Genomic DNA, 55506 nt, shown 5'->3' on the forward strand with positions numbered 1-55506 from the left:
GCCTGGCTGACCGGACCCGGCCGCCGGGCCCGGTTCGTGCGGCAGTTGTGGCACTCCGGCATCGGCGCCGTCCGCTCCACCGCCGAACGGGCGGGGATGAGCACCGGCCGGGTGGGCCGGTTCGTCCACCGGTACCGCACCTGGATCTGCTGGCTGCTGGTGGCCGCGGCGCTCCTGACCCTCGCCCTGTGGTCGTACCCGACCGGCTGGGTCGTCGTCGGGCTGGCCCTCGCCCTGCTCTTCGCGCTGGCCGTCGTGGAGTTCGTGGCGGAGGACGACACGGCGAGCCGGCCGAAGGACGAGGCGGCCGCGCCGTAGGCCTCACTCCGTGGTGTCGCTGATCCCCAGCCGCAGATGCTCCACGTGATACACGGCCTGGTCGAGGAGTTCGGCGACATGGTGGTCGTGCAGCGCGTACACGACCGACCGGCCGCGCCGCTCGCCGACCACCAGGCCCAGGTTGCGCAGCAGCCGCAGCTGGTGCGAGCAGGCGGACTGCTCCATGCCCACCTCGGCCGCCAACTCCGTGGCGGGCAGCGGGCCTTCGCGCAGGCGGGCGAGGATCAGCAGGCGGGAGGGGGTGGACAGGGCCTGGAGGGTGGTGGCCACCTTCGCGACGTTGTCCGCGTCCAGGCGTACGCGCTCGTCCGCGGTGGTGGTGACGGCTCCATGACCCATGGGCGTATCTTACCCATCACACATGAACAGATGAATGAGTCTTCATGTGTTCCTGTATGGTGTGCCGGGTGCCCACCACACTCGTCCCCACCCGCGCCCCCGCGCCCGCCCCCACGGCCCCCCGCCGCCGCACCCGGATCCTCGCGCTGCCCGAGGCCCGCTGGGCGCTCGCCGCGACCGTCGCCTTCCTGCTGGGCCTCGCCCTCGACCTCACCGGCGCGCCCGGCTGGGCGTACGGGCCGCTGTACGCCGTCGCCTATGCCGCCGGCGGCTGGGAGCCCGCGCTCGAAGGGCTGCGGGCGCTGCGCGAGAAGACCCTCGACGTCGATCTGCTGATGATCGTCGCGGCGCTCGGCGCGGCCGCGATCGGCCAGGTCCTCGACGGCGCCCTGCTGATCGTCATCTTCGCCACCTCCGGCGCCCTGGAGGCCCTGGCCACCGCCCGCACCGCCGACTCCGTGCGAGGCCTGCTCGACCTCGCCCCGGCCACCGCCACCCGTCTGGCCGACTCCGGCGAGGAGAGCGTCCCGACCGCCGAACTCGCCGTGGGAGAAGTGCTGTTGATCCGCCCCGGCGAGCGCATCGGCGCCGACGGCCGGGTCCTGGACGGCACCAGCGAGGCCGACGAGGCCACCATCACCGGTGAGCCCCTGCCGGTCCTCAAGCGCCCCGGCGACGAGGTCTTCGCGGGCACCCTCAACGGCGCCGGCGCCCTGCGCGTCCGCGTCGAGCGCGACCCCGCCGACTCGGTGATCGCCCGGATCGTCACCCTGGTCGAGGAGGCCTCCCGCACCAAGGCGCCGACCCAGCTGTTCATCGAGAAGATCGAGCAGCGCTACGCCGTCGGCATCGTCGTCGCCACCCTCGCGGTGTTCGGCGTGCCGCTCGCCTTCGGCGCTGAGCTGACCGACGCCCTGCTGCGCGCGATGACCTTCATGATCGTCGCCTCGCCGTGCGCGGTCGTCCTCGCGACCATGCCGCCGCTGCTCTCCGCCATCGCCAACGCCGGACGGCACGGCGTCCTGGTCAAGTCGGCCGTCGCCATGGAACGCCTCGGCGAGATCGACCTCGCGGCCCTCGACAAGACCGGCACCCTCACCGAGGGCGCCCCCGAGGTGACCGCCGTACGACCGCTGCCCGGCTCCGGCCTCGACGAGGACGCCCTGCTCGCCCTGGCCGCCTCCGCCGAGCACCCGAGCGAACACCCGCTGGCCCGAGCGATCGTCGCCGCCGCCCGCACCCGCGGCCTCGCGCTCGCGCCCGCCGAGGACTTCACCGCCACACCCGGCCAGGGCGTGACCGCCACCGTGGCCGGGCGCGAGGTGAGCGTCGGCCGCGCCGACGGCGACAGCGACGCCACCGTCGTCCAGGTGCGCCGGGACGGCGAGCCGGTCGGCACGCTCACCCTCACCGACCGGCTGCGCGCCGAGGCCCCCGCCACCACGGCCGCCCTCACCGCCCTGACCGGCATCGCCCCCGTCCTGCTCACCGGGGACAGCCTCGGCGCCGCCGACCGCGTCGCCGACGCCACCGGCCTCACCGACGTCCGCGCGGGCCTGTTCCCCGAGGACAAGGTGGACGCCGTACGAGAACTCCAGGACCGGGGCCGCAAGGTGCTCTTCGTCGGCGACGGCGTCAACGACGCCCCCGCCCTCGCCGCCGCCCACTCCGGCATCGCCATGGGCCGGGCCGGCTCCGACCTGGCCCTGGAGACCGCGGACGCGGTGATCGTGCGCGACGAGCTGACGACCGTCCCCGCGGTGGTACGGCTGTCCCGGACCGCCCGCCGGCTGGTCGTGCAGAATCTCGTCATCGCGGGGGTCTTCATCACCGGCCTCGTCCTGTGGGACCTGATCGGACACCTCCCGCTGCCGCTCGGGGTCGCCGGGCACGAGGGGTCCACCGTGCTGGTCGGGCTCAATGGGCTGCGGCTGCTGCGTGAATCGGCATGGTCCCAGGACAGCCGAGGTTGATGTCGGATTCTCGCCAGCCTTCGCGTGGTCGGTGCTCGATGCTGGACTCATGCAGAAGGGGATGCACACCGACACCGAGGCCTGCGTGCGGGCCGTCCAGGGCAAGGACGCGCGCTTCGACGGCTGGTTCTACACGGCCGTCCTGACCACCGGGATCTACTGCCGGCCGAGCTGTCCGGTGGTCGCGCCCAAGCCGGAGAACATGGTGTTCCATCCGAGCGCGGCCGCCTGTCAGCAGGCCGGCTTCCGGGCCTGCAAGCGCTGCCGCCCGGACGCCAGCCCCGGCTCCCCGGAGTGGAACCGGCGCGCCGACCTCGTGGCCCGCGCCATGCGGCTCGTCGCCGACGGGGTCGTGGACCGCGAGGGCGTGCCCGGACTCGCCGCCCGGCTCGGCTACAGCACCCGGCAGGTCGAACGCCAGCTCCTCGCCGAGCTGGGCGCGGGCCCGCTCGCCCTGGCCCGCGCCCAGCGCGCCCAGACGGCCCGCCTGCTGATCGAGACGACCCCGCTGCCGATGGCGGAGATCGCCTTCGCGGCCGGCTTCTCCTCCATCCGCACCTTCAACGACACCGTGCGTGAGGTCTTCGCCCTCTCCCCGAGCGAGCTGCGCACCCGCGCTCCCCGCCCCGGGCACACGCCCGGAGCGCTGACCCTGCGCCTGCCGTTCCGCGCCCCCCTCAACCCCGACAACCTCTTCGGCCACCTCGCCGCGACCGCCGTCCCCGGGGTGGAGGAGTGGCGGGACGGCGCCTACCGCCGCACCCTGCGCCTGCCGTACGGCCACGGCATCGTGGCGCTGAGCCCGCGGCCCGACCACATCGCCTGCCGGCTCACCCTCAGTGACCTGCGCGATCTGACCGTCGCGATCAGCCGCTGCCGCCGCATGCTCGACCTGGACGCCGACCCGGTCGCCGTCGACGACCGGCTGCGCACCGACCCGCTGCTGGCCCCGCTGGTCGACAAGGCCCCCGGCCGACGCGTCCCGCGCACGGTCGACGAGGCGGAGTTCGCCGTACGGGCGGTGCTCGGCCAGCAGGTCTCCACGGCCGCCGCCCGCACCCACGCGGCCCGGCTGGTCCTCGCCCACGGAGAACCGGTCGACGACCCCGAGGGCGGTCTCACCCACCTCTTCCCGGCCCCCGAGGCGCTGGCGGCGGTGGACCCGCAGTCCCTGGCGATGCCCCGCACCCGCCGGACCACATTCACCACCCTGGTGGAGCAACTCGCCGACGGACGCCTGCACTTGGGCGTGGAGAGCGACTGGCCCGAGGCCCGCGCCCGGCTGCTCGCGCTGCCCGGCTTCGGCCCCTGGACGGTCGACGTCATCGCGATGCGCGCCCTCGGCGACCCCGACGCGTTCCTGCCGACGGACCTCGGGATCCGGCGCGCGGCGGGGGAGTTGGGCCTACCCTCCACCCCCGCCGCCCTCACGGCCCGCGCCGCGGCCTGGCGGCCCTGGCGGGCCTACGCCGTCCAGTACCTGTGGGCGACCGACAGCCACCCGATCAACTTCCTCCCGGTCTAAGGACGTTCCATGTACCAGCACACCGTGATCGACAGCCCCTACGGGCCGCTGACCCTGGTCGCCGACGACGGCGTCCTGTGCGGCCTCTACATGACCGAGCAGCGCCACCGTCCGTCCGAGGAGACCTTCGGCGCCCGCGACGACACCCTGTTCGCGCGGGCCGAGGAGGAACTGGAGGCCTACTTCGCGGGCGAGCTGAAGGAGTTCACCCTCGAACTGCGCCTGAGGGGAACGCCGTTCCAGCGCACGGTCTGGGACCAGCTGTGCCGGATCCCCTACGGCGAGACCCGTACGTACGGCGATCTGGCCGACGCCCTCGGCAACCGGGGTGCCTCCCGCGCGGTCGGCCTGGCCAACGGCAAGAACCCGATCGGCATCATCGTGCCCTGCCACCGCGTCGTGGGAGCGAGTGGCGGCCTCACGGGGTACGGCGGCGGCCTGGACCGCAAGCAGCGGCTGCTGGACTTCGAGAGCGGCACGGCGCTGTTCTGAACCCTGGCTTCTCGGGTCCCGGTTTCTCAGGCTCCGGGTTCGCCCGCTCGCTCCGCCGCCCCGCGCTCCACACAGAACTCGTTGCCCTCCGGATCGGCGAGCACCGCCCAGCCCTTGCCGTCCGGGGTGCGGCGGTCGTCGACCAGGGAGGCGCCGAGGGCGAGGACCCGCTCGACCTCCTCGTCCCGGGTGCGGTCCTGCGGCTGAAGGTCCAGGTGCACCCGGTTCTTCACGGTCTTGGGCTCCGGGACGGTGACGAACAGCAGCCCCGCCCCCTCGATCAGCACGTCCTCGTCGCCGGGCCTGTCGTCCTCGTGCACGGGCAGCCCGAGCACCTGGGACCAGAAGGAGGCGAGCCGGTAGGCGTCGGCGGAATCGATCGTCACATGACGGATGGCAGAGGTCATGATCGCATTCTGGTCCGATCGCCGAGCCCCCGCAGCAGCTTCGGCAGCGCGGTGCCGATCGGCTCCCGGATCACCTCGTCGGCGCGTTCGTCGTACGGCGTGGGCTCGGCGTTGACGATGACGAGCCGTGCGCCGTGGTCGGCGGCGACCCCGGCGAGGCCCGCCGCGGGCTGTACCTGGAGGCTGGTGCCGACCGCGATGAACACCTGGCAGGCCTTGGCGATCGAGGCCGCCTGGCCCAGCACCACCGGGTCGAGCCGCTCGCCGAACATGACGGTGGCCGACTTCAGGATTCCGCCGCACTCCAGACACGACGGGTCCTCCTCACCGGCCTCGACGCGGGCGAGGGCGTTCTCCATCGAGCCGCGGGCATGGCAGCCGGTGCACACGAAACTCCGTGCGCTGCCGTGCAGTTCGAGGACCTTGCGGGCCGGCAGCCCGGCCAGCTGGTGCAGCCCGTCCACGTTCTGGGTGATCACCCTGACCGGCACCCCGGACCGCTCCAGCTCGGCGACCGCGTGGTGCGCGGCGTTCGGCTCGGCCCGCAGCGCGCGGTTCTCGCGCCGCATCTGCCAGGAGCGCCGTCGGATCTCCGGGTCGCCCATGTAGTACTCGTACGTCACGAGCTTCTCGGCGTCCGGATCCCGCCGCCACAGTCCGTTCGGGCCGCGGTAGTCGGGAATCCCGGAGTCCGTGCTGATACCGGCGCCGCTGAGCAGGGCGACGAGGGGCTTGTTCATGGCACCGAGGGTAGGGCGGGGGCCGGGGAGCGGCGAACGGATATTCGGGTGGTGGTCCGGCGGGCCGATGCCCGTCAGCCGGCCCGGCGGCCGTTCTCCAGTTCCGCCGTGCCGCCGCCGTTCTCCAGCACGTCCAGGGCGGCCAGCACGCGACGGCCGAGCGCGCCCGGCAGATGCTCGGTGAGCTCCTCGCGCGGGACCAGCCGCCAGGACAGCAACTCCTCCTCCTGCAGCCGGATCGCCTTGAAGTCGTCCTCGTCCAGGACGCCTCCGTCGTACAAGTAGGCGACCAGGGGCGGCCGGCCCGTCCCGTGCACCCAGTCCACCGCGAGCAGCGGGCCCAGCGCGACGTCCAGACCGATCTCCTCGGCCGTCTCCCGGCGCGCGCCCTGGCGCGGGGTCTCGCCGTCCTCGGACTCGACCGTGCCGCCCGGAAGCGCCCAGCCCTCGCGGTAGTTGGGCTCGACGAGCAGCACCCGGCCCGCCGCGTCCCGGAACAGGGCGGCGGCACCGGCGAGGACACGGGGCAGACCCGCGATGTACGTGGCGAAGTCCTGAGTGGTCATCCCGGAAGGGTAGCGAGTCACTCCCCGTCGACCAGCCGGGTCGTGCGCTCCGCCAGCTCGCTGATCCGCACCCCGTCGAACCCGAACACCGCACTGCGCACCGTGTCCTCCAACGGGTCCCGCCACTGCCCCGGGATCGCCTCCGCCCCGGTCAGCACCCCCGCCACCGACCCCGCGGTCGCCCCGTTGGAGTCGGTGTCCAGACCGCCCCGGACCGTCAGGGTGATGGTCCGGGTGAAGTCCCCGTCGCCGTACAGCAGTCCCGCGGTGAGGACGGCGGCGTTCGGGACCGTGTGGATCCAGCCGAGGCCCGCCGTCTCCTCGGCCACCGTCGTGAGCGTGTCCTCCCAGGTCATCCGGGTGTCGTGGAGCGAGATCACCCGGCGCACGGTGCGCGCGAGCCGGCTGCTCGCCGGGATGACGGTGAGCGCCTCGGTCAGGGCGTGCCGCACGGTGGGCGCGGTGAACGCCGCCGCGACCAGCGCCGCCGCCCACATGGCGCCGTACACGCCGTTTCCGGTGTGCGACAGCACCGCGTCCCGGCGGGCCAGCGAGGCGGCGCGGTGCGGGACGCCCGGGCTGGTCCAGCCGAAGATGTCGGCGCGGATCAGGGCGCCGATCCACTCCTGGTAGGGGTTGTCGAAGGTGGCGGTGAGCGGCGGCTTGAGGCCATTGGCGAGGTTGCGGTAGGCGGCCCGCTCGGCGGTGAAGGTCTGCAGGTACGGCAGCCGCAGCAGCCACAGGTCGCCGACCTGCTCGGTGCTGAAGCCGAAGCCGTGCGTCTCCAGCAGGTCCAGGCCGAGGATGGCGTAGTCGACATCGTCGTCCCGGCAACTGCCGTGGATCCGGCCGCGCACGCACTGGCGCCACTCGGGCCGCAGCTCGAAGGCGTCGTTCTCGCCCGGCGGCGGCTCGGGCAGATAGTCGGTGAGCGGCAGGGCCGCGGCCCGCCGCAGATAGCGGTCGATCCGGTCCCGCGTCCACAGGTCGCCCTGCTCGACCGGTTTGCCCAGCATGTTGCCGGCGATCCGGCCCAGCCAGCCCCCCAGAACGCGGTCGGCGAACTCTGGCTCGGTGCCCACAGGGGTCATAGCACCGGTTTACCCGATTACGCCGGGGCCGGACAGCGGGTGGGCCGGGTCCTGCGGAGCGGGGGGTGGGGCTTCGGGGCATGAGGGGGTGGGGGAGGGGCAGCGGAGTGTGGGGTGCGGGGCGGGGCGTGGGGTCCGTCCAGGGAGCGGGCGGGGCATGACGGCGAGGGTGTCCTCCGGTTAAGGTCGCAGCGGCGCGACTGGCCTTGACATGCGCGAGGCCCGGAGAGCAAGGGGATCACAGGTGACACAGCGCGTGCTCATCGCCGCGGACAAGTTTAAGGGCTCGCTCACGGCCGTACAGGTCGCCGAGCGGGTGACGGCCGGGCTGCGCAGCGTCGTGCCGGACGTCGAGGCCGAGGCGCTGCCCGTGGCCGACGGCGGCGACGGCACCGTGGACGCCGCGGTCGCGGCCGGTTTCGAGCGTCGCGAGGTACGGGTCGCCGGGCCCCTCGGCGACGACGTCACGGCGGCCTTCGCGCTGCGCGGTGCCACGGCCGTCGTGGAGATGGCGGAGGCCAGCGGGCTCCAGCGGCTCCCGGCCGGCTTCTTCGCGCCGCTGACGGCCTCCACGTACGGCTCCGGGGAACTGCTGCGCGCCGCGCTGGACGCGGGCGCGCGGACGATCGTGTTCGGCGTCGGCGGCAGCGCCACGACCGACGGCGGCGCCGGGATGCTCTCGGCGCTCGGCGCGCGGTTCCTGGACGCGGACGGTGAGCCGGTGCCGCCGGGCGGCGGCGGCCTCGCGGAGCTGGCCTCGGCGGACCTCTCGGGTCTCGACCCGCGGCTGTCCTCGGTCGAGCTGGTGCTCGCCAGCGATGTCGACAACCCCCTGACGGGCCCGAAGGGCGCCCCGGCGGTGTACGGCCCGCAGAAGGGCGCCTCGCCGGACGACGTGGCCACGCTGGACGCGGCGCTCGCGCACTTCGCGAAGGTGCTGGAGGAGACGGTGGGCTCCCGGGCCGCCGAGTACGCGGCCTCGCCGGGCGCGGGCGCGGCGGGCGGCATCGGGTACGGCGCCCTGCTCCTCGGCGCCGGGTTCCGGGCCGGGATCGAGGTCATGCTCGACGTGCTGGGCTTCGCCCCGGCGCTGGAGCGGGCGGACCTGGTGATCACCGGCGAGGGTTCGCTGGACGAGCAGACCCTGCACGGGAAGGCGCCGGCGGGGGTCGCGGCGGCGGCTCGGGCGGCAGGCAAGGAGGTCGTCGCGGTGTGCGGCCGGCTGGCTCTGCCTCCGGAGGCGCTGGGCCGGGCGGGCATCCGGCGGGCGTACGCGCTGACGGATCTTGAGCCGGATGTCGCGAAGTGCATTTCGGATGCGGGGCCGATTCTGGAGCGGTCCGCGGCTCGGATCGCTGAGGACTTCCTGCGCTGAGGCAGGGCTTTCTCGCCCCCGCCGCCCCTACCCGTCCCGTCCCTGGGGGCTGCCGCCCCCAGACCCCCGCTTCGGCCCTGAACGGGCCTCGTCCTCAAACGCCGGACGGGCTGAAAGACCAGAAACGCCGGACGGGCTGAAAGACCAGAAACGCCCACAAAAGAAGGGCCCCGAACCGAAGTGGTTCGGGGCCCTTTCTCTGCTCAGCGGAGTGTTACGGCAGCTGCGCCGCCCGAGCCTCGCGGCGGTTGTCGCGGAAGTTGTTCACCCGGCGGGCCGTGGCGAACAGGGGGATCACCGCGCCCATGACCAGCTGCAGCGCGCAGCCCGTCTGGAGCAGCAGCTGGCCGCTCGGGGCGTCGAACGCCCATGCCGCCAGCAGCCCCATCGACAGCACGATCCACGCCAGCATCGCGACGGCCAGCCGCCCGCGCGGCTTGGGGTACTCGACCCGGCTCACCATCAGCCAGGCCGTGCCGATGATCGCCAGCAGCGTCGCCACGAAGGGCAGCTCCAGCAGCACGATCGAGACCACCGTCAGCGCGCCGAACGGCGAGGGCATGCCCTGGAACATGCCGTTCGGCGGTGTCACGCAGGAGAAGCGCGCCAGTCGCAGGACCACCGCCAGCAGCACGACGATCGCGCCCACCGCCGCGACCCGCTCATGCGCGTCCCGCGCGACCATGCCGTACACGAGAACGAAGTACGCGGGCGCGAGGCCGAAACTGATCAGATCGGAGAGGTTGTCCAGCTCCGCACCCATCGGCGACGACCGCAGCTTGCGGGCGACGAGACCGTCGAACAGGTCGAAGACGGCCGCGCACAGCATCAGGATCACGGCCGTGGCCGCGCTGTTGCGGGCCATGCCCAGATCGTCACCCGTGAGGTGCGGGATCAGGATGCCGGTGGTGGTGAAGTACACCGCCATGAAGCCGCACGTGGCGTTGCCGAGGGTGAGGGTGTCCGCTATCGACAGGCGGAGAGAAAGAGGCATCTCCTCCTCGTCGTCCACGTCGTCAGCCTCGGGCACCCAGCCCGCCTGTGTCTCCGGATCAATCACGGTCAATGCGAGTCACCCCAGCCACGGTCTTCTGCCCGACCTCGACCGCGACCTCCACGCCCTCGGGCAGGTAGATGTCGACACGCGAGCCGAAGCGGATCAGACCGATCCGCTCGCCCTGCTCGACCTTCGTCCCCTGAGGGATGTAGGGCACGATGCGACGGGCTACCGCGCCGGCGATCTGGATCATCTCGATGTCCCCGAGTTCGGTGTCGAAATGCCAGACTACGCGCTCGTTGTTCTCGCTCTCCTTGTTGAACGCCGGAACGAACCCACCCGGGATGTGCTCGACCGAGGTCACCGTGCCGGAGAGCGGCGCGCGGTTGACGTGGACGTTGAGCGGGCTCATGAAGATCGCGACGCGGGTACGGCCGTCCTTCCACGGCATGATGCTCTGCACCACACCGTCGGCGGGCGAGATGACCCGGCCCTGGGCGATCTCGCGCTCGGGGTCGCGGAAGAACCACAGCATGCCCGCCGCGAGGGCGGTGGCGGGCACGGCGACGGCCTTGGCGGCGCCGGAGCGGCGGGCCCTGGCCAGGCTGAGGGCGGCGGTGGCGACGGTCGGGAGAAGCCACGGCGATGCTCCGCGTGCCAGGCGTACGCCGGCCAGGCTGTCGCGAGGTGCAGAGGTTTGGCTGTGGGGCATGGATGACCTTCGTAGCGGATGATGCCGCGCGGTGAGGGGGGACGGCGGCTTTCCCGGGATCGTACCGGGCGCGGGCCACAACTGGGCAAGCCAGGAAGCCGAGTCGGAGGCCGAAGAGTGTTGACGGGGTGTGATCTTCTTCTCGAAGAAAACACCCCGAACCCGGACATCTAGCCCTGGAACCGATACTCTTCGAGCAACCTGCGCCCGATGATCATTTTCTGGATCTCGGCGGTACCTTCACCGATCAGCAGCATCGGGGCCTCCCGGTAGAGGCGCTCGATCTCGTACTCCTTGGAGAAGCCGTAGCCGCCGTGGATCCGGAAGGCGTCCTCCACGACCTCCTTGCAGTACTCGGAGGCGAGGTACTTCGCCATCCCAGCCTCAAGGTCGTTTCGTTCCCCGGAGTCCTTTTTGCGTGCCGCGTTCACCATCATGGCATGGGCGGCCTCGACCTTGGTAGCCATCTCGGCGAGCTTGAACTGGATCGCCTGGTGCTGGGCGATCGCCTTGCCGAAAGTGTGACGTTGCTGGGCGTACTGGATGCCGAGTTCGAACGCACGCTGTGCGACGCCACAGCCACGCGCCGCGACATTTACGCGGCCGACCTCGACGCCGTCCATCATTTGGTAAAAACCTCGGCCGGTGACCCCGCCGAGCACCCGGTCGGCGGGAACGCGCAGGCCATCCATGATGAGTTCGGTCGTGTCGACGCCCTTGTACCCCATCTTGTCGATCTTGCCCGGAATGGTCAGGCCGGGGCGGACCTCACCGAAGCCGGGCTCCTTCTCGACGAGGAAGGTCGTCATCGACTTGTGGGGCGCGGTGCCCTCCGGGTGACCTTCGTCACTGCGGACCAAAACGGCCACCAGAGAGGACGTTCCGCCGTTCGTCAGCCACATCTTCTGACCGTTCAGGACGTACTCGTCGCCGTCCTTCACCGCCTTGGACGTGATGGCCGACACATCCGAGCCGAGGCCCGGCTCCGACATGGAGAAGGCGCCGCGGATGTCACCGGCCGCCATCCTCGGCAGGAAGTGGTCCTTCTGCTCCTGCGTCCCGTGCTGCTTGAGCATGTACGCCACGATGAAGTGGGTGTTGATGATGCCGGACACCGACATCCAGCCGCGGGCGATCTCCTCGACGCACAGGGCGTACGTCAGGAGCGACTCGCCCAGACCGCCGTACTCCTCGGGGATCATCAGGCCGAACAGGCCCAACTCCTTGAGGCCGTCGACGATCTGCTGCGGGTACTCGTCGCGGTGCTCCAGCTCGGTGGCGACCGGGATGATCTCCTTGTCCACGAAGTCGCGGACGGTGGAGAGGATCTCCTGCTGGATGTCGGTCAGACCGGCGGTCTGGGCGAGACGGGCCATGGCCTACTTCTCCTGCTGCTTGAGTTCCGGGCGGCCCGGCTGCTCGCCGCCGCGCTCCTTGATGTACGTCTCGGTCGGCACCATCACCTTGCGGCGGAACACGCAGACGAGCGTGCCGTCCTGCTTGTAGCCCTTGGTCTCGACGTAGACGATGCCGCGGTCGTTCTTCGACTTCGACGGCCACTTGTCGAGCACGGTCGTCTGGCCGTAGATCGTGTCGCCGTGGAAGGTCGGCGCCACGTGCTTGAGCGACTCGATCTCCAGGTTGGCGATCGCCTTGCCGGAGATGTCCGGGACGGACATGCCGAGCAGCAGCGAGTAGATGTAGTTCCCGACCACCACGTTCTTGCCGAAGTCCGTCGTCTTCTCGGCGTAGTTGGTGTCCATGTGGAGCGGGTGGTGGTTCATGGTGAGAAGACAGAACAGGTGGTCGTCGTACTCCGTGACCGTCTTCCCGGGCCAGTGCTTGTACGTCGCCCCGACCTCGAACTCCTCATACGTGCGTCCGAACTGCATCGCGCTCAGGCCTCCGGGATCTCGAACTTGCTCGTGCGCTGCATGCCGGCCGCGCGGCCCTTGCCGGAGACGACCAGTGCCATCTTGCGGCTGGCCTCGTCGATCATCTCGTCGCCGAGCATCGCGGAGCCCTTCTTGCCGCCCGCCTCGGACGTGTAGTAGTCGTACGCGTCCAGGATCAGCTCGGCGTGGTCGAAGTCCTCCTGCGAGGGCGAGAAGATCTCGTTGGACGCCTCGACCTGGCCCGGGTGCAGCACCCACTTGCCGTCGAAGCCGAGCGCGGCGGCGCGCTGGGCGACCTCGCGGTAGCCGTCGATGTTGCGGATCTGGAGGTAGGGGCCGTCGATCGCCTGGAGGTTGTTGGCGCGGGCGGCCATCAGGATCTTCATCAGGATGTAGTGGTAGGCGTCCGCCGGGTAGCCGGGCGGCTGCTCGCCCACGACCAGCGACTTCATGTTGATGGAGGCCATGAAGTCGGCCGGGCCGAAGATGATGGTCTCGACACGCTGGGAGGCCGTCGCGATCGCGTTGACGTTGTTCAGGCCCTGCGCGTTCTCGATCTGCGCCTCGATGCCGATCTTGCCGACCTCGAAGCCCATCGTCTTCTCGATCTGGGTCAGCAGCAGGTCCAGCGCGACGATCTGCTCAGCCGTCTGCACCTTCGGCAGCATGATGCAGTCGAGGTTCTGGCCCGCGCCCTCGACGACCGTGACGACATCGCGGTACGTCCACTCGGTCGTCCAGTCGTTCACCCGCACGACCCGCGTCTTGCCCGTCCAGTCGCCCTCGTTGAGGAACTTGACGATGGTGTGCCGCGCCTCGGGCTTGGCCAGCGGGGCGCAGGCGTCCTCGAGGTCCAGGAAGACCTGGTCGGCCGGGAGGCCCTGGGCCTTCTCCAGGAAGCGCGGGTTCGAGCCCGGCACCGCCAGGCAGGAACGCCGGGGGCGAAGGCGGTTGACCGTGGTCATGCGGGGACCTCCAGGGGGTCGAGCTTGTTCGCTTTGCGGATCTCGTCGACGATGCGGCCGATGATTCCGGTGATGTCGAAGTCCTTCGGGGTGAACACCGCGGCCACTCCGGCGGCCCGGAGCTGCTCGGCGTCACCATTCGGGATGATGCCACCGGCGATCACCGGGATATCTGTGGCACCGGCCACACGCAGCCGATCCAGCACGTCCGGCACCAGCTGGGCGTGCGAGCCGGAGAGGATGGACAGGCCCACCGCGTGCACGTCCTCGGCGATGGCGGCGTCCACGATCTGCTCCGGGGTGAGCCGGATGCCCTGGTAGACGACCTCGAACCCGGCGTCACGGGCCCGCACGGCGATCTGCTCGGCGCCGTTGGAGTGCCCGTCCAGGCCCGGCTTGCCGACCAGGAAGCGGAGCTTGCCCACGCCCATGTCCTGGGCGGTCAGTTCGACCTTGCGGCGGACCCCGGACAGGGCCGAGCCCTCCTCGGCGGGGATGGCCACCGGCGCGGACGACACGCCCGTCGGCGCCCGGAACTCGCCGAACACCTCGCGCAGGGCCCCGGCCCACTCGCCGGTCGTGACGCCGGCGCGGGCGCACTCCAGGGTGGCCTCCATGAGGTTGTCGGTGCCCTTCGCGGCCTCCTTCAGCCGCTCCAGCGCCTTGCAGGGGCGCGGGTGGTTGAAGGGCGGCGCGTAGCGGGTGTCCCGCCAGGTGCCGATGGCCTCGATCACCCGGGCCTCGACCGCGGGGTCGACGGTCTGGATGGCCGTGTCCAGGTCTGCCGTCAGGGGGTTGGGCTCGGTCGTCTCGAAGATGTTGACGCCGACGATCTTCTCCTGGCCGGACTCGATCCGGGCGCGGCGCTCGGCGTGCGAGGAGACCAGCTGCGACTTCAGGTAGCCCGACTCGACGGCGGCCATCGCGCCGCCCATCTCCTGGATCCGCTCCATCTCGGCGAGGGACTCCTCGACGAGCTGGGCCACCTTCTTCTCGACGACGTGCGAGCCCTCGAAGAGGTCCTCGTACTCCAGCAGGTCGCTCTCGTGGGCGAGCACCTGCTGGATCCGCAGCGACCACTGCTGGTCCCAGGGCCGGGGCAGACCGAGGGCCTCGTTCCAGGCCGGGAGCTGGACGGCACGCGCGCGGGCGTCCTTGGAGAGGGTGACCGCCAGCATCTCCAGCACGATCCGCTGGACGTTGTTCTCCGGCTGCGCCTCCGTCAGGCCCAGGGAGTTGACCTGGACGCCGTAGCGGAACCGGCGCTGCTTGGGGTCCTGGATGCCGTAGCGCTCGCGGGTGACCTTGTCCCAGATGCGGCCGAAGGCGCGCATCTTGCACATCTCCTCGACGAAGCGGACGCCCGCGTTGACGAAGAAGGAGATCCGGGCGACGACATCGCCCATGCGCTCCTCGGGGACCTGGCCGCTGTCGCGCACGGCGTCGAGGACCGCGACGGCGGTGGACATCGCGTACGCGATCTCCTGGACCGGCGTGGCGCCCGCCTCCTGCAGGTGGTAGCTGCAGATGTTGATCGGGTTCCACTTCGGGATGTGGGAGACCGTGTACGCGATCATGTCCGTCGTCAGCCGGAGGCTCGGTCCCGGCGGGAACACGTGCGTGCCGCGGGACAGGTACTCCTTGACGATGTCGTTCTGGGTCGTGCCCTGGAGCTTGGTGATGTCGGCACCCTGCTCCTCCGCGACGACCTGGTAGAGCGCCAGCAGCCACATGGCGGTGGCGTTGATGGTCATCGAGGTGTTCATCTGCTCCAGGGGGATGTCCTGGAACAGCCGGCGCATGTCACCGAGGTGCGAGACCGGAACCCCGACCCGGCCGACCTCGCCGCGGGCGAGGATGTGGTCCGGGTCGTAGCCGGTCTGGGTCGGCAGGTCGAACGCGACCGACAGACCGGTCTGACCCTTGGCGAGGTTGCGGCGGTACAGCTCGTTGGACGCCTCGGCCGTGGAGTGACCGGCGTAGGTCCGCATGAGCCACGGCCGGTCCTTCTGACGCTCACTCATGGACGGACCTCAGATGTTCCGGAAGCGGTTGATGGCGTCGAGGTGCTTGGCGCGCATCTCCTCGTCGCGCACGCCCAGACCCTCCTCGGGGGCCAGGCACAGCACGCCGACCTTGCCCTGGTGGAGGTTGCGGTGCACGTCGAAGGCGGCCTGGCCGGTGTCCTCCAAGGAGTACGTCTTCGACAGCGTCGGGTGGATCTTGCCCTTCGCGATCAGCCGGTTGGCCTCCCAGGCCTCGCGGTAGTTGGCGAAGTGCGAGCCGATGATCCGCTTCAGCGACATCCACAGGTAGCGGTTGTCGTACTCGTGCATGTAGCCCGAGGTCGAGGCGCAGGTGGTGATGGTGCCGCCCTTGCGGGTGACGAAGACCGAGGCGCCGAAGGTCTCGCGGCCGGGGTGCTCGAAGACGATGTCGATGTCCTCGCCGCCGGTGAACTCGCGGATGCGCTTGCCGAAGCGCTTCCATTCCTTCGGGTCCTGGGTGTTCTCGTCCTTCCAGAACTTGTAGCCCTCGGCGTTGCGGTCGATGATCGCCTCGGCGCCCATGGCGCGGCAGATCTCCGCCTTCTGCGGGCTGCTCACCACGCAGATCGGGGTGGCGCCACCGGCCAGCGCGAACTGCGTGGCGTAGGAGCCGAGTCCGCCGCTCGCGCCCCAGATCAGGACGTTGTCGCCCTGCTTCATGCCGGCGCCGTTGCGGGAGACCAGCTGGCGGTAGGCGGTGGAGTTGACCAGACCGGGGGCGGCGGCCTCCTCCCAGCTGAGGTGATCCGGCTTCGGCATCAGCTGGTTGGACTTGACCAGCGCGATCTCGGCGAGGCCGCCGAAGTTGGTCTCGAAGCCCCAGATCCGCTGCTCGGGGTCGAGCATGGTGTCGTTGTGGCCGTCGGACGATTCCAGCTCCACCGACAGACAGTGCGCGACGACCTCGTCACCGGGCTTCCAGGAGTTCACGCCGGGGCCGGTGCGCAGGACGACGCCCGCGAGGTCGGAGCCGATGATGTGGTACGGCAGATCGTGGCGCTTGGCCAGGTCGCTGGTGCGGCCGTAGCGCTCGAGGAATCCGAAGGTGGACAGCGGCTCGAAGATCGAGGTCCACACGGAGTTGTAGTTGACCGAGGAGGCCATGACGGCCACCAGGGCCTCGCCCGGGCCGAGTTCGGGCAGCGGCACGTCGTCCAGGTGGATCGACTTGCGGGGGTCCTTGTCGCGGCTGGCGAGCCCGGCGAACATCTCCGTCTCGTCCTTGTGCACGGTGATCGCGCGGTACGACTCGGGGAGCGGCAGAGCGGCGAAGTCGGCCGAGGTGGAGTCGGGCGACTGGATCGCGGCGAGGATGTCCTTCACGGTCACGGTGATGCCTCCGGCGATACGCGTCCCCTGAGGGGAGGGACGCTGAGGGTTACGTCGGTGCTGCTGAGGGTGTGTTCCGAGGTGCCGTCGGTTCGGCGGGTGGTGCTTCGGCGGCGCTTTGTGGCGCGGGAGGTTGCCTGTGACGCAGGCGTCCGGCGCGCGAGCCGTTGGGCTCGTCGGGACAGGCCGGACACCTTGAACGTATGACACCGCGTGTCAGCTCGCAAGGCACTGAGTGCCAGAAGTTGCTCTCAAGTGAAATCTTTACGTAACAAATGAGCGATGATCGATCGAACGCATCCTGAAAAGTGCCGGAAAACCTGCTCTGACATGCCAAAACGGCCACCCCGTGGGGTGGCCGTCATCACAGTGGCGAAGTGTCCTCGCGAGGGGCCTCAGCGCTCCTTGAGCGCCTCCTCGATGGTCCGCATCACCTGGTCCAGCGGGGCGTCCGTGCGGGCGACCGTCACCAGCACCTCGCCCTGGGTGGAGACCGTCGCCGCGGCCGGCTGGGGCGTGGTGGCCCGGCCGGCCCCGATGCCGGTGCCGAAGGTCTTGCGGACGATCGCGAAGGCGTGGTCCAGCTGGGCCTCCACGTCGCCCTGGCCGCCCGCGCGCAGCCAGCGGCGCAGCACGTGGTTGTGGGCGGTGACCACGGCGGAGGCGGCGACCTCGGCCAGCAGCGGGTCGTCGTTGGCGTCGTCGTCGTGCGCGTGCTCGTCGAAGTGGCCGAGGAGGTAGCGGGTGAAGAGGCGTTCGTAGCGGGCCACCGAGGCGATCTCGGCCTCGCGCAGGGTGGGCACCTCGCGCGTGAGCTTGTAGCGGGCGACCGAGATCTCCGGGCGGGCCGCGTACATCCGCATGACTTCCTTGATGCCGCGGCAGACCGTGTCGAGCGGATGCTCGTGCGCTGGGGCGGCGTTGAGCACCGCCTCGGCACGGATCAGGGTGTCGTCGTGATCGGGGAAGATCGCCTCTTCCTTGGAGCGGAAGTGGCGGAAGAAGGTGCGGCGGGCGACCCCGGCCTGCGCCGCGATCTCGTCGACGGTGGTCGCCTCGTACCCCTTCGTGGCGAACAGGTCCATCGCAGCGGCCGCCAGCTCTCGGCGCATCTTGAGCCGCTGGGCGGCCGCGCGACTGCCTGCGGCACTCTCCGGCGCGTCGGGCGTGGCTGGTGTACGTGAGGACTTGGCGGGCTGGGACATGACCCGAACGTACTGCATCTGCGCAGGATGGTGCGCATGTCCCGGGGTTCCCCCGCCCGGGACGGGCGGGGGAACGGCCGTGGGGTCGAGCAGTCCGCCCCAGTCCTCGCCGACGCGGAACCAGTCGCCGGGACGGTCAGCGGCGGGCATATTCGCGGAAACCGCGGCCGGTCTTGCGGCCGAGGCAGCCCGCGGCCACCAGATGCTCCAGCAGGGGGGCCGGCGCCAGACCCGGGTCGCGGAACTCGCGGTGCAGCACCTTCTCGATGGCCAGCGAGACGTCGAGCCCGACGACGTCCAGCAGTTCGAACGGACCCATGGGGTAGCCGCCGCCGAGCTTCATCGCCGCGTCGATGTCGTCGAGGGTGGCGTAGTGCTCCTGGACCATCTTGATCGCGTTGTTCAGGTACGGGAAGAGCAGGGCGTTCACGATGAATCCGGCGCGGTCGCCGCAGTCCACCGCGTGCTTCCTGATCCGCCCGCAGACCTCGCGCACGGTGGCGTGCACGTCGTCGGCGGTCAGGACGGTACGGACGACCTCGACCAGCTTCATCGCCGGGGCCGGGTTGAAGAAGTGCATGCCGATCACGTCCTGCGGACGCGTGGTGGCCCGGGCGCAGGCGACGACGGGCAGCGAGGAGGTCGTGGTGGCCAGCACCGCGCCCGGCTTGCAGACCTTGTCCAGCGCCTGGAACAGCTGCTGCTTGATCTCCAGGTCCTCGGCGACCGCCTCGACGGCCAGGTCGACCTCGGCGAAGGCGTCGTAGCTGCCCGCCGGGGTGATTCGCTCCAGGGTCTGGGCGGCGGCCTCCGCGGTCATCCGGCCCTTGTCGACGGAGCGCGCCAGCGACTTGCCGATCCGGGCCTTGGCGGTCTGGGCCTTCTCCTCGCTGCGGGCGGCGAGGACGACCTCGTAGCCGGCCTTGGCGAAGACCTCGGCGATGCCGGAGGCCATGGTGCCGGAACCGGCGACGCCGACCGAGCGGACCTCGCGGCCGGGGGCCTCGACGCCTCCGGACAGCGGGGTCAGGGCGTCCGGCACGACCGTCGCGCTGCCCGGTGCCTCGTACGTGTAGAAGCCGCGGCCCGACTTACGGCCCGTCAGGCCCGCCTCGCTGAGCTGCTTGAGGATCGGCGCCGGGGCGTGCAGCCGGTCGCGGGACTCGGCGTACATGGCGTCCAGGACCGTGCGGGCGGTGTCGATGCCGATCAGGTCGAGCAGGGCGAGCGGGCCCATGGGCAGACCGCAGCCGAGCCGCATGGCGGCGTCGATGTCCTCGCGGGAGGCGTACTTGGCCTCGTACATCGCCGCGGCCTGGTTGAGGTAGCCGAACAGCAGTCCGTCGGCGACGAATCCGGGCCGGTCGCCCACCGCGACGGGCTCCTTGCCGAGGTCGAGGGCGAGGCCGGTGACGGCGGTGACGGCCGCGGGTGCGGTCAGCACCGAGGAGACCACCTCGACCAGCTTCATCGCCGGGGCCGGGTTGAAGAAGTGCAGGCCCAGCACCCGCTCGGGGCGCGCGGAGTCGGCGGCGAGCCGGGTGACGGACAGCGCGTTGGTCCCGGTGGCGAGGATCGCCTCGGGGCGCACGATGCCGTCCAGCGCGCGGAAGATCTGCTGCTTGATCTCGTACGACTCCGGCGCCACCTCGATGACCAGGTCGGCGTCGGCCGCCTCGGCCAGGTCGGTGGTGGTGCGGACCCGGCCGAGCGCGGCGGCGCGCTCCTGCTCGGTGAGCCTGCCCCGCTCCACGGCGCGGGCGGTGGAGGCCTCCAGGGCGGCGACCGACTGGGCCGCCGCGGCCTCGCTGATGTCGATGCCGACGACCTCGCGGCCGGCCTTGGCGAGCACCTCGGTGATGCCGGTGCCCATGGTGCCGAGGCCGACGATGGCGACGGTCCGGATCGGGGACAGAGGGGCGTCGGACAGGGGAGTGGCCATCGCGGGACTCCAGGAATGAGGGTGACGACTGGGAACGCGCCCGGGTGCGCCGAAGGGGCGCACCGGGTGCGGAGGAGATGCGGGTGTGATCCGGGCTGCGAGCGCACACGCCCGGTGCCGTCGAGCCGGACGCGCACACGTCCGGTGAAACGGTGATGGCCGACCGGCCCTGTCCCGTGGCCGAGTCGTACTGGCGGTACCTGATGTACCGAACCGACTTCCCGTGGTGGCTGCGTCACCAGGCCACCGCGAGTGGAGCGCGAGCGGGTAGCTCGCTCGTCTGAGATTAACCCGCGAGTAACGAGCGCGCCAGTCCCCGGCCTTCACCGTCTTTGTGATGTAGGTCCCGGGACGGCCCGGGCGCCCATAGGCTCGCGGTCATGGACGAAGAGTTGCGATCACTCACGGAGCGCTTACGGCGGGAGTCCGGCGGGGGAGCGGGCTTCGAGCGGCTCGTGGGCACCGGGGACCTCGACGCACTGGCCGAGCTCCTCGTCGCGCCGGGCCAGTCGCTGTGGGCCAGGGAGCTGGCCGCGTTCCGGCTCGGGCTCGCGGGGGACCGGCGCTCGTTCGAGTCCCTCGTCCTGTTCCTGAACCACCGGGACCCCCAGCGCTGCGCGTCCGCCGCGTACGCCCTGGCGCGGCTCGGCGACCCGCGCACGGCACGGGCGGCGGCGGCCCTCGCCACGAACGAACTGCGCGTCGCCTACGCCCTGCACCCGGTCCGGCTGCTGGTCGAACTCCGGGCCCCCGAGGCGGTCCCCGCCCTGATCACCACCCTGGAGCGGCGGCTGCGCCCGCACGACCCCTACCGCCGGGTGGCGCTCGCCTGCGTCGAGGGCCTCGGCGCCCTCGGCGACGCCCGCGCCCGGACCGTGCTCCACGAGGCGCTGGCCCATCCGGCGCTCGCGGAGGCGGCGGTGCACGCGCTGGCCCGGATCCCCTCCCAGAGATGAGTCAGAGGCCAGAAGGGGTCAGAATCAGAAGGGGTCAGAAGGGGTCAGAAAGGGATCAGAAGGGCTCGGAAGGGGCCAACTCCCGTGCGTAGCGGACCTCGGGGACCGGGACCCCGTCGACCTCGAAGGGCTCCTCCGCGCCGTCGGGGCGGAACCCGGCCCGCTCGTAGAAGCGCCGGGCGCCGGCGTTGTCCTTGAGCACCCACAGCAGCATGCGCGGCCGGGCGGCGGCCGTGCAGCGGCGTACGGACTCCTCCAGGAGGGCCTGGCCGATCCCGCCGCCGTACCGCGCCGGGTCCACGTAGATCGCGTACAGCTCGGCGTCCTCGGTGGAGCTGTCGCCCTCGCGGTACGGACCGTGGCAGGCCCAGCCGACGGCGACGCCGTCCCGCTCGGCGATCAGGTTCACCACCTCGCCCCGCCCGAACCGCTCGCGCCGCCGCTCGGCGTCCTCCGCGACGCTGAGGCCGTCGAGGTAGGACTGCGGCATCAGGCCCCGGTACGCGGTGCGCCAGCCGCCGACGCGGATCTCGGCCACGCGGTCGCAGTCGGCGTACACCATCTCCCGCACGCGGATGTCCGTCACTCGGCCACCACCGCGAACGCCTCGATCTCCATGCGGAATTCGGGCCTGACCAGCCCCGCCACCTGGACCGCTGAGGCGGCCGGCAGCCGGTCGTCGGGTATGTGCTCGGCGCGGGCCGCGCGGATCGCGGGGAGGTCCGCGAGGTCAGTGACGAAGAAGGTGAGCTTGACGACGTCCTCGAAGGTCGCGCCGGCGGCGGCCAGGCAGCGCCTGAGGTTCTCGAAGACCTGGCGGGCCTGGGCGGCCGGGTCGTCCGCGCCGACCAACTCGCCCTTCTCGTCGAGGGGGAGCTGGCCGGCGACGGCGACGAAGCGGCCCGTGCCCATGACCACATGGCTGTACTGCGCGGCGGGGGCCACCCCCTCGGGGGCGGGAATCCTGGTCGGCTCACTCATGGGTCCATCGTGGACCATGGGACTGACAGGGCCCGCCCCCGGAGGGTGCGCTCAGCCGCGGAAGCCGAGCAGACCGTGCAGGGTCGCGCCCCGGGAGGCGGACGACGACGTCGGGTTCAGCGGCTTCGGGTCGGGCAGCGCGTCGCACACCGCGTCGACCTCACCACCGCTGCGCGGCACGGTGCCGTCGGTCAGGTACCTCGCCAGATGCTTGTCCAGGCACGCGTTCCCGCTCAGCGAGATGCCGTGGTTCTGCCCGCCCTGCTCCACCACCAGGCTGGAGCCGTGCAGCATCCGATGGACCGTCACGGCGCCGTGGTACGGCGTGGCCGCGTCCCCCGTCGCCTGGAACAGCAGCACCGGCGGCAGGTCCCCGTTGGCGATGTTCACCGGGTGCAGGGAACTCGTCGACCAGAACGCGCAGGGGGCGTTGTACCAGGCGTTGCTCCAGGCCATGAAGGGCGCCTTGGCGTACACCGCCCAGTTGTCGTCCCGCCACTGCCGCCAGTCCCGCGGCCAGTCGGCGTCCCGGCACTGGACGGAGGTGTAGACGCTGTAGCCGTTGTCGCCCGCGGCGTCCACGGCGGCGAAGTCGTCGTACGCCTCCACCAGCGGATCGGTGTTCTTGTCACCCACGTACGCCGCGAACGCCTCGGCCAGATAGGGCCAGTAGCCGTTGTAGTAGCCGCCGGGCAGGAAGGTCTCCTCCAGTTCGGCGGGGCCCACCTTGCCGCCGGCCGGCTTCTTCGCCAGCGCGGCCCGCATCGCGTACCACTTCTTCTCGATCTTCGCCGGGTCGGTGCCCAGCTTGTAGGTCGCGTGATGCTTGGCGACCCACGCCATGAAGGCGAGGTGACGGTCGTTGAAGGCGTAGTCCTGCGCGAGGTTGTCCTCGTACCAGACCCCCGTGGGGTCGACGACCGAGTCCAGCACCAGGCGCCGTACCCGCTCCGGGAAGAGCCTGGCGTAGACCGCGCCGAGATAGGTGCCGTACGAATAGCCGAAGTAGTTGATCCGCTTGGCGCCCACCGCCTGCCGGATCCGGTCCATGTCCTGCACGGTGCTGACCGTGTTGATGTACGGCAGCAGGTCCGCGTGCTTGTCGGCGCAGGCCTTCGCGAAGGACCGCGCGCGCTCCAGGTTGGCCTTCTCGATCGCCCGGGTGCTCGGCACCGAGTCCGGGCGCACCGGGTTGAAGTGGCCGGGCTTGCAGTCGAGGGCGGGCTTGCTCTTGCCGACCCCGCGCGGGTCGAAGCCGATGACGTCGTACTGGGCCGCGACCTCCTTGGGCAGCGTGGACGCCACGAAGCCGGCGAGCGTGAGGCCGCTGCCGCCCGGGCCGCCGGGGTTGACCAGCAGCGGGCCCTGGTACTTCTTCGCCGTGTGCGGTACACGGGAGAGGGCGAGCGTGATCTTCCGCCCGTGCGGATTCGCGTGGTCGAGCGGCACTTCGAGGGAAGCGCACTGGAGCTTGGGGTAGGTGGTGGTGCCGCAGTTCTTCCAGGCGAGCTTCGGCGCCGGATGCGATCCGCTCGCCTCGGCGGGAACGGCCGTGAACGACCCGGCGACGACGGCGGCGGCAGCGCACAGCACGGCTGCGCGTTTTCTCATCGAGTCCTCCCAGGACGGAGGGTGTGCGGACCGCGAGGGTCACGGTCCACGCCGCATCGTCCCGGAAAGACCGTCCGGAAGAACGTGTTCTGGCGATACTTGACCCAATTGGGGCGACCGATGCGCTCGGATGCTCTCAGATCAGCGAGAGCTGAACCGGCTCCGTCGGCTGAGCCTCGGTCAGCGGCGGTTCCGGCTCGCGGATCCGGCGCGGCATCCCCGCGCGCGTGGGGCCGATGCCGTACTCCTCGGCCAGTTCGTGCACCTGCCGGGTGACCCGGCGCTGGTACCACTTCGGGGCGTAGGCGCCGTCCGCGTACAGGCGCTCGTAGCGGCGCACCAGGTACGGGTGGTGGCGCTCCAGCCAGGCCATGAACCACTCACGGGCACCGGGCCGCAGATGCAGCACGAGCGGGGTCACGGAGGTCGCGCCGGCCGCGGCTATCGCGCGGACGGTGGCCCGCAGTTGGGCCGGGCTGTCGCTCAGGAACGGGATCACCGGCGCCATCAGCACTCCGCACCCGATGCCGTGCTCGCCGAGGGTCCGTACGACCTCCAGGCGCCGCTCGGGGGCGGGTGTGCCCGGCTCGACGGTGCGCCACAGCTCGGCGTCGGTGAAGCCGACCGAGACGGAGATGCCGACGTCGGTCACCGCGGCCGCCTGCTTCAGCAGCTCCAGGTCGCGCAGGATGAGCGTGCCCTTGGTCAGGATCGAGAAGGGGTTGGCGTGGTCGCGCAGGGCGCCGATGATGCCCGGCATCAGCCGGTAGCGGCCCTCGGCCCGCTGGTAGCAGTCGACGTTCGTGCCCATCGCGATGTGCTCGCCCAGCCAGCGCCGGGAGCCGAGCTGGCGGCGCAGCAGCTCCGGGGCGTTCACCTTGACCACGATCTGGGAGTCGAAGCCGAGTCCGGTGTCGAGGTCCAGATAGCTGTGGGTCTTGCGGGCGAAGCAGTACACGCACGCGTGCGAGCAGCCGCGGTAGGGGTTCACCGTCCACTCGAAAGGCATACGGGAGGCCCCCGGCACCCGGTTGATGATCGAACGGGCCCGGATCTCGTGGAAGGTGATCCCGCGGAACTCGGGGGTGTCGAAGGTACGGGTGATCACCGCGTCGGCGCCGAACAGGGCGGCGTCGGCCCCGCTGTGGTCGGACTCCAGGGCGAGGTTCTCCCAGCGCATGAGGCCTCCTCGGTAGCACTGACCACAGAATAGAACACATGTTCCCTTGATCGTGCGACCTCGATTTGGGCGGCCGGGTCATGGGGTGGTTGGCTTTGCTCGATCCCCGAGCAAGTCACTCCCTGGAGGAAGTCAATGGCGCAGGTCGAGGCCACTACGGAGCGGGTCGTCGCGGCGGACGCGGAGAAGGTGTTCGACGCCCTCGCCGACTACAGCGGCACGCGTCGGAAGGTGCTGCCCGAGCACTTCAGTGAGTACGAGGTGCGCGAGGGCGGCGACGGCGAGGGCACCCTCGTTCACTGGAAGCTGCAGGCCACCAGCAAGCGGGTGCGCGACTGTCTGCTGGAGGTCAGCGAGCCCAACGACGGCGGGCTCGTCGAGAAGGACCGCAACTCCACCATGGTCACCACCTGGCGGGTCACCCCGGCCGGTGAGGGCAGGTCCCGGGTCGTCGTGCACACCACCTGGCAGGGTGCGGGCGGCATCGGCGGCTTCTTCGAGAAGACCTTCGCCCCCAAGGGCCTCGGCCGGATCTACGACGCCCTGCTGGAGAACCTCGCCACTGAAGTGGAGAAGTAAGTCCCCGGTGTTCGAGGGGTGTTGACCTCGCTCACCGGATCGGGTGGATCCTGGTGAGCCGCACCGGTCTGCCGTAACTCGTCGTGCTTGCTCGTAGTTGTCGCATTACGCGGGAATTTGCGTGGCAGGCGCGACGAGGGGAGCGGTACGTGGGCGGGACGACTCCGGTGCAGGACCGACCGGCCGCGGCACCCCCCGAGCCGCCCGCGCCGCACCGGACGGCGGACGGCGAACTCAGCCCGCGCCGGGTGCGGTTGGTCTTCTGCGGGCTGATGCTCGCGCTGCTGCTGGCCGCGCTGGAGCAGATGATCGTCGCCACCGCGCTGCCGAAGATCGTCGGCGAGCTGCACGGCCTGGACCGGATGTCCTGGGCGATCACCGCCTACCTGCTCACCTCCACCATCGGCCTGCCGATCTACGGCAAACTCGGCGACCTGCTCGGTCGTAAAGGTGTCTTCCAGTTCGCGATCGTCGTCTTCGTCATCGGCTCCGCGCTCGCCGGGCGGGCCGAGACCATGGACCAGCTCATCGCCTACCGGGCCGTCCAGGGCGTCGGAGCGGGCGGCCTCATGATCGGGGTGCAGGCGATCATCGCCGACATCGTGCCGTCCCGGCAGCGCGGCCGGTACATGGGCCTGATCGGCGCCGCGTTCGGCCTCGCCTCGGTCGCCGGACCGCTGCTCGGCGGCTACTTCACCGACCACCTCTCCTGGCGCTGGTGCTTCTACATCAACGTCCCCTTCGGGATCGTCACGCTCGCCGTCGTCGCCGTCGTACTGAAGCTGCCGAAGCCGACGGCCAAGCCCCGGCTCGACATCCTCGGCTCGCTGCTGCTCGCCGCCGCCTCCACCTGCCTGGTGCTGCTGACCAGTTGGGGCGGCACCGAGTACGCCTGGGACTCGCGGGTCATCCTCGGGCTCGGCGCGGGCGCCGCGGCGGCCACCGTGCTCTTCCTGGTCGCCGAGCACTTCGCCGCCGAACCCCTCATCCCGCTGCGGCTGTTCAGGGACTCCGTCTTCAACGTCACCGGTCTGGTGGGCCTGGTGGTGGGCGTGGCACTGTTCGGCGCCGCCAGCTATCTGCCGACCTACCTGCAGATGGTCGACGGGGCGTCCGCCACCGAGTCCGGGCTGCTGATGCTGCCCATGATGGGCGGCATCGTCGGCGCCTCCATCGTCTCCGGACAGCTCATCACCCACACCGGGCGCTACAAGATCCACCCCGTCCTCGGCGGCGCCCTCTCCGTCGTCGGCATGTGGCTGCTGTCCCGGCTCGACACCGACACGCCCCGACTGCACTACAGCCTCTGGATGGCGGTCCTCGGCGCCGGTATCGGCATGGTGATGCCGGTGCTGATCCTCGCCGTGCAGAACTCCGTGCGCGGCGCCGACCTCGGCGCCGCGACCAGCGCCAACAACTACTTCCGGCAGATCGGCGGCAGCGTCGGCGCGGCGGTCTTCGGCACGCTCTTCGCCGACCGGCTCGCCGACGCCCTGGCCGACCGGCTGCCCGCGCGGGCCGGTGCCGATCTGCCCGACGCCGAGTCCATCACCCCGCAGGCCGTCCACGCGCTGCCGCCCGCGCTGCGCGACGACTACATCCAGGCCTACGCCGACGCCATGCCGAGGATCTTCCTCTACCTCGTGCCGGTACTCGTCCTGGGCCTGCTCCTCGCCTTCTTCCTCAAGGAGAAACCACTGGTGTCCCACCCCACCGCCGAGACCGAGACCGAGCCCGCGCCCGCCCCGCCGAACGCCCCCGTCCCGCAAGCCCGTTCGCCCCACGCCGCCGGGAACCCCGTCCGCGGCACGGTGCAGCACCCCGACGGAACCGTGGTGCCGCGCGCGGCGCTCACCCTCATCGACGTCACCGGACAGCAGATCGGGCGGGGCGCCAGCGGGGAGGACGGGCGGTACGCGCTGTCCACGCCGGGGCCTGGGTCGTACGTCCTCATCGCCGCTGCGGGCGGTCACCAGCCGCAGGCCGTCTCCGTGACCGTCGGCGAACGCCCGGTCGAACTGGACGTCGTCCTCGGCGGCGCGGGACGCCTGGCGGGCGGTGTGCTGACTGCGGACGGAACTCCCGTGCGGGAGGCGACGGTCACGCTGACGAACGTCCACGGCGAGGTCGTCGCCACCACGCGCAGCGGCCGCGAGGGGGGTTACGTCATCACCGAGCTGGTGGCCGGGGAGTACACGCTCGCCGCGAGCGCGCCCGCCTTCCGGCCGGCCGCGCTGCCGGTGACCGTACAGGCCGCGCGGGAGACCCGGCAGGACATCGAGCTGGCCGGCGGAGCCCTCCTGCGCGGAACCGTCCGGGCGAGCGGCGGACGGCCCGTCGAGGACGCGCGCGTGACCCTGCTGGACGCGGCGGGCAACGTCGTCGACACGCTCACCACGGGCCCGGACGGCACCTTCCGGTTCGTGGACCTCTCCTCCGGCGAGTACACGGTGATCGCCGCGGGCTACCCGCCGGTCGCCACGGTGCTCCAGGTGGCCGGGGGCGGGCGTACGGAACGGGACCTTCAGCTGGGGCACGAGGACTGAGGGGCCCTGCCGTGCGGGCCGTACGGCACCGCGGTACGCGCCGGTTGTGCGGCGGCGTGAGTCAATTCCTTTATTGCCCCACATCACCACCGGCGCTCGCCGTAACGTGGTGTCGGCGGGGTAGATCTTGCCCAAGCCGTGGGGAGAGAGGCCTTGGCCATGGACCGTGGCACCGAGAGGGACGATCCTTCCAGCCGCGGAGCTGGGGGCGGCGCGAGCGGCCGGGTGCCGCTGGCTGTCGTCGTGGTCGACCGTGAGGGCCTGGTGTCCCACTGGAGCACCGGCGCCCGGCGGCTGTTCGGCGTCGGCAAGGAGCACGCCATCGGGCGCCCGGCCGCCGATCTGCTGCCTGTTTCCGGGGCGTTGCACGAGGACACCGACACCACCTCGTACGGCGCCTACGCGGCCTACGACGGACTCGGGCCCGATCTGGAGTCCTCGCTCGACGGACGGCTCAGCTACCCGGCCGCCGGCCGCGCCCGTCTCACCGTGCCGGGTGACGACCGCTCCGACGTGCTGTGGTGGGCGTACCCCCTGGTCGGGCCGGGGCGCGAGCGGCTGCTGGTGCTCGCGGCGGACGCGGACGGACTGCGGCAACAGGACCCCGACGGCACCGGATTCGAGCGCATCGCGCCCGGGTTCGCCCTGCACACCGACTTCCCCGGCGCCGACGAACTGGCCCGCCGGCTGCCCGAGATCCTGCCCAGCATGAGTGTGGGCGAGGGCTCCCGGATCGTCGCGCAGATCCTGGAACTGGGCTACCCCGTCCTGGAGTTCAGCCAGAACGACCGCGTGCCCGTGACCCCCGACTGGGGCGTCCCGCGCCGCGCCGAGCGCAGGGCCCGCCGGGAGCGCGCCGACCGTGCCGCGGTGCTCGGACTGCCCGTGCCCGAGGAGGACACCGAGGACGCCGAGGACCTGGAGTACGTCGCGGTCCGCGAGCGCCTGGAGTTCCTCAACGAGGTCAGCGGTCGCATCGGCACCTCCCTCGACCTCTCCCGGACGATCCTGGAGGTCAGCCGGGCGGTCGTCCCCCGCTTCACCGACGTCGCCGGCACCTATCTGCGGGAACAGGTCGTCGCGGGCGAGGGATTCCCCGAGGGGGTGCCGGACACCACCACCATGTGGCACCGGGTCGCCATCGAGCACACCGACGAACCCGGCCGCTGGGACGACGTCGTACCGGTCGGCGAGGCCATGCCGTTCCCGGCGCACACCCCGTTCTTCCAGTGCATGACCAGCGGCGAGCCCGTGCTCGTGCCGCGCATCAGCGAGGAGATGGGCCACGCCATCGCCTCCCAGTTCGAGAAGCGGGACATCCGGCCGCTGATCACGGGCCGTTCCATGCTCGTCGTACCGCTCAAGGCCCGCAATGTGGTCCTCGGCTTCATGATCCTGCTGCGCCACCCCGAGCGGCCCGTCTTCAACGACATGGACCGCGTCACCGGCGCCGAACTCGCCGCCCGCGCGGGCCTCGTGCTGGACAACGCCCGGATGTACACCTTCCAGGAGAGCGTCGCCGAGACCCTCCAGGACAGCATGCTGCCGCACATCCCGCCGCGCATGTCTGGCTGCGACATCGCCACCCGCTATCTGCCGGGCACGCTGCTCGGGCGGGTCGGCGGTGACTGGTTCGACTCCGTCAAACTGCCCGGCGCCCGCACCGCCCTCGTCGTCGGCGACGTCATGGGCCACGGCCTCAACTCGGCCGCGATGATGGGCCAGTTGCGTACGGCCGTACAGACCATGGCCGCCCTCGACCTGCCGCCCGCCCAGCTCCTGCGCAACCTCGACGACCTCGCCCAGCGGCTCGGCGACACCTACCTCGCGACCTGCCTCTACGCCGTGTACGACCCGATCGCCGGCGAGCTGCGGATCGCCAACGCGGGCCATATCCCACCGGTGCTTGTGCGCGCCGAGGACGGGCGCAGCGAGCTGCTGGACCTGCCGACGGGCGCGCCCATAGGAGTCGGCGGGGTGCCGTTCGAGGCGGTCCGCGTCCGGGTGGAGCCCGGCGACCGGCTGGTGATGTGCACCGACGGCCTGGTCGAGGTGCGCGGCGAGGACATCGGGGTGGGACTCGCCACCCTGTGCGAGTCCGCCGCCCATCCGGCCGCGTCGATGGACGACGCCTGCGACACCATCATCCGGGCGCTCAACACCCGCGGTGGCCGCAAGGACGACGTCGCCCTGCTGATGGCCCGGCTCAACGGCATCGCGCCGGAGGACGTCGCCGAGTGGCGGTTCTCCCGCGACCCCCTCCAGGTCGGCCGGGCCCGCGCGGTCGTCCGCGAGCAGCTGCACGACTGGGGACTGCCCCGGCTCGCCGATGTCGCCGAACTGCTCGTCAGCGAGCTCGTCACCAACGCCCTGCGGCACTCGCACAGCCGTCCCGTCGACCTCCGGCTGGTGCGCGGCGACACCCTGCTGTGCGAGGTGGACGACGACGACCACGAGCTGCCGACTCTTATGAGCGCCGGTCCGACCGACGAGTTCGGCCGTGGGCTGCGCCTGGTGAGCACCCTCGCGCGCGAGTGGGGCACCAGCCGGACGAGCGCCGGGAAGACCGTCTGGTTCGAACTGACACTCCCGCGCCGCTGACCGGTCCCACGGCGCGCGAGGCGTGCGGGGGCGTACGCGGATCGAGTGCGGCGTGAAGGAATGCGCCGCGTCCTTGAAGGCGGAGCCCGGGGCGCGATAGACCGTACTCGCCCGTCACTTCGCGGCGGGCTGCCGTCGCACCCTGGGGAGTTGGGCATGAGCGTGACGAGTCGGTACCGGGAGGCCTGGGAGGGCTTCTGGCGGGACGCCCCCGACGAGGAGGGGGCGGTGTTCTGGGACGCCGAGCCGGCCGTGACCGTCGGCCCGCATCTGGCCCTTTTCGAACCGCACTTGACCGCACCGACGCTGCCGCTCGTGGACCTCGGCTGCGGCAACGGCACCCAGACGCGCTTCCTCGCCGACCGCTTCCCGCACGTCCTCGGCATCGACCTGTCCGCCTCGGCGATCGACCGCGCCCGCCAGGCCGACCTGGCGGGCCTGGCCGCCTACCGCGTCCTGGACGCGGGGGAGAAGGACGAGGCGCAGACGCTGCACGCGGAGCTGGGCGACGCCAACGTCTACATGCGGGGTGTCCTGCACCAGGCCGAGCCCGACGACCGGCAGTCCCTCGTGGACGGCATCGCCACCCTCGTCGGCACCAGTGGCCGGGCCCTGCTCGTGGAACTGGCCGAGGCCGCCAAGCCGGTCCTGATGGGCCTCGCCCAGAGCCCCTCGGGCCCGCCGCCCAAGCTGGCCCCCGTCTTCCAGCACGGCATCGCCCCGGGCGAGGTCGCCGACGACGCGGTCCTGGAGTACGTGCGCACGGCCGGCCTCTCCGTGGTGGCCTCGGGCGAACTGCCCCTCGCCACCACGGAGTACGGCTCCGACGGCACCCGGATCGAACTGCCGTCGAAGTGGCTGGTCGTGGGCCGCGGCTAGGACCGGTCGGGCGGACGGGCGCTAGCGGACGGTACGGCCGCGGCGGTAGGCCACCCAGCCCGTCGCCGTCAGTGCCGCCGCGAGCGCGGCCACGGTGCCGACGGTGACGCCGGTGGAGGCCAGGCTGCCGCCGGTGGTGGTCGTGCCGGTGCCGGTGCTCCCGGAGCTGCCGGTGCCGCCGGTGGTGGACGAACCCGTTCCGCCGGTGGTGCCGGTGCCGCCCGTCGAGCCGGTGCCACCCGTGCCGCTCGTACCGCCTGTTCCGCCGTCGTCCGTGTCCACGGGGTCCTGCCCGACGAAGCTGACGGGCACCTTGACATCCTGGCTCCGGTCGCCGGAGAGCGTGTGGTCGGCGCGGGTCGCGAGCACGCACTTGGCCTTGAAGCAGTCCGTGAACTCGTCCTTGGCGGCCACGGTCAACTCCACGGCGAACGTGCCGCCCTCGCCGTAGGGGGTCGCCAGGTCCTCGCCGTAGTCCGGCGGGTTGGAGGAGATCCACGCCGAGGAGTGGGACGCGCCGCTCATGTCGACGCCGCCGATGCAGGGCGTCGGCAGTTCGCCCGTACCGTTGTCCACGCAGAGGGCGACATAGATGCCCTTGTCGACGTCGTAGCCGGAGCCGGTGACCTTCAGGGTCTGGTTCTCGGTGGCGAGGTGGTTGACCGGGGTGACCGTGAGCTTCTGGCCCTCGGGGCCGGTGACCGTCCTGGTGCCGGAGGGCGTGGTGTCGTCGGGATCGCCCGAGCCGCCGTCGTCACCGCCGTCGTCCGCGCGCTCCTTCACCGTCAGGGTGATCGGGGAAGTGCGCGTGGTGCCGACGGAGTTGGTGAACTCGGCCCGGTACCGGTAACCGTCCTGGGCCGCCTTCGCGGTGAACGAGTAGGCGTTCTCGTCGGCGCCCTCGACCGTCGACCAGGTCTGCCCGCCGTCCGGGCTGACCTGCCAGCGCACGGCCGGTGCCGGGGTGCCCTCGGCCGCCGCGACGAAGGAGACCTCGTCGCCCGCCGTCACGGACTGGTCGGTGGGGGACTGGGTGACCTTGGGCGACATGCGCAGGTCGTACTTGACGACCTTGCTCTCCGCCGACTTGGTCAGATAGACGGAGGTGGCGCCGGGCGCGACCGCGAGGCCCGCGTAGGTACCCGTGCGGACGCTGCCCGGGAGGACGACCGCGTCGGCCACGGGCCGGAAGGCCGTGCTGTCGATGATCTGCAGGGACCCGGAGTTGTCCGTGGTGCCGTCGGCGAGGTCCTCGCGCAGCACGAAGGCGCGCCCGGTGCTCCTGTCGAAGGCCGCCGCCATGGGCCGGTCCTCGCCCGTGAGGGTGGCGAGCGGCTTGCCGTCCTTGTCGAAGACCAGCACCGAACTGCCGTTGCCCACCCAGACGTTGCCGGTCGCCGGGTCGGGCTCGACGAAGGTGAGGACATCGGCGGGGAGTTCGGCCGTGGCGGTGACCTGGAAGGTGCCGGTGTCCACCCGGCGCAGCACCGGTACGCCCTCGGCCGTGCCGACGGACCAGGCCGCGCCGTGGGCGGCGTCGACGCCGAGTTCGGTGCCGCCCTCCAGGGGGACGGTCTGCTTCGTCTCGCCGGTGGCGAGGTCGATCCGGCGCAGCTCGCCGCCCGCCGCGACCAGCACCGTGGAGGTGCCGGCGTCCTGGCCGACTCCGGTGAAGGAGGCGCCGGTGAACCACAGCCCCTGCGCCACCGTGTCGCCGTCCTTGGCGGTGCCGATGCCGCGCAGCGGATAGTGGAAGAGCACGCCGTCGCCGGCCAGCGGCGCGATGATCCGCCGGACCACTCGGGGAGCCAGGGCGCCGTTCAGCCCGGGGGCCTGGGCGATGTGACCGAGCACCTTGCCGTCCCCGGCGTCCAGGGCGTAGAGCCCCTGCTCGGCCACGTCCGCGGTGTCGGGGATGTTGTCCGAACCGACGTACAGCTTCCCGGAGCCGGGGTGCAGCAGCAGGTCCAGCGGGCGTCCGGCGGTCGTGAACTCGGCGGCCTTGGCGTAGCTGACGGTGCCCGGCGGGACGTCCACGCCGTCGCCGCCGCCTCCGTCACCCGGGTCCTGACCCTGGAAGGTGATCGGGATACGGACGTCCTGGGAGCGGTCGCCGGCGGCGTTGTGGTCGACGCGGGTGACGACCGAGCAGGCGACCTCGAGGCAGTCGAGGCCGCTGTCCTTTGCCTTGACGTTCAGCTCGACGTCGAACGTGCCGCCCTCGCCCCAGCGTTCGGCGACCGTGCCCGCGCCCTCGTCCGAGGCGTCCCTGGGGATGATCCACCGGGAGGCGCCGCTGTCGCCGCTCTGGTCGGCGCCGCCCAGGCAGGGGGTGGGGATGCGGTTGTCGCCGTTGTCCTTGCAGACGGCGACGTAGATGCCCTTGGTGTCGTCGTACGCGGACCCGGTGACCCGGAGCGTCTCGCCGTCGGGGGCCAGGTTGGCGGAGGCGGAGACGGTCAGTTTCTGGCCGTCCTTGCCGAGCGCGGTCCTCGGGGTGTCGGCGGCCTGCGCGGAAGAGCCGGCGGCGGCGGAGGCGGCCACCAGCGCGGCGGCGCCGACGAACGCCGCCGGGCGTCTGAGCTGCATCGGAGTTCCTCACTTGTCGGGTGCGCCCGGCACCCCACTGGGCCTGGGGCCGGGCCCTCGGGTGGGGAGGGCCCGGCCTGCCGGGTGCCTACTGGAAGGTGATGGGGACGTGCACGTCGTACTTGCGGTCGCTCGTGTCGAAGTGGTCGGCGCGCGTGACGATCGCGCAGTCGACGTCCTGGCCGCAGACGCTGCCGTCGTCGAGGGTGGCCTTGACGTAGATGTTCACGTCGAAGGAGCCGCCGGTGCCGAACTTGGAGCTGTTGGCGAAGAGCCCGCCGAAGGTGTTGTTGACCCAGTGCGAGGCGCCGGTGGAGCCGGACTCGTCCTGGCCGCCCAGGCAGGGAGTCGGCTTGGACGCGCCCTGGGTGCCCTCGACCACGCACAGGCCGACGTAGATGCCCTGGCCCGGGTTGAAGCCGGAGCCCTTCACGTTGATGACCTGGCCGCCCGCCGACGCCGTGTTCGGCGCGGTCACCGAGAGGTTGTACGTGGTGCTGCCGTCCACGATCGTGCGGGTCGAGGTGGCGGCGGAGGCCGAGGTCGCCAGGCCCAGGGTGAGGGCGGCGGAGGCGGCGACGGCGAGGCCCGCGCGGGCGGCGGTACGGACGAATCTCATCGGGAAACCCTCTCGGGAAGCGGGGACTTACTTAGGTAAGGCAAACCTAAGTATCTGTTCCGGCGGGTTGTCAAGATCAGCCGCATGGCTTCAAGTGCCCTGTGCGCAACGGCAGTTGGGCATGCCGAGGAAGCGGACCGGGCGGCCCGCTCCTCCAGGGACGACGCGCTACGGTTTCCGCACGTCGAAGTCCGCGGCGGCGCTGCGCTCGCCGGAGACGCTGTACAGCTCCACCGTGTGCTCGCCCTCGGCGGCGGTGGCGTACACCGGGAAGGTCCGGGAGACGCGGCCCTGTTCGTCGGCCGTCGCCTGGTAGCGGGTGTCCTGGTCGATCGCTACGAGGACCACCTCGCCGGGCTCGAACCCCTCGCCGGTCACGGTCTGAACGGCGCCCGGGGCGATGCCGGGGATCGTCAAAGCGGCGACAGGTGTGCTCACTTGGGGCTCCTCGGCCGACTCGGTCGGCTCCTGCGAGGGCGCCTGCGTGGCCGGCGGAGTGGCGGACGGGGTGGCGGACGGGGTGGGGTCCGGCGCCTCGGCGGCTCCCGTCCCCACGGTCACGTCGAACCGCCCCAGTCCCGCACCCGCCGTGAACTCCCGCCCGCTCCACCGCGACAGCAGGGCCGCGCCCGCGTCGGTGAGGGAGGTCTCCAGGCCGGTCCAGGTCACGCCGCCGGTCCGGACGGCGATGGTGCCCGGTTTCACCTCGGCCAGGGCGAGTTCGCGTGCCTCACCGTCCACGGCGGTACGGGTGAGCAGGGCCCCCGAGTCGCCGTCCAGCCGCAGCCGCAGTCCGGCCAGCGTGAGCGGCGGCACCGAGTCGGCGGGGGAGGCCAGTTGGGCCGTACCGCCCAACTCGACGTCCAGGTCACCGGTTTCGGGGTCGGTCGAGCCGCCCGTGGCCGGGAACCAGGCCGGGCGTCCTGATGCGCCGAGCGTCAGCTCGCCCGCGTCCAGTGTCCAGCCGGCGTAGCCGCCGGACACCTCCGTCTCCTGTGCCACCGCGGTGCCCTGGCCCAGCAGGGCGAGCAGCGCGCCGCCCGCCAGCAGGGCGGCGCCGGGTCTCTTCATCATCGTCAAGTCTCCTTGGGGATACGGGGAGGAAGGCGCCGTCAGTTCGCGCCCGTCCGGCGTCGGCGTGCCCAGAGCCACGTCCAGGCGCCGGCCCCGACGAGGGCGGCGGCGGTCAGCCCGACGGGCAGCGCGACCGAACCCGTGCTGGCCAGCGGGCCCTTCGGCTCCTCGGCGGATGAGCCGGTGCCGGTGCCGGAACCGGTGCCGGTGCCGCCGGTCGTGCTCGCCGAGGCGGAGGCGGAAGTCGTGGGCGTCGCCGAAGCGCTCGTACCGCCGGCGCTGCCGAAGGACACGGGAATCCGTACCGTCTGGCTCTGGTCCCCGCCCCGCGTGTGGTCGTTGCGGGTGATCACGGCACAGGTCACGCCCGACTTGGCGCAGTCGGTGTTGGCGTCCTTCGCCCGCACCTTGATGCGCACGCTGAACGAGCCCTTGTGGCCGCTGCCTTCGTACGGCTTCGCCAGCCCCTCGCCGTAGGACGGCGGGTCGGAGGAGACCCACACCGAGGCGCCGGACTCCCCGGACATGTCGACGCCGCCCACGCAGGGCGTCGGCGTCCTGCCCGCGCCGTTGTCCACGCAGAAGGCGACGTAGATGCCCTTCTCGGTGTTGTAGCCGGAGCCGGTGACGGTCACCGTCTCGCCCGCGGGGTCCAGGCCCGAGGACTTCGACACGGTCAGTTTCTGGCCCTCCGGACCCGTCGCCGAGCCTCCCGCGGCCGCCGCGGGACCGGTCAGCGGGAAAGCGACGACCGAGGCGGCGAGTACCGCCGTACAAGCAACTCGCCTGCCACGCAGGCCACTTGGTGATGCCACAGCACACCCCCACCACGAGTGAATAAGGTAAACCTAACCTAAGCTACTGATCAACTGTCAGCGCAACGGAGACTGGAGAGCCGTGCGATGAGAATGTCCGGAAGACTGGCCCCACTTGTGCTCGCCGCCGTCCTGCTGACGGGCGCGTGCGGCGGTTCGACCGGGTCCGGCGGTTCGGCGGACGCCTCGCCCGTCTCCGCGAGCGCGCGGGCCGCGGCGGCCGAGAAGCAGCTCGCGAAGAACACCCTCGTGCCGCTGGCGGGCGGACCGCCCACGCCCGCGCTGCCCGTCACCGTCGACTCCTCCGAAGGCCGGAAAGTGACCGTCGAGGACGCCTCCCGGATCCTGCCGCTCAACGGCGGTGTCGCGGAGATCGTGTTCACCCTCGGGCTCGGTGACCGGGTCGTCGGCCGGGACATCACCGCCACCTTCGCCGAGGCCGAGGACCTGCCGCAGGTCACCAAGGCGCACGACGTCAGCGCGGAGAGCGTGCTGTCGCTGCGGCCGACCGTCGTGCTGGCCGACACCGACACCGGCCCCAGCGAGGCCATCGACCAGATCCGCGACGCCGGGGTGCCCGTCGTCGTGCTGGATCCGGCCACGCGGCTCGCCGATGTCACCACCCGGACGACCCGGATCGCCGAGGCACTCGGCGTGCCAGCGGCCGGAAAGGCGCTGAACAAGCGCATGAGCGGGGAGCTCGCCGCCGCCCGGGCCGCCGTGCCGAAGGGCAGCAGGCCCAAGGTCGCCTTCCTCTACCTGCGCGGCAGCGCGGCCGTCTATCTGATCGGCGGCAAGGGCTCGGGCGCCGACTCCCTCGTCGAGGCCGCGGGCGCGGTCGACGCGGGCGAGGAGGCCGGGTTCGACAAGCCGTTCACGCCCATCACCAGCGAGGCCCTGGTCCGCGCCCAGCCCGATGTGATCCTCATGATGACCAAGGGACTGGAGTCCGTCGGCGGCGTCGAAGGACTGGTGAAGATCCCCGGAATCGCCGAGACCCCGGCCGGGATGGACCGCCGGGTGGTCGATCTGGAGGACGGCGTTCTGCTCGGCTACGGCCCGCGCACCCCGCTCGTCATCGACATCCTGGTGGACCGCCTGCACAAGAGCTGACGGCGCTTCCTGGCCGGGCCCGCCCGCGGCGCGTAACGTGACAGGGCATGAAGATCCTCATCAGCGCCGACATGGAGGGCGCCACCGGGGTGACCTGGCCGGCCGACGTGCTGCCCGGCACCCCGCAGTGGGAGCGCTGCCGCTCGATGTTCACCTCGGACGTCAACGCCGCCGTCCTCGGCTTCTTCGACGGCGGCGCCGACGAGGTCCTGATCAACGAGGCGCACTGGACCATGCGCAACCTCCTCCTCGAACGGCTCGACGAACGGGCCGAGATGCTCACCGGACGGCACAAGTCACTGTCCATGGTGGAGGGGGTGCAGCACGGCGACGTCGACGGCATCGCCTTCGTCGGCTACCACGCGGGCGCCGGCATGGAGGGCGTCCTCGCCCACACCTACCTCGCCAACTCCATTACCGGCGTGTGGGTGAACGACGTACGGGCGAGCGAGGGGCTGCTCAACGCCCACGTCGTCGCCGAGTACGGGGTCCCCGTCGTGCTGGTCACCGGCGACGACCTGGCCTGCGAGGACGCGCTCGGCTACGCCCCCGAGGCGCCCAAGGTCGCCGTGAAGGACCATGTCTCGCGGTACGCCGCCGTCTGCCGTACCCCGAACCGGACCTTCGCCGACATCCGGGCCGCCGCCAAGGAGGGCGCCTCCCTGGCGGTCCGTCACCAACCTGTCCAGGGCGGCCCGTTCACCGTCGCCGTGGAGTTCGACGCCGAGCATCTGTCGATGGCCGCGACCGTGGTACCCGGAGTGGAGCGGATCGGGGAGCGGAAAGTGGCGTACACCAGCGGGACCATGTATGAGGGGATCCGGACCTTCAAGGCGGTCACCACGATCGTCTCTGCGGCGGTGGAGGAGCAGTATGGCTGACCTGCAGGCACTGGACGAGGTCGTGACGTTCACGTCCGAGCTCATTCGCATCGACACCACCAACCGGGGCGGAGGGGACTGCCAGGAGCGGCCGGCCGCCGAGTACGCCGCCGCCCGGCTGGCCGAGGCGGGGCTGGAGCCCACCCTGCTGGAGCGCACCGAGGGCCGGACCAACGTGGTCGCGCGGATCGAGGGCAGCGACCCCGGCGCGGACGCGCTGCTGCTGCACGGTCATCTGGACGTGGTGCCCGCCGAGGCGCGGGACTGGAGCGTGCACCCCTTCTCCGGGGAGATCCGCGACGGCGTCGTGTGGGGGCGCGGGGCCGTCGACATGAAGAACATGGACGCGATGATCCTCGCCGTCGTCCGCTCCTGGGCCCGCGAGGGCGTGCGGCCCCGGCGGGACGTCGTCGTCGCCTTCACCGCCGACGAGGAGGCCAGCGCCGAGGACGGGTCCGGGTTCCTCGCCGACCGGCACCCCGAGCTGTTCGAGGGCTGCACCGAAGGGATCAGCGAGTCGGGGGCGTTCACCTTCCACGACGGCTCCGGGCGGGAGCTGTACCCGATCGCCGCCGGGGAGCGGGGCACCGGCTGGCTGAAGCTGACCGCGCGCGGGCGGGCCGGACACGGCTCCAAGGTCAACCGGGACAACGCGGTCACCCGGCTCGCCGCCGCCGTCGCCCGGATCGGCGAGCACGAATGGCCGCTCAGACTGACCCCGACCGTGGAGGCCGCGCTCACCGAACTGGCCGCCGTCTACGGCGTGGCACCCGACCTGGACGACGTGGACACGCTGCTGCGGAAGCTCGGACCGGCCGCCGACCTGGTCGACGCCACCGTCCGCAACAGCGCCAACCCGACCATGATGGACGCCGGTTACAAGGTCAACGTGATCCCCGGTGAGGCCGTCGCCTACGTCGACGGACGGTATCTGCCGGGCGGCGAGGAGGAGTTCCGCACCACCCTGGACCGGCTCACCGGCCCCGACGTGGACTGGGAGTTCCACCATCGTGAGGTGGCCCTGCAGGCGCCGGTGGACTCGCCGACGTTCGCCCGGATGCGCGCCGCCGTCCAGGAGTTCGCGCCCGAGGGGCACGTCGTGCCGTACTGCATGTCCGGCGGCACCGACGCCAAGCAGTTCTCGCGCCTCGGCATCACCGGGTACGGGTTCGCCCCGCTGAAGCTGCCGGAGGGCTTCGACTACCAGGCCCTCTTCCACGGCGTCGACGAACGCGTCCCCGTCGAGGCGCTGCACTTCGGCGTCCGTGTCCTGGACCGCTTCCTGCGGACGGCCTGAGCGAGTTGGGGGAGAACGTGCAGACGCTGCCGTACGGTTCCTGGCCCTCGCCCATCGACGCGGCCCTCGCCGCCGCGCACGACGGGCACCCCGAGTACGTGGGCTTCGTCGGGGACGAGGTGTGGTGGACCGAACCACGCCCCACCGAGGGCGGCCGCCGGACCCTGGTGCGCCGCCGTGCCGACGGCGCCCAGGAGTCGGTGCTGCCGTCGCCGTGGAACGTGCGCAGCCGGGTCATCGAGTACGGTGGCCGCCCGTGGGCCGGGGCCGTCGTGGCCGGCGAACCGCTCGTCGTCTTCGTCGACTTCGCCGACCAGCGGCTCTACCGGTACGCGCCCGGAGGCGACCCGAGCCCGCTCACTCCCGTCTCCGCGGTGGGCGGCGGACTGCGCTGGGCCGAGCCGCAGTTGCTGCTCGACCGCGATGAAGTGTGGTGCGTGCTGGAGGAGTTCACCGGGGACGGACCGACCGACGTGCGGCGCGTCCTGGCCGCCGTACCGCTGGACGGGTCGGCCGCGGAAGACCGGGACGCGATCCGGGAGCTCTCCGACGACACCCACCGGTTCGTCACCGGGCCGCGGCTCTCGCCCGACGGGCGGCGGGCCGCCTGGCTCGCCTGGGACCATCCGCGGATGCCGTGGGACGGGACCGAGCTGGTCGTCGCGGACGTGGGGGACGGGCTGTCCGGGGCGCGGACCGTGGTGGGCGGGCCGGAGGAGTCGATCGCGCAGGTGGACTGGGCGCCCGACGGGTCCCTGCTGTACGCGAGCGACCGCACCGGCTGGTGGAACCTGTACCGCGACGGCGTCCCCCTCTGCCCGCGCGAGGAGGAGTTCGGCGGTCCGCTGTGGAAGCTCGGCCACCGCTGGTTCGCCCCGCTGGAGAGCGGCCTGATCGCCGTCGTGCACGGCCGGGGCGCCAGCGCGCTCGGGATACTGGACCCCGAGACCGGCGAGGTCGTCGACGCGGCCGGACCGTGGACCGAGTTCGCGCCCACCCTCGCGGCGCACGGCGAGCGGGTGGTCGCGGTCGGGGCCAGCCCGCGCAGCGCCCACGAGTTGGTCGAGCTGGACACCCGGACCGGCCGGGCCCGGGTCGTCGGCGCCGAGCACGACGACCCCGTGGACCCCGCCTACTACCCCGAGCCGCAGATCCGCACCTTCACCGGACCCGCCGGACGCGAGATCCACGCGCACGTCTACCCGCCGCACAACCCCGGCTGCGTCGCCCCCGGCGGCCGGCCCGCGCCGTACGTCGTCTGGGCGCACGGCGGTCCGACCGGGCGCGCGCCCCTCGTCCTCGACCTGGAGATCGCCTACTTCACCTCACGCGGCATCGGCGTCGCCGAGGTCAACTACGGCGGCTCGACCGGATACGGCCGGGAGTACCGCGAGCGGCTGCGCGAGCAGTGGGGCCTGGTGGACGTCGAGGACTGCGCGGCGGTGGCGCTGGCCCTCGCCGACGAGGGCACCGCCGACCGCGAACGGCTCGCGGTGCGCGGCGGCAGCGCGGGCGGCTGGACCGCGGCGGCCTCGCTGGCCGCCACCGACGTCTACGCCTGCGGCACGATCATCTACCCCATCCTCGACCTCGCCGCCTGGGCCGACGGGGAGACCCACGACTTCGAGTCGCGGTACCTGGAGAGCCTGGTCGGGCCACGCGCCGAGGTGCCCGCACGGTACGCGGAGCGGTCGCCCACCGAGCACGCCGAACGGATCACCGCGCCGTTCCTGCTGCTCCAGGGACTGGACGACGTGATCTGCCCGCCCGCGCAGTGCGAACGGTTCCTGGAGCGGATGGCGGGGCGGCGGGTGCCGCACGCCTACATCGCCTTCGAGGGGGAGGGGCACGGCTTCCGGCGCGCGGAGACCATGGTCCGGGTCCTGGAGTCGGAGCTGTCCCTTTACGCTCAGGTGTTCGGCATCGACCCGCCCGGCATCCCCACCCTGGAGCTCACCAAGTGAAGCAACTCGTCCGCCCCGCCCGCCTCGCCCCCGGCGCCCGTGTCGCCGTCGTCGCGACCAGCGGGCCCGTGCCCGAGGAACGGCTCCAGGCCGGGCTCGACGTGCTGCGCGGCTGGGACCTCGACCCGGTCGTGGCACCCCATGTGCTGGACCGGCACCCCGGGTTCGGCTATCTCGCCGGGACGGACGCCGACCGGGCCGCCGACCTGCAGAACGCCTGGTGCGACCCGACCGTCGACGCCGTGCTCTGCGCCCGCGGCGGATACGGCGTCCAGCGGCTGGTCGGCCTGCTCGACTGGGAGGCCATGCGCGCCGCGGGCCCGAAGGTGTTCGTGGGCTTCAGCGATCTCACCGTGCTGCACGAGGCGTTCGCCGTCCGGCTCGGCCTCGCCACCCTGCACGGTCCGATGGCGGCGGGCATCGACTTCGTCAAGAGCCCGCGGGCCCAGGAGCATCTGAGGGCCACGCTGTTCGCCCCGGAGACGGTCCGCGAGATCGGCTCCGGCGGCCGGGCCATGGTGCCGGGACGGGCGCGCGGGGTCACCCTGGGCGGCTGTCTGTCCCTGCTCGCCGCCGAACTGGGCACCCCGGAGGCCCGGCCGTCCGCCCGGGGCGGGCTGCTGTGCCTGGAGGACGTGGGGGAGGAGACGTACCGCCTCGACCGCTATCTCACCCAACTCCTGCGCGCGGGCTGGCTCGACGGCGTACAGGGGGTGTTGCTCGGCTCGTGGGCCGAGTGCGACGCCTACGACCTGGTGCGCCCCCTGCTCCTCGACCGGCTCGGCGGGCTCGGGGTCCCGGTGGTGGAGGAGTTCGGGTTCGGCCACTGCCCGGACGCGCTGACGATCCCCTTCGGCCTGATGGCCGAACTGGAGGCGGAGACGGCGACCTTGACGCTGGACGAACCCGCGCTGCGCTGAACTCCGGTCAAGAAACACCCGTCACGGCGATTGACCAACTCTGACACGTGTCACACCATGACATCCGGCCGGTACTTACCGGTCGGTAAGTCGGGTTGTCCTCAGTGTGGAGGTCTCGTGTCCCGTCGTGTCCTCGGATCCTGCGTACCCCTCGCTCTCCTGCTCGGCGCCACGCTCACCCACCCCGCCACCGCGAACTCGCGGAACCCCGCCATCGCGACCTCGCCGAACCCCGCCACCGCGACCTCGCAATACACCGTCACCGCGCTGAAGTTCACCGTCCGGGCGGGCGACCGCACCTGCGCGGTCGACGCCGACCTGTACCGGCCCACCGGCGTGGACCGCGCTCCGGCCGTGCTCGCCACCAACGGGTTCGGCGGCAGCAAGAACGACGGCTCCACCGACGCCATCGGCAAGGCCTTCGCCCAGCGCGGCTATGTCGCGCTCGTCTACTCGGGGCTCGGCTTCGGCCGCTCGGGCTGTCTGATCTCCCTCGACGACCCGCGGATCGACGGGACGGCCGCCTCGCGGCTCATCGACTTCCTCGGCGGCAAGCTGTCCGCCGACGACGGGACCACCGCCGACTTCGTCACCCTCGACGCCCCGGGCGACCCGCGGGTCGGCATGATCGGCGGCTCCTACGGCGGCGCGATCCAGCTGGCGACGGCCTCCGCCGACCACCGCGTCGACGCCCTGGTGCCGATGATCACCTGGAACGACCTGGCCTACTCCCTCGACCCGAACAGCGCGTCCGACAAGGTCCCCGGCGCCTTCAAATGGCAGTGGACCAACGGCTTCTACCTCATCGGCGAGAGCCAGCCGCTGACCCTGCCGAACCTGGACCCGTCCCGGATCAACTCCCTGACCTGCCTGCACTTCGTCACCCAGGCCTGCGAGACGATCCGCACCCTCAACTCCGGCAGCTACCCGCCGGACCGCACCGCCGAGCTGCTCTCCTACGCCCGCAGCGTCTCGCCGGTCTCCTATCTCAGCCGGGTCGAGGCGCCGACCCTCCTGGTCCAGGGCAAGTCCGACAGCCTGTTCAACCTCAACGAGGCGACGGCGACGTACAAGGCGCTGAAGGCGCAGGGCACCACCACCAAGATGATCTGGCAGAACTGGGGCCACAGCGGCGGCCTCACCGCCGGTGAACTGAACCTGGGCCAGGGCAACCTGGAGACCAGTTACGTCGGCCGGCGGATCCTCGCCTGGTTCGACCGCTACCTGGGCGGGAAGCACGTCGACACCGGCCCCGAGTTCGCCTACCACCGCGACTGGATCACCGACCCGAACGGCACCTACGCCACCGCCGACCGCCTTCCCGGGCTGAGCCGCAAGCTCTACCTCTCCGGCGACGGCAAGCTCGTCGACAACCGCTCCAAGGTGGCGCGCGGCAGCCGTACGTACACCAACTGGCTGATCCCGACGAGCCATTCGGAGAGCTCGCTGGCCGGGATCATCGGGCTGCCGGACCCGGCGCCGTACGACACCGAGGGCACGTATCTCGCCTGGACCAGCGAGCCGCTCACCCGCGCCACCGACGTCGTCGGCGCGCCCCGCGCCACGCTGAAGGTCGTCTCGCCGAAGGCGGAGCGGACGCAGGGGTCCGGGAACGCCGCCGACAGGCTCGTCCTGTTCGCCAAGCTCTACGACGTGGCCCCCGACGGCACCCGGACGCTGGTGCGGCGACTGGTCGCGCCGGTGCGGGTGCCCGACGTGACGAAGCCCTTCACCGTGACCCTGCCCGGGATCGTGCACCGGTACGAGCAGGGGCACCGGCTGCGCTTCGTGGTCGCGGCGAGTGACGACGCCTATCTCGGCAACCGGGGAATCAAGCCGGTCACCGTGGTCAGCGCGCCCGGGGACACCGGGGTGCTGCGGCTGCCGGTCGTCGGCGGCTGACCCACCCGCGCGTCGCCCCTCACCGTGCGTGAGCGGGGCTTCGGGCGCACCCTGGTGGTATGAGTCCGAAGACCTCCGAGAGCGGCGGCGGCAAGGTCGGTGGGAAGGGCGGCCGGAACCCGGCGTTCACGCCCGCGCGGATCGCCGTGCTGACGCTGGCCGTCCTTGCCCTGATCTTCATCTTCGAGAACACCCAGGAGACGGAGATCCGCCTGATCATCCCCGAAGTCACGATGCCGCTGTGGACCGCGCTGCTGGCCACCGGCCTGATCGGGGCGCTGTGCGGGGCGTATTTCATGAACCGGCGCAAGTAGTCCGCCGTAGGCTTGCCGGATGCCGCACACCGCATCCCGGTATCTCGCCGAAGGCCCGCGCGTGGGAATACGGCCGTTCGGCCACGACGACGCCGCCGAGTTCACCGCGCGCGCCCGGGAGAGCAAGGACCTGCACCAGCCCTGGCTCTTCCCGCCCGACACCGCCGCCGACTACGCCGTCTACGCGGGCCGGCTGATCGAGGACCCGACCAAGGCCGGCTTCCTGGTGTGCGAGAAGGGCGACGGCGGCTCGCTCGCCGGGTTCGTCAACATCAACAACATCGTCCGGGGCGCCTTCCAGAGCGGCGCCCTCGGCTACGGCGCCTTCGCGCACTCCGCCGGGCGGGGTCTGATGCGGGAGGCGCTGGACCTCGTGGTGGGGCACGCCTTCGGGGCGCTGCGGCTGCACCGGCTGGAGATCAACGTGCAGCCCGGCAACACCGCCTCCATCGCCCTGGCCACCGCCTGCGGTTTCCGCTACGAGGGCTTCTCCCCGGGCATGCTCTTCATCGACGGCGCCTGGCGCGACCACGAACGCTGGGCGCTCACCGCCGAGATGAGGGCGTAGACCCGAAGCCCATCTCTACAGCGCGGTCTGGGACTGACGGTCCACGTACTCGTAGACCGCGCCGTCCGGATGCATCGCGATCAGGTTGCGGCCCGCCGGGGTCGCCAGCGGGCCCGCGATCACCTGGGCGCCCAGCTCGACGAGCACGTCCCGGGTCTCCTCGACGTCCTTCACGGCGATCGTCGCGGCGACCTTGCGCAGCACCTCCAGCTCCGCCTCCGGGCCGCTCATCAGCAGAAAGCAGCCGACCGCCGCCACCTGCACCCCGCCCCGCTCGAAGCGCAGGGCGCGGCCGCCCGCCAGGCGCTCGTAGAAGGGGACCGCGGCCTCCAGGTCCTCGACGCAGACACGCAGCGTGGCTCCCAGAATCTCCATGAGGACGAGCCTAGTTGGGGCGCGGCGGGCGCGGAGATCGTTTCGCGTGATCTCCACAGGGCCCGCGTTACGCGGGGGCGGGCGCGGGTACCCGCCCGCCATGGACCGGTTCGATCATCTTGAGCATCTGGACAAACATCTGGTCGACGAGCTGGCGCAGGTGGCGCGCGAGACGATACGCGACGAACTGCGCGAGCAGACCCGGAGGCAGCGCCGTACGGCGATGCTGTACGCCGCCTCCGGCACCGTGGCCCTGTACGCGGGCGCGGCGGTCGCGCTCGCCGTGGGCCTCGCGCTGGGCCTCGCCCTGCCCGACTGGGCCGCCGCGCTGATCACCGCGGCCATCCTCGGCGTCGTGGCCTACCTGCTGCGCGGCGCCGCGAAGCCGCACGCCGACCGGCCGCACCCCTCCGAGCCGGCCCCGCCCGGACGCGTCGTCGGCGGCACCCCGCCGCCCGCCCCGCCGAGCGGCATGGGCCTGCCGTACCCGCCGATGCCGACCGGCGCCCCCGCGCCGCCCGCCGCCGCGCCCGGCGCGCCCGCGGAGCCGGAGAGCCCGCCGGCGCATCCCGGCGTCGACCCCGAGCAGCCGCACCACCGCGCGTGACACGGCGCGGCCTCGTGGGACCTCAGCCCGCCGAGGCCGCGCGGCGAAGGCCGCCGCCGTCACCGGCCCCGGTGACGGCGGCGGCCTTCGCCGCGCGAAGCGACCGGGTTGCACTGCCGGACCAGCTCCGCCGAGTGACCGAAGTGACCTATCCGGGCCGTGTGTTCGGAACCCGGGGCGCGTCGGCTGATCCGTTGCAGCGGGCGTCGGTCCTGAGGCGGTTGACCGCACCCGCCACCCGGACCCGGGCCGGGGCCCTGCGTCACCGGTTCAGCTGCGGCAGCACCTTCGTGCGGTAGAAGTCGAAGAAGCCGCGCTGGTCGGGGCCGATCTGATTGACGTAGACCCGGTCGAAGCCCGCGTCCGCGAAGGCGGTCAGCGCCGCCACATGCTCCTCGACGTCGTCCCCGCACACCGCGTTCTCGCTCACCGTCTGCTCGGTGACCAGCGGCTCCAACTGCTCGAAGTGTTTCGGCGAGGGCAGGATCTGGCCCATCTCGCCGGGCAGGAACTGGTTGGACCACAGCCGCCGGACCGTGCGTACGGCCTCGTCGCGGTCGGTGCCGTAGCAGACCTTCGTCCCGCCGCTGACGAGCTTCGCGCCCCCGCCGCCCTTGCGGAACTGGGCCACCATGTCCTCGTCCGGCGTCATCGTGATGTAGCCGTCGCCCACCCGGGCCGCCAGGGCCGTCGCCGCCGGGCCGAAGCCGGAGACGTCGATCGGCACGGGCTCCTCGGGGATCGTGTACAGGCGGGCGTTCTCCACCTGGTAGTGGGTGCCGTAGTGGCTGACCTCCTCGCCGGAGAACAGCCGTCGCATCACCTGGATCGCCTCCTCCAGCATCTCCAGGCGCACCCGCGCGGGCGGCCACACATGGCCGAGGATGTGCTCGTTGAGGGCCTCGCCGGTGCCGACGCCGAGCCGGAAGCGGCCCTCCGTCATCACCGCGGCGGTCGCCGCGGCCTGGGCGGTCACCGCCGGGTGGATGCGTACGGTCGGGCAGGTCACGGCCGTCTCGACCGGCAGCGACACCGCCTCCGAGAGCGCGCCGATCACCGACCACACGAACGGGCTCTCGCCCTGCGCGTCGTTCCACGGATGGTAGTGGTCCGAGATCCACAGCGACTGGAATCCGGCCTGCTCCGCCATCCTCGCCTGCTCGACGAGATCGGCCGGCCGGAACTCCTCGCACGACAGGAAGTAGCCGTACTCGGGCATAGGGGGACTCCTCCGGGACTGCCGCGCCGGGGCGGCGGGACGGGTCGCCCTCCCGGGTACCCGGGGGCGGAGCCGGAAACCGGGCCGTGCGCCGTGACGTTTGGCGGCCCTGACCAGGGTTACGCGGAAGGCTCCCGAGAGTCGCGACAGCTCCGGAGGACCACATCGTGAGCCGACCCCGCATCGTGATCGTCGGCGCCGGATTCGCCGGGTACCGGACGGCCCGCGTCCTGTCCCGGCTCACCCGGCACCGAGCCCGGATCACCCTGCTGAACCCGACCGACTACTTTCTGTATCTGCCCCTGCTGCCCCAGGTCGCCGCCGGGATCCTGGAGCCGCGCCGGGTGACCGTCTCGCTCTCCGGCACCCTGCCCCACGTACGGCTGGTGCTCGGCGAGGCGGACGCGATCGACCTCGACGGGCACACCGTGCACTACAGCGGCCCCGAGGGCGAGCCCGGCACCCTGGAGTTCGACCGGCTGGTGCTGGCCGCCGGAAGCGTCAACAAGCTGCTGCCCATCCCGGGCGTCGCCGAGCACGCGCACGGCTTCCGCGGCCTGCCCGAGGCGCTGTACCTGCGGGACCACGTGACCCGGCAGGTGGAGCTGGCGGCCGCCGCCGACGACCCCAAGAGCTGCTCGGCCCGCTGTACGTTCGTCGTGGTCGGCGCCGGTTACACCGGCACGGAGGTCGCGGCCCAGGGGCAGCTCTTCACCGACTCCCAGGTGCGCAGGCACCCGATGCGGACCGGGATGCGGCCCCGCTGGCTGCTGCTCGACATCGCCGACCGGGTCCTGCCGGAGCTGGACGAGCGGCTCTCCCGCACCGCAGACAAGGTGCTGCGCGAGCGGGGCGTCGAGGTACGGATGGGAACCTCCGTGAAGGAGGCCACGCACGGCGGCGTGCTGCTCACCGACGGCGAGTTCATCGACACCCGCACCCTCGTCTGGTGCGTCGGGGTACGGCCCGATCCGCTCGCGGAGTCGCTGGAGCTGCCCATGGAACGCGGCCGGCTGCTGGTCGACCCGCACCTGCGGGTGCCGGGCCGCCCCGAGCTGTTCGCCTGCGGGGACGCGGCCGCCGTACCGGATCTGGAGAACCCCGGCGCGTACACGCCGATGACGGCGCAGCACGCCTGGCGGCAGGGCAAGATCGCCGCCCGCAACGTGGCCGCCTCGCTCGGGATCGGGGAGCCCCGCGCCTACCGCCACCGCGACCTGGGCTTCGCCGTCGACCTCGGTGGGGTCAAGGCCGCCGCCAACCCGCTAGGTCTGCCCCTGTCCGGGGTCGCCGCCGGCGCGGTCACCCGCGGCTACCACCTCGCGGCGATGCCCGGCAATCGGGTCCGCGTCGCGGCCGACTGGCTCCTGGACGCCGTACTCCCGCGCCAGGCCGTCCAGTTGGGCCTCGTGCGGTCCTGGTCGGTGCCGTTGGACACGGCCTCGCCGGAGCTGGTGCGGGCGCCGGGGCAACCGGAGAAACACGCGCAACCGGAGAAACACGCGGAGGAACCGATGCGCGAGCCAGCGAAGAACCGGCCCGGCGGTGCGCCGGCCAGGAACCAGCCCGGCGGGGAACCGGCGAAGGACCAGCACGGTCGTGCGCACACCGAGCCGCCGGGGCCCGTGCGGAGTGAGGACATCCCGTCCGAGACACGACCCGACGGCCGGCCCGCGGAAGGAGACTCATGAACACCGATGAACTCGTCGAGATGGGACAGCAGCTGCGGGTGGACAGCGTGCGCGCCTCGGACGCCGCCGGGTCCGGGCATCCGACCTCGTCCATGTCCGCGGCCGATCTGATGGCCGTACTCCTGGCCCATCACTTCCGCTACGACTTCGACCGCCCCGCCCACCCCGGCAACGACCGCTTCGTGCTGTCCAAGGGACACGCCACGCCCCTGCTGTACTCCGCGTTCAAGGCGGCCGGGGTCGTCGAGGACGCCGAACTGCTCACCTTCCGCAAGCTCGGCAGCGCCCTCGAAGGGCACCCCACACCCCGCCGGATCCCCTGGGTGGAGACGGCCACCGGATCGCTCGGGCAGGGACTGCCGGTCGGCGTCGGCATCGCCCTCGCGGGCAAGCGGCTCGACCGTACCGATTACCGGGTGTGGGTGCTGTGCGGGGACAGCGAGCTGGCCGAGGGCTCCGTGTGGGAGGCCGCCGAGCACGCGGCGTACGAGCATCTGGACAACCTGATCGCCATCGTCGACGTCAACCGGCTCGGCCAGCGCGGCCCGACCCGGCACGGCCACGACCTGGACGCCTACGCCCGCCGCTTCCAGGCCTTCGGCTGGCACACCGTGGAGGTCGACGGACACGACGTCGACGCCATCGACCGCGCCTACGGCGAGGCCAGGTCCACCACCGGGCAGCCCACCGCGATTCTCGCCCGCACCCTCAAGGGCAAGGGCGTGGCGGCCGTACAGGACCGCGAAGGGCTGCACGGCAAGCCGCTGAAGGACGCCGAGCAGGCCGTCGCCGAACTCGGCGGGCGGCGCGACGGCCGGATCCGGGTGCGCGAACCGCATGCCGCCCGCATCCTGCACGCCGTACGCACGGGCGACTTCGAGCTGCCCAGGTTCGAGATGAGCGACTCCGAGAAGGTCGCCACCCGGGACGCCTACGGCAAGGCCCTCGCCGCGCTCGGCTCCGGCCGCGGCGATGTCGTCGCCCTGGACGGCGAGGTCGGCGACTCCACCCGCGCGGAGCTGTTCGCCAAGGAACACCCCGACCGGTACTTCGAGTGCTACATCGCCGAGCAGCAGATGGTCGCCACCGCCGTCGGGCTGGCCTCCCGCGGCTGGGTGCCCTACGCCGCCACCTTCGCCGCCTTCCTCACACGCGCCCACGACTTCATCCGCATGGCGTCCGTCAGTGGCGCCGGGATCAACCTCGTCGGCTCGCACGCGGGTGTCGCCATCGGCCAGGACGGGCCCTCGCAGATGGGTCTCGAGGACCTGGCGATGATGCGGGCGGTCCACGGCTCGACCGTGCTGTACCCGTGCGACGCCAACCAGACCGCCCGGCTCGTCGCCACCATGGCGGGCCTGGACGGCATCCGCTACCTGCGCACCTCGCGCGGCGCGAGCCCGGTGATCTACGGTCCCGACGAGGAGTTCCCGGTCGGCGGCAGCAAGGTGCTGCGCTCCTCCGCGGCGGACCGGATGACGTTCGTCGCAGCGGGCGTCACCGTGCACGAGGCCCTGGCCGCCGCCGAGGCCCTGGACCGCGAGGGCATCCCGGTCCGGGTGATCGACCTGTACTCGGTCAAGCCCGTCGACCGGATCGTCCTGCGCCGGGCCGCCGAGGAGACGGGCTGTCTGATCACGGTGGAGGACCACCGCGAGGAGGGCGGCCTCGGCGACGCCGTCCTGGACGCGTTCCTCGACGGGCGCCCGGTGCCACGCCTGGTCCGCCTGGCGGTCCGTACGATGCCCGGCTCGGCCTCCCCCGACGAGCAGCTGCACGCCGCGGGCATCGACGCCGAGTCGATCGCGGCGGCCGGCCGGCTGCTGGTGGCCGAGGCGATCGTGCCGTGAGCGACGAGGACGTCCGCCGGGTGCGGGCCGGGCGGCGCACGGTCGAGGTGCGGCGCCCGGAGAAGGTGCTCTTTCCCGGGGGCGGCGGCACGAAGGAGTACACCAAGGGCGATCTGGTCGACTACTACCGGTCCGTCGCCCCCTTCATGCTGCCGCACCTGCGCGGCCGCCCGCTGATGCTGGAGCGGCACCCCGACGGGCTCGACGGACCCCGATTCATGCAGAAGAACACCCCCGACACCTTCCCCGACTGGGTCACCCGCGTCGAGGTGCCCAAGGAGGACGGCACCGTCCGCCACACCGTCTGCGAGGACACCGCCACCCTCGTCCTCCTCGCCGACCAGGCCTGCGTCACCCTGCACCGCTGGCTCTCCCGCGTCGGACGCCTCGACCGGCCCGACCGGATGGTGTTCGACCTCGACCCGGCCGGCGACGACTTCGGACAAGTACGGGAGGCGGCCTGGCTGCTGGGCGAGCTGCTGGACGAACTGAGCCTGCCCTCCGCCCTCATGACGACCGGCTCGCGCGGACTGCATGTGATCGTCCCGCTGAACGGCCACCACGACTTCGACGAGGTACGGCAGTTCGCCCACGACGCCGCCGAGCTGCTCGCCGCCGCCCACCCCGGCAAGCTCACCACCGCCGCCCGCAAGAAGGACCGCGGCGACCGTCTCTACCTCGACGTCCAGCGCAACGGCTACGCGCAGACCGCGGTGGTGCCCTTCGCCGTCCGCGCCCTGCCCGGCGCCCCCGTCGCGGTCCCCGTCGACTGGACCGCGCTGGACGATCCGGGCCTGGACGCCCGGCGCTGGTCAGTGGCCGACGCCGTGGAGCAGGCCCGCACCAACCCCTGGGCCGACGTGTTCCGGCGGGGCCGGGCTCTCGGTCCCGCCCGGCGCAAACTCAACGCACTCCGTGGTGAGGGCACGTAATCCCGAGGGGTTTGGCCAGCGCTTCTCGGGCCACTCGGCTTACGAGGCGCCATGACTAATTCACAGAACACACCCAAGAAATCCGACACCGACAAGGGTGGGGCGGCCGACCGGCCGACCCCCATGGACGTGCTGCGCCAGGCGCGCGTCCAGCTGGCCGAGCTCACCGGCATGACCGCCGAGTCGGTCTCGTCCTTCAACCAGACGGAGGACGGCTGGTCGCTGGAGATCGAGGTCCTGGAACTGGAACGCGTGCCGGACACCATGAGTCTGCTCGCGAGCTACCAGGTCGAACTCGATCCCGACGGACAGCTCACCGGCTACCGGCGGGTCCGCCGCTACGAGCGAGGGCGCTCCGATCAACGGTCGGGCGGCCGCTAGGCCGTCCGACCGCCCCCCACCCAGATCCCGGAACAGGAGGAACGTTCGGCATGACTGTCGTACCGGCACAACAGAGCGGCGGCGGAGGTGGCTCCAGCGGCCTCTACGACGTCCTGGAGCTCGTTCTCGACCGAGGGCTCGTCATCGACGCGTTCGTGCGTGTCTCCCTCGTCGGCATCGAGATCCTCAAGATCGACGTCAGGGTCGTCGTCGCCAGCGTCGACACCTATCTTCGCTTCGCCGAGGCGTGCAACCGCCTCGACCTGGAGGCCGGTCCGCGCAAGAGCCCGGGCCTGCCCGACGTGGTCGGCCAGATCACCGAGTCCGGCGCCCGCGGCAAGTCCAAGGGCGCGCTGTCCGGCGCCGCGCAGACCATCTCCGATGCCTTCAAGCAGGCCCGTGACGAGGGTGAGGCCGAACCGAAGCCGCGCACCCGCCGGTCCTCGGCCTCGCGCCGGAAGGAGGAGCAGGAGTGAGCACGTACGTCTATGGCATCACCGCCAGCTCGCATCCCGCGCTGCCCAAGGACATGACAGGAGTCGGCGACCCGGCGCTCCCGGTGCGCGTGCTGAAGGAGGGCCCGCTGGCCGCCCTCGTCAGCGACGCCCCGGAGGGGCTGCGCCCCAAGCGCAGGGACCTGCTCGCCCACCAGAACGTCCTCGCCGAGACCGGCGCCGCCGGCTGTGTGCTGCCCATGCGGTTCGGCAGCGTCGCCCCCGACGACGACACGGTCACCGGGGTGCTCGCCGAGCGCGCCGACCACTACCAGGAACGGCTGCGGGCGCTCGACGGCAAGGTCGAGTACAACGTCAAGGCCAGCCACGACGAAGAGGCCGTACTGCACCGGGTGATGTCGCAGAGCCCGGAGATCCGCTCCCTGACCGAGGCCAACAGGCAGGCGGGTGGCGGCAGTTACGACCAGAAGCTGCAGCTCGGCGAGATGGTGGTGGCCGCCGTCAAGGCCCGCGAGGCCGAGGACGCCGCCGATGTCCAGCGGATCCTGGAGGCCGAGGCGGCGGCGGTGAGCACGGGCCCCGAGTCCAGCGGCTGGCTCGCCAACGTCTCCTTCCTGGTCGCCCGGGACACCGCCGAGGTGTTCCTGGCCGCCGTGGAGGAACTGCGCAAGAGCCATCCGCACCTGGAGGTGCGGCTCAACGGCCCGCTGCCGCCGTACAGCTTCGTCGAGCCCGGGCCGACGACGCACGAGGCCACCCTCGGCGCCGCAGAGGAGTGAGTGGGATGGGACTCATCGGCGAAGTGCTGTTGCTGCCCTTCGCCCCGGTGCGCGGCAGTGCGTGGGTGATGCGGCAGGTGCTGAACGAAGCGGAGCGCATCTACTACGACCCGGCCACGGTGAGGAAGGAGCTCGCCCGCCTGGAGGAGCAGTTGGAGGCGGGCGAGATCGACGAGGAGGAGTTCGACCGGCGTGAGGACGAACTCCTCGAGCGGCTGGAGACGACACGATGAACAGAGCGGGACTCGGCCTCGCGATCGGGGCCGGATACCTCCTTGGACGAACGAAGAAGATGAAACTCGCGTTCGCCGTCGGCACCCTCGTGGCCGGTAAGCGGATGCGCCTGAACCCGCGGGCGCTCGCGGAGCTGGCCTCCCAGCAACTGCTGCAGAATCCGCAGTTCAAGGAGATCGGGGACCAGTTGCGCGAGGACCTGCGCGGGGTCGGCAAGGCCGCGAGCGGCGCGATGGTCGAGCGGCAGATCGACGCCCTCGCCGACCGGCTGCACGGCCGCACCGCCGAGGTGCGCGACCAGCTGGCCGGCGTGGTGCCGGATCTCGACGAGGACGAGGAGGACGAGGAGTACGCCGACGAGGACGAGCGTTCCCGGGCGTACGACGACGAGGACGACGAGGACGAAGAGGACCGCGACGACGCGGCACCCGCGAAGAAGACGGCCCGCGCTCCGGCGAAGAAGGCGGCTGCGAAGAAGACCGCGAAGACCGCGGCGAAGAAGGCCGCACCGGCCAAGAAGGCGGCGGCCAAGAAGGCGCCGGCGAGGACCGCGAAGAAGGCCGCCCGCTCGGGCGCGGCGAAGAAGACCGCCGCCGCCCGTGGCGCGGCCCGCGGTACCCGCGCCGGGACCCGGAAGGGCGGTGGTGAGTGATGAGCGAGCCCGTGGGACGCGTGTCCTCCCTGGCCCAGAGCGAGGCGGCCGACCGGCTGAAGAAGGAACTGCAGGAGTACCTCGCCGCACAGGCCCAGCGCCTGATGGTGGGCGCGGGCCGCAAGCTCGGCGAGACCACGCTCAAGCTGAACGACATAGCCGACGGCAAGAGCCCCGGCTTCGCCAAGCTCGCCCTCGACGGCGGCCGCAAGATCGCGGAGGGCAAGGGCCCCGTGCGCAGCGCGCTGGAGCTCGGTGCCTCGCACGCCAAGGACAAGGTGGTCGAGGCGTTCAAGGGCCTCGGCGGCAAGGGCAAGAAGGGCAAGGGCGGCGCGGGCAAGAAGCCCACCGTCATCATGGAGTACGTCGACGTCGGGGTTTCCGTGCGCACGGCGTACGACCAGTGGACCCAGTACCAGGACTTCAGCACCTTCGCGAAGGGTGTCAAGAGCGCGAACCGCGCCGACGACACCAGCTCCGACTGGCAGCTGAAGGTCTTCTGGTCCAACCGGAGCTGGAAGGCGCACACCAAGGAACAGGTGCCGGACGACCGGATCGTCTGGACCTCGGAGGGCGCCAAGGGCACGACGAAGGGTGTCGTCTCCTTCCACCGGCTCGACGACCAGCTCACCCGGGTGCTGCTGGTGATCGAGTACTACCCCCAGGGGCTGTTCGAGAAGACCGGCAACATCTGGCGCGCCCAGGGCCGCCGGGCCCGGCTCGACCTGAAGAACTTCGTCCGGTACGTCACGCTGAAGGGTGAGGTCGAGGACGGCTGGCGCGGCGAGATCCGCGACGGCGAGGTCGTGGTCAGCCACGAGGACGCCCTCGAGCAGGAGGAGTCGGAGGAGTCGCAGGAGTCGCAGGACGCCCACGAGGACGAGGACGAGGCGGAGGGCGGCTACGAGGACGACGCTGAGGAGGAGCCGGAGGAGGAGCCGGAGAACGACGAGCCGGTCGACGAGGACGAGCCGGTCGACGAGGACGAGCCCGTCGACGAGG

52 protein-coding genes (2 of these 52 running past the window's edge) are annotated in these 55506 nt (G+C 71.7%); 28 read left to right on the top strand and 24 right to left on the bottom strand.

The features are described 5' to 3' along the window. Positions 1–318, top strand: the 3' portion of a protein-coding gene (locus tag AC068Z_RS26855) for a hypothetical protein (RefSeq protein ID WP_478560620.1). The gene continues 1005 nt to the left of window position 1, outside the view; only the last 318 of its 1323 coding nucleotides appear in the window; the start codon falls outside the window, past its left edge; its stop codon occupies positions 316–318. A gap of 3 nt (positions 319–321) precedes the next feature. Here the strand turns inward: AC068Z_RS26855 and AC068Z_RS26860 are convergent, their stop codons facing one another. Further along, positions 322–678: an ArsR/SmtB family transcription factor gene (locus AC068Z_RS26860; protein WP_451725113.1), complete on the bottom strand. Its 357-nt coding sequence runs from the start codon at positions 676–678 to the stop codon at positions 322–324. 56 nt (positions 679–734) lie between these two features. Between AC068Z_RS26860 and AC068Z_RS26865 the strand changes: the two genes are divergently transcribed. From AC068Z_RS26865 to AC068Z_RS26875, 3 genes are read left to right on the top strand one after another with little or no spacing between them, the layout of a single operon-like run. Further along, entirely contained in the window at positions 735–2651 is a 1917-nt protein-coding gene (locus AC068Z_RS26865; protein ID WP_478561008.1) for a heavy metal translocating P-type ATPase, read from the top strand. 49 nt (positions 2652–2700) lie between these two features. Beyond that, on the top strand, positions 2701–4176 hold the full coding sequence (locus tag AC068Z_RS26870) for an AlkA N-terminal domain-containing protein (RefSeq protein ID WP_478560624.1): 1476 nt from the start codon (positions 2701–2703) through the stop codon (positions 4174–4176). A 9-nt stretch (positions 4177–4185) separates the two neighbouring features. Then, positions 4186–4668, top strand: a complete 483-nt coding sequence (locus AC068Z_RS26875) for a methylated-DNA--[protein]-cysteine S-methyltransferase (protein ID WP_478560626.1) — start codon at positions 4186–4188, stop codon at positions 4666–4668. A 26-nt stretch (positions 4669–4694) separates the two neighbouring features. On the opposite strand, the gene AC068Z_RS26880 is transcribed toward AC068Z_RS26875, so the two are convergent. From AC068Z_RS26880 to AC068Z_RS26895, 4 genes are all read right to left on the bottom strand, one after another. Further along, the gene (locus AC068Z_RS26880) at positions 4695–5075 is read right to left on the bottom strand and encodes a VOC family protein (protein ID WP_478560629.1); all 381 of its coding nucleotides are present in this window, start codon (positions 5073–5075) and stop codon (positions 4695–4697) included. Beyond that, on the bottom strand, positions 5072–5815 hold the full coding sequence (locus AC068Z_RS26885; protein WP_478560632.1) for an SIR2 family NAD-dependent protein deacylase: 744 nt from the start codon (positions 5813–5815) through the stop codon (positions 5072–5074). The genes AC068Z_RS26880 and AC068Z_RS26885 overlap by 4 nt, the downstream gene beginning before the upstream one ends. A 74-nt stretch (positions 5816–5889) precedes the next feature. Continuing rightward, positions 5890–6381: an NUDIX domain-containing protein gene (locus AC068Z_RS26890; RefSeq protein WP_478560635.1), complete on the bottom strand. Its 492-nt coding sequence runs from the start codon at positions 6379–6381 to the stop codon at positions 5890–5892. A gap of 17 nt (positions 6382–6398) precedes the next feature. Beyond that, positions 6399–7472 (bottom strand): ADP-ribosylglycohydrolase family protein, encoded by a 1074-nt coding sequence (locus AC068Z_RS26895; RefSeq protein WP_478560638.1) that lies wholly within the window; start codon positions 7470–7472, stop codon positions 6399–6401. Between the two features lie 211 nt (positions 7473–7683). On the opposite strand from AC068Z_RS26895, the gene AC068Z_RS26900 reads away from it, so the two are divergent. Further along, a complete protein-coding gene (locus AC068Z_RS26900) occupies positions 7684–8847 on the top strand; it encodes a glycerate kinase (protein WP_478560641.1) in 1164 nt (387 codons plus the stop codon). A 214-nt stretch (positions 8848–9061) separates the two neighbouring features. Here the strand turns inward: AC068Z_RS26900 and pssA are convergent, their stop codons facing one another. The 9 genes from pssA to AC068Z_RS26945 all read right to left on the bottom strand — a co-directional run bounded on the left by pssA (position 9062) and on the right by AC068Z_RS26945 (position 19940). Beyond that, positions 9062–9913, bottom strand: a complete 852-nt coding sequence (pssA, locus tag AC068Z_RS26905) for a CDP-diacylglycerol--serine O-phosphatidyltransferase (protein WP_478560644.1) — start codon at positions 9911–9913, stop codon at positions 9062–9064. Then, positions 9900–10556, bottom strand: coding sequence for a phosphatidylserine decarboxylase (locus tag AC068Z_RS26910; RefSeq protein WP_478560647.1), 657 nt, complete (start codon positions 10554–10556; stop codon positions 9900–9902). The genes pssA and AC068Z_RS26910 overlap by 14 nt, the downstream gene beginning before the upstream one ends. Positions 10557–10726: 170 nt before the next feature. After that, positions 10727–11932, bottom strand: a complete 1206-nt coding sequence (locus AC068Z_RS26915) for an acyl-CoA dehydrogenase family protein (RefSeq protein WP_478560650.1) — start codon at positions 11930–11932, stop codon at positions 10727–10729. A 3-nt stretch (positions 11933–11935) separates the two neighbouring features. Then, positions 11936–12448: a MaoC family dehydratase gene (locus AC068Z_RS26920; protein ID WP_062716551.1), complete on the bottom strand. Its 513-nt coding sequence runs from the start codon at positions 12446–12448 to the stop codon at positions 11936–11938. Positions 12449–12453: 5 nt separating this feature from the next. Further along, complete coding sequence (locus tag AC068Z_RS26925; RefSeq protein ID WP_478560654.1) at positions 12454–13416, bottom strand: HpcH/HpaI aldolase/citrate lyase family protein; 963 nt, start codon at positions 13414–13416, stop codon at positions 12454–12456. Further along, on the bottom strand, positions 13413–15440 hold the full coding sequence (locus AC068Z_RS26930; RefSeq protein WP_478560657.1) for a protein meaA: 2028 nt from the start codon (positions 15438–15440) through the stop codon (positions 13413–13415). The genes AC068Z_RS26925 and AC068Z_RS26930 overlap by 4 nt, the downstream gene beginning before the upstream one ends. A 9-nt stretch (positions 15441–15449) precedes the next feature. After that, positions 15450–16787, bottom strand: a complete 1338-nt coding sequence (gene ccrA, locus AC068Z_RS26935) for a crotonyl-CoA carboxylase/reductase (protein ID WP_478561011.1) — start codon at positions 16785–16787, stop codon at positions 15450–15452. A 401-nt stretch (positions 16788–17188) separates the two neighbouring features. Beyond that, positions 17189–17998 carry a TetR family transcriptional regulator gene (locus AC068Z_RS26940; protein ID WP_451725122.1) on the bottom strand — a complete coding sequence of 270 codons (810 nt, stop codon included), beginning with the start codon at positions 17996–17998 and terminating at the stop codon, positions 17189–17191. 136 nt (positions 17999–18134) lie between these two features. Then, entirely contained in the window at positions 18135–19940 is a 1806-nt protein-coding gene (locus tag AC068Z_RS26945) for a 3-hydroxyacyl-CoA dehydrogenase family protein (protein ID WP_478560660.1), read from the bottom strand. Positions 19941–20320: 380 nt separating this feature from the next. Between AC068Z_RS26945 and AC068Z_RS26950 the strand changes: the two genes are divergently transcribed. Beyond that, positions 20321–20896, top strand: a complete 576-nt coding sequence (locus tag AC068Z_RS26950) for an adenylosuccinate lyase (protein WP_478560663.1) — start codon at positions 20321–20323, stop codon at positions 20894–20896. Positions 20897–20951: 55 nt separating this feature from the next. Here the strand turns inward: AC068Z_RS26950 and AC068Z_RS26955 are convergent, their stop codons facing one another. The 4 genes from AC068Z_RS26955 to AC068Z_RS26970 all read right to left on the bottom strand — a co-directional run bounded on the left by AC068Z_RS26955 (position 20952) and on the right by AC068Z_RS26970 (position 24668). Further along, positions 20952–21458: an N-acetyltransferase family protein gene (locus AC068Z_RS26955; protein WP_478561014.1), complete on the bottom strand. Its 507-nt coding sequence runs from the start codon at positions 21456–21458 to the stop codon at positions 20952–20954. A 20-nt stretch (positions 21459–21478) separates the two neighbouring features. Next, the gene (locus AC068Z_RS26960) at positions 21479–21877 is read right to left on the bottom strand and encodes a RidA family protein (RefSeq protein ID WP_478560666.1); all 399 of its coding nucleotides are present in this window, start codon (positions 21875–21877) and stop codon (positions 21479–21481) included. Between the two features lie 51 nt (positions 21878–21928). Further along, the gene (locus AC068Z_RS26965; RefSeq protein WP_478560669.1) at positions 21929–23488 is read right to left on the bottom strand and encodes an alpha/beta hydrolase; all 1560 of its coding nucleotides are present in this window, start codon (positions 23486–23488) and stop codon (positions 21929–21931) included. Positions 23489–23624: 136 nt separating this feature from the next. Next, positions 23625–24668 (bottom strand): Rv2578c family radical SAM protein, encoded by a 1044-nt coding sequence (locus AC068Z_RS26970; RefSeq protein WP_478560672.1) that lies wholly within the window; start codon positions 24666–24668, stop codon positions 23625–23627. 135 nt (positions 24669–24803) lie between these two features. Between AC068Z_RS26970 and AC068Z_RS26975 the strand changes: the two genes are divergently transcribed. The 4 genes from AC068Z_RS26975 to AC068Z_RS26990 all read left to right on the top strand — a co-directional run bounded on the left by AC068Z_RS26975 (position 24804) and on the right by AC068Z_RS26990 (position 31273). Next, complete coding sequence (locus tag AC068Z_RS26975; RefSeq protein ID WP_478560675.1) at positions 24804–25247, top strand: SRPBCC family protein; 444 nt, start codon at positions 24804–24806, stop codon at positions 25245–25247. Between the two features lie 149 nt (positions 25248–25396). Next, positions 25397–27793 carry an MFS transporter gene (locus tag AC068Z_RS26980; RefSeq protein ID WP_478560678.1) on the top strand — a complete coding sequence of 799 codons (2397 nt, stop codon included), beginning with the start codon at positions 25397–25399 and terminating at the stop codon, positions 27791–27793. Positions 27794–27952: 159 nt separating this feature from the next. Continuing rightward, complete coding sequence (locus AC068Z_RS26985) at positions 27953–30394, top strand: ATP-binding SpoIIE family protein phosphatase (RefSeq protein ID WP_478560681.1); 2442 nt, start codon at positions 27953–27955, stop codon at positions 30392–30394. Between the two features lie 156 nt (positions 30395–30550). Next, positions 30551–31273 (top strand): class I SAM-dependent methyltransferase, encoded by a 723-nt coding sequence (locus AC068Z_RS26990; RefSeq protein ID WP_478560684.1) that lies wholly within the window; start codon positions 30551–30553, stop codon positions 31271–31273. Positions 31274–31294: 21 nt separating this feature from the next. On the opposite strand, the gene AC068Z_RS26995 is transcribed toward AC068Z_RS26990, so the two are convergent. From AC068Z_RS26995 to AC068Z_RS27010, 4 genes are all read right to left on the bottom strand, one after another. Next, a complete protein-coding gene (locus AC068Z_RS26995; protein ID WP_478560686.1) occupies positions 31295–33862 on the bottom strand; it encodes an immunoglobulin I-set domain protein in 2568 nt (855 codons plus the stop codon). Positions 33863–33950: 88 nt separating this feature from the next. Then, entirely contained in the window at positions 33951–34481 is a 531-nt protein-coding gene (locus AC068Z_RS27000; RefSeq protein ID WP_478560689.1) for a hypothetical protein, read from the bottom strand. Positions 34482–34649: 168 nt separating this feature from the next. Next, on the bottom strand, positions 34650–35555 hold the full coding sequence (locus AC068Z_RS27005; protein ID WP_478560691.1) for an HtaA domain-containing protein: 906 nt from the start codon (positions 35553–35555) through the stop codon (positions 34650–34652). A 38-nt stretch (positions 35556–35593) separates the two neighbouring features. Beyond that, on the bottom strand, positions 35594–36229 hold the full coding sequence (locus tag AC068Z_RS27010) for a hypothetical protein (RefSeq protein WP_478560694.1): 636 nt from the start codon (positions 36227–36229) through the stop codon (positions 35594–35596). A 234-nt stretch (positions 36230–36463) separates the two neighbouring features. On the opposite strand from AC068Z_RS27010, the gene AC068Z_RS27015 reads away from it, so the two are divergent. The 8 genes from AC068Z_RS27015 (at position 36464) to AC068Z_RS27050 (ending at position 45329) form a co-directional block, all read left to right on the top strand. Next, positions 36464–37483: a heme/hemin ABC transporter substrate-binding protein gene (locus AC068Z_RS27015; RefSeq protein WP_478560697.1), complete on the top strand. Its 1020-nt coding sequence runs from the start codon at positions 36464–36466 to the stop codon at positions 37481–37483. A 47-nt stretch (positions 37484–37530) separates the two neighbouring features. Beyond that, on the top strand, positions 37531–38364 hold the full coding sequence (locus AC068Z_RS27020) for a M55 family metallopeptidase (protein WP_478560700.1): 834 nt from the start codon (positions 37531–37533) through the stop codon (positions 38362–38364). Beyond that, positions 38357–39661, top strand: a complete 1305-nt coding sequence (locus tag AC068Z_RS27025; protein WP_478560703.1) for a M20/M25/M40 family metallo-hydrolase — start codon at positions 38357–38359, stop codon at positions 39659–39661. Before AC068Z_RS27020 ends, AC068Z_RS27025 begins: the two co-directional genes overlap by 8 nt. 17 nt (positions 39662–39678) lie before the next feature. After that, positions 39679–41625, top strand: coding sequence for a dipeptidyl-peptidase 5 (locus AC068Z_RS27030; protein WP_478560706.1), 1947 nt, complete (start codon positions 39679–39681; stop codon positions 41623–41625). Then, entirely contained in the window at positions 41622–42545 is a 924-nt protein-coding gene (locus AC068Z_RS27035) for a S66 peptidase family protein (protein ID WP_478560709.1), read from the top strand. The genes AC068Z_RS27030 and AC068Z_RS27035 overlap by 4 nt, the downstream gene beginning before the upstream one ends. A 117-nt stretch (positions 42546–42662) precedes the next feature. Beyond that, the gene (locus tag AC068Z_RS27040; RefSeq protein ID WP_478560712.1) at positions 42663–44447 is read left to right on the top strand and encodes a CocE/NonD family hydrolase; all 1785 of its coding nucleotides are present in this window, start codon (positions 42663–42665) and stop codon (positions 44445–44447) included. Positions 44448–44506: 59 nt separating this feature from the next. Beyond that, entirely contained in the window at positions 44507–44761 is a 255-nt protein-coding gene (locus AC068Z_RS27045) for a LapA family protein (protein WP_478560715.1), read from the top strand. Positions 44762–44780: 19 nt separating this feature from the next. Then, positions 44781–45329, top strand: coding sequence for a GNAT family N-acetyltransferase (locus AC068Z_RS27050; protein ID WP_478560718.1), 549 nt, complete (start codon positions 44781–44783; stop codon positions 45327–45329). A gap of 15 nt (positions 45330–45344) precedes the next feature. Here the strand turns inward: AC068Z_RS27050 and AC068Z_RS27055 are convergent, their stop codons facing one another. Further along, positions 45345–45704, bottom strand: coding sequence for a VOC family protein (locus AC068Z_RS27055; RefSeq protein WP_478560721.1), 360 nt, complete (start codon positions 45702–45704; stop codon positions 45345–45347). Between the two features lie 100 nt (positions 45705–45804). On the opposite strand from AC068Z_RS27055, the gene AC068Z_RS27060 reads away from it, so the two are divergent. After that, entirely contained in the window at positions 45805–46311 is a 507-nt protein-coding gene (locus AC068Z_RS27060; protein ID WP_478560723.1) for a phage holin family protein, read from the top strand. 262 nt (positions 46312–46573) lie between these two features. Here AC068Z_RS27060 and AC068Z_RS27065 read toward each other — a convergent pair whose 3' ends face one another. Continuing rightward, on the bottom strand, positions 46574–47530 hold the full coding sequence (locus tag AC068Z_RS27065) for a TIGR03557 family F420-dependent LLM class oxidoreductase (RefSeq protein WP_478560726.1): 957 nt from the start codon (positions 47528–47530) through the stop codon (positions 46574–46576). 167 nt (positions 47531–47697) lie between these two features. Here AC068Z_RS27065 and AC068Z_RS27070 point away from each other — a divergent pair, with 167 nt between their 5' ends. The 9 genes in view from AC068Z_RS27070 to AC068Z_RS27110 are tightly spaced (at most 51 nt apart) and all read left to right on the top strand, a layout consistent with a single transcriptional unit that may run on beyond the window. After that, positions 47698–49221: an NAD(P)/FAD-dependent oxidoreductase gene (locus AC068Z_RS27070; protein ID WP_478560729.1), complete on the top strand. Its 1524-nt coding sequence runs from the start codon at positions 47698–47700 to the stop codon at positions 49219–49221. Next, positions 49218–51071 carry a transketolase gene (locus AC068Z_RS27075; RefSeq protein ID WP_478560732.1) on the top strand — a complete coding sequence of 618 codons (1854 nt, stop codon included), beginning with the start codon at positions 49218–49220 and terminating at the stop codon, positions 51069–51071. The genes AC068Z_RS27070 and AC068Z_RS27075 overlap by 4 nt, the downstream gene beginning before the upstream one ends. Next, on the top strand, positions 51068–52003 hold the full coding sequence (gene ligD / locus AC068Z_RS27080) for a non-homologous end-joining DNA ligase (RefSeq protein WP_478560735.1): 936 nt from the start codon (positions 51068–51070) through the stop codon (positions 52001–52003). The genes AC068Z_RS27075 and ligD overlap by 4 nt, the downstream gene beginning before the upstream one ends. A gap of 51 nt (positions 52004–52054) precedes the next feature. Then, positions 52055–52384, top strand: a complete 330-nt coding sequence (locus AC068Z_RS27085) for a gas vesicle protein GvpO (protein WP_478560738.1) — start codon at positions 52055–52057, stop codon at positions 52382–52384. 50 nt (positions 52385–52434) lie between these two features. Then, positions 52435–52860, top strand: a complete 426-nt coding sequence (locus AC068Z_RS27090) for a gas vesicle structural protein GvpA (protein ID WP_478560741.1) — start codon at positions 52435–52437, stop codon at positions 52858–52860. Then, positions 52857–53618 carry a GvpL/GvpF family gas vesicle protein gene (locus tag AC068Z_RS27095; protein ID WP_478560743.1) on the top strand — a complete coding sequence of 254 codons (762 nt, stop codon included), beginning with the start codon at positions 52857–52859 and terminating at the stop codon, positions 53616–53618. Before AC068Z_RS27090 ends, AC068Z_RS27095 begins: the two co-directional genes overlap by 4 nt. Positions 53619–53623: 5 nt before the next feature. Further along, positions 53624–53851 carry a gas vesicle protein GvpG gene (locus AC068Z_RS27100; protein WP_478560746.1) on the top strand — a complete coding sequence of 76 codons (228 nt, stop codon included), beginning with the start codon at positions 53624–53626 and terminating at the stop codon, positions 53849–53851. Then, positions 53848–54504 carry a DNA primase gene (locus AC068Z_RS27105; RefSeq protein ID WP_478560748.1) on the top strand — a complete coding sequence of 219 codons (657 nt, stop codon included), beginning with the start codon at positions 53848–53850 and terminating at the stop codon, positions 54502–54504. Before AC068Z_RS27100 ends, AC068Z_RS27105 begins: the two co-directional genes overlap by 4 nt. Beyond that, on the top strand, positions 54504–55506 hold the 5' portion of the coding sequence (locus tag AC068Z_RS27110) for an SRPBCC family protein (protein ID WP_478560751.1). 128 nt of this gene lie beyond the right edge of the window; 1003 of the gene's 1131 nt are visible here — the first part of the coding sequence; the start codon lies at positions 54504–54506; its stop codon lies off the right edge, out of view. The genes AC068Z_RS27105 and AC068Z_RS27110 overlap by 1 nt, the downstream gene beginning before the upstream one ends.

Source organism: Streptomyces sp. NPDC043726 (genome assembly GCF_056436565.1).

Excerpts from the sequence above, each read along its gene's own strand:
- AC068Z_RS27025 (WP_478560703.1), top strand. The coding sequence starts at position 38,357 with ATGGCTGACCTGCAGGCACTGGACGAGGTCGTGACGTTCACGTCCGAG.
- AC068Z_RS26930 (WP_478560657.1), bottom strand. The coding sequence starts at position 15,440 with ATGAGTGAGCGTCAGAAGGACCGGCCGTGGCTCATGCGGACCTACGCC.
- AC068Z_RS27085 (WP_478560738.1), top strand. The coding sequence starts at position 52,055 with ATGACTAATTCACAGAACACACCCAAGAAATCCGACACCGACAAGGGT.
- AC068Z_RS27090 (WP_478560741.1), top strand. The coding sequence starts at position 52,435 with ATGACTGTCGTACCGGCACAACAGAGCGGCGGCGGAGGTGGCTCCAGC.
- AC068Z_RS26975 (WP_478560675.1), top strand. The coding sequence starts at position 24,804 with ATGGCGCAGGTCGAGGCCACTACGGAGCGGGTCGTCGCGGCGGACGCG.
- AC068Z_RS26945 (WP_478560660.1), bottom strand. The coding sequence starts at position 19,940 with ATGGCCACTCCCCTGTCCGACGCCCCTCTGTCCCCGATCCGGACCGTC.
- AC068Z_RS26890 (WP_478560635.1), bottom strand. The coding sequence starts at position 6,381 with ATGACCACTCAGGACTTCGCCACGTACATCGCGGGTCTGCCCCGTGTC.
- AC068Z_RS27055 (WP_478560721.1), bottom strand. The coding sequence starts at position 45,704 with ATGGAGATTCTGGGAGCCACGCTGCGTGTCTGCGTCGAGGACCTGGAG.
- AC068Z_RS27065 (WP_478560726.1), bottom strand. The coding sequence starts at position 47,530 with ATGCCCGAGTACGGCTACTTCCTGTCGTGCGAGGAGTTCCGGCCGGCC.
- AC068Z_RS27100 (WP_478560746.1), top strand. The coding sequence starts at position 53,624 with ATGGGACTCATCGGCGAAGTGCTGTTGCTGCCCTTCGCCCCGGTGCGC.
- AC068Z_RS27020 (WP_478560700.1), top strand. The coding sequence starts at position 37,531 with ATGAAGATCCTCATCAGCGCCGACATGGAGGGCGCCACCGGGGTGACC.
- AC068Z_RS26965 (WP_478560669.1), bottom strand. The coding sequence starts at position 23,488 with ATGAGAAAACGCGCAGCCGTGCTGTGCGCTGCCGCCGCCGTCGTCGCC.
- AC068Z_RS27060 (WP_478560723.1), top strand. The coding sequence starts at position 45,805 with ATGGACCGGTTCGATCATCTTGAGCATCTGGACAAACATCTGGTCGAC.
- AC068Z_RS26955 (WP_478561014.1), bottom strand. The coding sequence starts at position 21,458 with ATGGTGTACGCCGACTGCGACCGCGTGGCCGAGATCCGCGTCGGCGGC.
- AC068Z_RS26885 (WP_478560632.1), bottom strand. The coding sequence starts at position 5,815 with ATGAACAAGCCCCTCGTCGCCCTGCTCAGCGGCGCCGGTATCAGCACG.
- AC068Z_RS26950 (WP_478560663.1), top strand. The coding sequence starts at position 20,321 with ATGGACGAAGAGTTGCGATCACTCACGGAGCGCTTACGGCGGGAGTCC.
- AC068Z_RS26860 (WP_451725113.1), bottom strand. The coding sequence starts at position 678 with ATGGGTCATGGAGCCGTCACCACCACCGCGGACGAGCGCGTACGCCTG.
- AC068Z_RS27005 (WP_478560691.1), bottom strand. The coding sequence starts at position 35,555 with ATGATGAAGAGACCCGGCGCCGCCCTGCTGGCGGGCGGCGCGCTGCTC.
- AC068Z_RS27105 (WP_478560748.1), top strand. The coding sequence starts at position 53,848 with ATGAACAGAGCGGGACTCGGCCTCGCGATCGGGGCCGGATACCTCCTT.
- AC068Z_RS26925 (WP_478560654.1), bottom strand. The coding sequence starts at position 13,416 with ATGACCACGGTCAACCGCCTTCGCCCCCGGCGTTCCTGCCTGGCGGTG.
- AC068Z_RS26865 (WP_478561008.1), top strand. The coding sequence starts at position 735 with ATGGTGTGCCGGGTGCCCACCACACTCGTCCCCACCCGCGCCCCCGCG.
- AC068Z_RS26880 (WP_478560629.1), bottom strand. The coding sequence starts at position 5,075 with ATGACCTCTGCCATCCGTCATGTGACGATCGATTCCGCCGACGCCTAC.
- AC068Z_RS26910 (WP_478560647.1), bottom strand. The coding sequence starts at position 10,556 with ATGCCCCACAGCCAAACCTCTGCACCTCGCGACAGCCTGGCCGGCGTA.
- AC068Z_RS26960 (WP_478560666.1), bottom strand. The coding sequence starts at position 21,877 with ATGAGTGAGCCGACCAGGATTCCCGCCCCCGAGGGGGTGGCCCCCGCC.
- AC068Z_RS26900 (WP_478560641.1), top strand. The coding sequence starts at position 7,684 with ATGCGCGAGGCCCGGAGAGCAAGGGGATCACAGGTGACACAGCGCGTG.
- AC068Z_RS26915 (WP_478560650.1), bottom strand. The coding sequence starts at position 11,932 with ATGGCCCGTCTCGCCCAGACCGCCGGTCTGACCGACATCCAGCAGGAG.
- AC068Z_RS26895 (WP_478560638.1), bottom strand. The coding sequence starts at position 7,472 with ATGACCCCTGTGGGCACCGAGCCAGAGTTCGCCGACCGCGTTCTGGGG.
- AC068Z_RS26990 (WP_478560684.1), top strand. The coding sequence starts at position 30,551 with ATGAGCGTGACGAGTCGGTACCGGGAGGCCTGGGAGGGCTTCTGGCGG.
- AC068Z_RS26940 (WP_451725122.1), bottom strand. The coding sequence starts at position 17,998 with ATGTCCCAGCCCGCCAAGTCCTCACGTACACCAGCCACGCCCGACGCG.
- AC068Z_RS26995 (WP_478560686.1), bottom strand. The coding sequence starts at position 33,862 with ATGCAGCTCAGACGCCCGGCGGCGTTCGTCGGCGCCGCCGCGCTGGTG.
- AC068Z_RS26920 (WP_062716551.1), bottom strand. The coding sequence starts at position 12,448 with ATGCAGTTCGGACGCACGTATGAGGAGTTCGAGGTCGGGGCGACGTAC.
- AC068Z_RS26875 (WP_478560626.1), top strand. The coding sequence starts at position 4,186 with ATGTACCAGCACACCGTGATCGACAGCCCCTACGGGCCGCTGACCCTG.
- AC068Z_RS26970 (WP_478560672.1), bottom strand. The coding sequence starts at position 24,668 with ATGCGCTGGGAGAACCTCGCCCTGGAGTCCGACCACAGCGGGGCCGAC.
- AC068Z_RS27075 (WP_478560732.1), top strand. The coding sequence starts at position 49,218 with ATGAACACCGATGAACTCGTCGAGATGGGACAGCAGCTGCGGGTGGAC.
- AC068Z_RS27045 (WP_478560715.1), top strand. The coding sequence starts at position 44,507 with ATGAGTCCGAAGACCTCCGAGAGCGGCGGCGGCAAGGTCGGTGGGAAG.
- AC068Z_RS27015 (WP_478560697.1), top strand. The coding sequence starts at position 36,464 with ATGTCCGGAAGACTGGCCCCACTTGTGCTCGCCGCCGTCCTGCTGACG.
- AC068Z_RS27050 (WP_478560718.1), top strand. The coding sequence starts at position 44,781 with ATGCCGCACACCGCATCCCGGTATCTCGCCGAAGGCCCGCGCGTGGGA.
- AC068Z_RS26985 (WP_478560681.1), top strand. The coding sequence starts at position 27,953 with ATGGACCGTGGCACCGAGAGGGACGATCCTTCCAGCCGCGGAGCTGGG.
- AC068Z_RS27000 (WP_478560689.1), bottom strand. The coding sequence starts at position 34,481 with ATGAGATTCGTCCGTACCGCCGCCCGCGCGGGCCTCGCCGTCGCCGCC.
- AC068Z_RS26870 (WP_478560624.1), top strand. The coding sequence starts at position 2,701 with ATGCAGAAGGGGATGCACACCGACACCGAGGCCTGCGTGCGGGCCGTC.